General features: G+C 61.1%; 42 protein-coding genes, 1 tRNA gene and 12 pseudogenes. 28 read left to right on the forward strand and 27 right to left on the reverse strand.

Annotation, left to right across the window (positions count from 1 at the left end; genetic code table 11):
* Positions 1–99: 99 nt before the first annotated feature.
* A complete protein-coding gene (locus ACW4E8_RS37065; RefSeq protein WP_456809035.1) occupies positions 100–651 on the reverse strand; it encodes a Tn3 family transposase in 552 nt (183 codons plus the stop codon).
* 1424 nt (positions 652–2075) lie between these two features.
* On the opposite strand from ACW4E8_RS37065, the gene ACW4E8_RS37070 reads away from it, so the two are divergent.
* The 6 genes from ACW4E8_RS37070 to ACW4E8_RS37095 all read left to right on the forward strand — a co-directional run bounded on the left by ACW4E8_RS37070 (position 2076) and on the right by ACW4E8_RS37095 (position 7302).
* A complete protein-coding gene (locus ACW4E8_RS37070) occupies positions 2076–2324 on the forward strand; it encodes a hypothetical protein (protein ID WP_456809036.1) in 249 nt (82 codons plus the stop codon).
* Between the two features lie 1478 nt (positions 2325–3802).
* Positions 3803–4564 (forward strand): SLOG cluster 4 domain-containing protein, encoded by a 762-nt coding sequence (locus tag ACW4E8_RS37075; RefSeq protein WP_456809037.1) that lies wholly within the window; start codon positions 3803–3805, stop codon positions 4562–4564.
* 10 nt (positions 4565–4574) lie between these two features.
* On the forward strand, positions 4575–5312 hold the full coding sequence (locus ACW4E8_RS37080; RefSeq protein WP_456809038.1) for a hypothetical protein: 738 nt from the start codon (positions 4575–4577) through the stop codon (positions 5310–5312).
* Positions 5313–5903: 591 nt separating this feature from the next.
* Entirely contained in the window at positions 5904–6371 is a 468-nt protein-coding gene (locus ACW4E8_RS37085; RefSeq protein WP_456809039.1) for a fumarate hydratase, read from the forward strand.
* 116 nt (positions 6372–6487) lie between these two features.
* A tRNA-OTHER gene (locus tag ACW4E8_RS37090) sits at positions 6488–6565 on the forward strand.
* Positions 6566–6987: 422 nt separating this feature from the next.
* Positions 6988–7302, forward strand: coding sequence for an H-NS histone family protein (locus ACW4E8_RS37095; protein ID WP_456809040.1), 315 nt, complete (start codon positions 6988–6990; stop codon positions 7300–7302).
* Between the two features lie 1174 nt (positions 7303–8476).
* Here ACW4E8_RS37095 and ACW4E8_RS37100 read toward each other — a convergent pair.
* The 9 genes and pseudogenes from ACW4E8_RS37100 to ACW4E8_RS37140 form a co-directional block, all read right to left on the reverse strand.
* Positions 8477–9054 (reverse strand): annotated as a pseudogene (locus ACW4E8_RS37100) (AAA family ATPase); the annotation flags it as partial.
* Between the two features lie 33 nt (positions 9055–9087).
* Positions 9088–10062 (reverse strand): Bug family tripartite tricarboxylate transporter substrate binding protein, encoded by a 975-nt coding sequence (locus ACW4E8_RS37105; protein WP_456809041.1) that lies wholly within the window; start codon positions 10060–10062, stop codon positions 9088–9090.
* 66 nt (positions 10063–10128) lie between these two features.
* On the reverse strand, positions 10129–11529 hold the full coding sequence (locus tag ACW4E8_RS37110) for an amidase (RefSeq protein ID WP_456809042.1): 1401 nt from the start codon (positions 11527–11529) through the stop codon (positions 10129–10131).
* 129 nt (positions 11530–11658) lie between these two features.
* Positions 11659–13050: an amidase gene (locus tag ACW4E8_RS37115; RefSeq protein ID WP_456809066.1), complete on the reverse strand. Its 1392-nt coding sequence runs from the start codon at positions 13048–13050 to the stop codon at positions 11659–11661.
* A 23-nt stretch (positions 13051–13073) separates the two neighbouring features.
* On the reverse strand, positions 13074–13286 hold the full coding sequence (locus ACW4E8_RS37120) for a hypothetical protein (protein WP_456809043.1): 213 nt from the start codon (positions 13284–13286) through the stop codon (positions 13074–13076).
* 10 nt (positions 13287–13296) lie between these two features.
* Positions 13297–14643: an MmgE/PrpD family protein gene (locus tag ACW4E8_RS37125; RefSeq protein ID WP_456809044.1), complete on the reverse strand. Its 1347-nt coding sequence runs from the start codon at positions 14641–14643 to the stop codon at positions 13297–13299.
* A gap of 4 nt (positions 14644–14647) precedes the next feature.
* Positions 14648–15622 carry a tripartite tricarboxylate transporter substrate binding protein gene (locus ACW4E8_RS37130; protein WP_456809045.1) on the reverse strand — a complete coding sequence of 325 codons (975 nt, stop codon included), beginning with the start codon at positions 15620–15622 and terminating at the stop codon, positions 14648–14650.
* Positions 15623–15986: 364 nt separating this feature from the next.
* Positions 15987–16607 (reverse strand): SH3-like domain-containing protein, encoded by a 621-nt coding sequence (locus tag ACW4E8_RS37135; RefSeq protein ID WP_456809046.1) that lies wholly within the window; start codon positions 16605–16607, stop codon positions 15987–15989.
* A 38-nt stretch (positions 16608–16645) separates the two neighbouring features.
* Positions 16646–17284 carry a nitrile hydratase subunit alpha gene (locus tag ACW4E8_RS37140; protein ID WP_456809047.1) on the reverse strand — a complete coding sequence of 213 codons (639 nt, stop codon included), beginning with the start codon at positions 17282–17284 and terminating at the stop codon, positions 16646–16648.
* Between the two features lie 127 nt (positions 17285–17411).
* On the opposite strand from ACW4E8_RS37140, the gene ACW4E8_RS37145 reads away from it, so the two are divergent.
* From ACW4E8_RS37145 to ACW4E8_RS37175, 7 genes and pseudogenes are all read left to right on the forward strand, one after another.
* A complete protein-coding gene (locus ACW4E8_RS37145) occupies positions 17412–17555 on the forward strand; it encodes a hypothetical protein (RefSeq protein ID WP_456809048.1) in 144 nt (47 codons plus the stop codon).
* A gap of 9 nt (positions 17556–17564) precedes the next feature.
* Positions 17565–18458, forward strand: a complete 894-nt coding sequence (locus tag ACW4E8_RS37150) for a LysR substrate-binding domain-containing protein (protein ID WP_456809049.1) — start codon at positions 17565–17567, stop codon at positions 18456–18458.
* A gap of 66 nt (positions 18459–18524) precedes the next feature.
* Positions 18525–18869: pseudogene (locus tag ACW4E8_RS37155) on the forward strand (IS256 family transposase); the annotation flags it as partial.
* A gap of 316 nt (positions 18870–19185) precedes the next feature.
* Positions 19186–19338: pseudogene (locus ACW4E8_RS37160) on the forward strand (IS1096 element passenger TnpR family protein); the annotation flags it as partial.
* 82 nt (positions 19339–19420) lie between these two features.
* Positions 19421–19849 (forward strand): annotated as a pseudogene (locus ACW4E8_RS37165) (ISKra4-like element ISBte1 family transposase); the annotation flags it as partial.
* A 122-nt stretch (positions 19850–19971) separates the two neighbouring features.
* Positions 19972–20442 (forward strand): hypothetical protein, encoded by a 471-nt coding sequence (locus ACW4E8_RS37170; protein WP_456809071.1) that lies wholly within the window; start codon positions 19972–19974, stop codon positions 20440–20442.
* A gap of 387 nt (positions 20443–20829) precedes the next feature.
* Positions 20830–20955: pseudogene (locus ACW4E8_RS37175) on the forward strand (cupin domain-containing protein); the annotation flags it as partial.
* 187 nt (positions 20956–21142) lie between these two features.
* Here the strand turns inward: ACW4E8_RS37175 and acs are convergent.
* The 10 genes from acs to ACW4E8_RS37225 form a co-directional block, all read right to left on the reverse strand.
* Positions 21143–23116, reverse strand: a complete 1974-nt coding sequence (gene acs, locus ACW4E8_RS37180; RefSeq protein WP_456809050.1) for an acetate--CoA ligase — start codon at positions 23114–23116, stop codon at positions 21143–21145.
* 140 nt (positions 23117–23256) lie between these two features.
* Positions 23257–24375 (reverse strand): DUF294 nucleotidyltransferase-like domain-containing protein, encoded by a 1119-nt coding sequence (locus ACW4E8_RS37185; protein ID WP_456809051.1) that lies wholly within the window; start codon positions 24373–24375, stop codon positions 23257–23259.
* 14 nt (positions 24376–24389) lie between these two features.
* Positions 24390–26516: an exonuclease domain-containing protein gene (locus ACW4E8_RS37190; protein WP_456809067.1), complete on the reverse strand. Its 2127-nt coding sequence runs from the start codon at positions 26514–26516 to the stop codon at positions 24390–24392.
* A 50-nt stretch (positions 26517–26566) separates the two neighbouring features.
* Positions 26567–26935 (reverse strand): response regulator, encoded by a 369-nt coding sequence (locus ACW4E8_RS37195; RefSeq protein ID WP_436225687.1) that lies wholly within the window; start codon positions 26933–26935, stop codon positions 26567–26569.
* The gene (locus tag ACW4E8_RS37200; protein ID WP_456809052.1) at positions 26932–29544 is read right to left on the reverse strand and encodes an ATP-binding protein; all 2613 of its coding nucleotides are present in this window, start codon (positions 29542–29544) and stop codon (positions 26932–26934) included. Before ACW4E8_RS37200 ends, ACW4E8_RS37195 begins: the two co-directional genes overlap by 4 nt.
* A 142-nt stretch (positions 29545–29686) precedes the next feature.
* The gene (locus ACW4E8_RS37205; protein ID WP_114132015.1) at positions 29687–29935 is read right to left on the reverse strand and encodes a hypothetical protein; all 249 of its coding nucleotides are present in this window, start codon (positions 29933–29935) and stop codon (positions 29687–29689) included.
* A gap of 10 nt (positions 29936–29945) precedes the next feature.
* Positions 29946–31613, reverse strand: a complete 1668-nt coding sequence (locus ACW4E8_RS37210) for a cation acetate symporter (protein WP_114132016.1) — start codon at positions 31611–31613, stop codon at positions 29946–29948.
* Entirely contained in the window at positions 31613–31918 is a 306-nt protein-coding gene (locus tag ACW4E8_RS37215) for a DUF485 domain-containing protein (protein ID WP_114132017.1), read from the reverse strand. Before ACW4E8_RS37215 ends, ACW4E8_RS37210 begins: the two co-directional genes overlap by 1 nt.
* 589 nt (positions 31919–32507) lie before the next feature.
* On the reverse strand, positions 32508–32867 hold the full coding sequence (locus ACW4E8_RS37220) for a Bug family tripartite tricarboxylate transporter substrate binding protein (RefSeq protein ID WP_456809068.1): 360 nt from the start codon (positions 32865–32867) through the stop codon (positions 32508–32510).
* Between the two features lie 11 nt (positions 32868–32878).
* Positions 32879–33319, reverse strand: a complete 441-nt coding sequence (locus tag ACW4E8_RS37225; protein ID WP_456809053.1) for a Bug family tripartite tricarboxylate transporter substrate binding protein — start codon at positions 33317–33319, stop codon at positions 32879–32881.
* A gap of 122 nt (positions 33320–33441) precedes the next feature.
* Between ACW4E8_RS37225 and ACW4E8_RS37230 the strand changes: the two genes are divergently transcribed.
* A complete protein-coding gene (locus ACW4E8_RS37230; protein WP_435385376.1) occupies positions 33442–33717 on the forward strand; it encodes a hypothetical protein in 276 nt (91 codons plus the stop codon).
* Between the two features lie 91 nt (positions 33718–33808).
* Here the strand turns inward: ACW4E8_RS37230 and ACW4E8_RS37235 are convergent.
* The 3 genes and pseudogenes from ACW4E8_RS37235 to ACW4E8_RS37245 form a co-directional block, all read right to left on the reverse strand.
* Positions 33809–34901: pseudogene (locus tag ACW4E8_RS37235) on the reverse strand (mechanosensitive ion channel family protein).
* Positions 34902–34967: 66 nt separating this feature from the next.
* Entirely contained in the window at positions 34968–35429 is a 462-nt protein-coding gene (locus tag ACW4E8_RS37240; RefSeq protein ID WP_456809054.1) for a methyltransferase family protein, read from the reverse strand.
* Between the two features lie 2 nt (positions 35430–35431).
* On the reverse strand, positions 35432–35881 hold the full coding sequence (locus tag ACW4E8_RS37245; protein ID WP_456809055.1) for a DUF1772 domain-containing protein: 450 nt from the start codon (positions 35879–35881) through the stop codon (positions 35432–35434).
* Between the two features lie 478 nt (positions 35882–36359).
* Between ACW4E8_RS37245 and ACW4E8_RS37250 the strand changes: the two are divergent.
* Both ACW4E8_RS37250 and ACW4E8_RS37255 read left to right on the forward strand, forming a co-directional pair.
* A pseudogene (locus ACW4E8_RS37250) lies at positions 36360–36467 on the forward strand (nucleotide pyrophosphohydrolase); the annotation flags it as partial.
* A 69-nt stretch (positions 36468–36536) separates the two neighbouring features.
* On the forward strand, positions 36537–37016 hold the full coding sequence (locus ACW4E8_RS37255; RefSeq protein WP_456809056.1) for a hypothetical protein: 480 nt from the start codon (positions 36537–36539) through the stop codon (positions 37014–37016).
* A 140-nt stretch (positions 37017–37156) separates the two neighbouring features.
* Here the strand turns inward: ACW4E8_RS37255 and ACW4E8_RS37260 are convergent, their stop codons facing one another.
* Entirely contained in the window at positions 37157–37324 is a 168-nt protein-coding gene (locus tag ACW4E8_RS37260) for a hypothetical protein (RefSeq protein WP_456809057.1), read from the reverse strand.
* Positions 37325–37862: 538 nt separating this feature from the next.
* On the opposite strand from ACW4E8_RS37260, the gene ACW4E8_RS37265 reads away from it, so the two are divergent.
* A complete protein-coding gene (locus ACW4E8_RS37265) occupies positions 37863–39674 on the forward strand; it encodes an ABC transporter transmembrane domain-containing protein (RefSeq protein ID WP_456809058.1) in 1812 nt (603 codons plus the stop codon).
* A gap of 303 nt (positions 39675–39977) precedes the next feature.
* On the opposite strand, the pseudogene ACW4E8_RS37270 reads toward ACW4E8_RS37265, so the two are convergent.
* A pseudogene (locus tag ACW4E8_RS37270) lies at positions 39978–40100 on the reverse strand (IS630 family transposase); the annotation flags it as partial.
* 166 nt (positions 40101–40266) lie between these two features.
* Between ACW4E8_RS37270 and ACW4E8_RS37275 the strand changes: the two are divergent.
* Together ACW4E8_RS37275 and ACW4E8_RS37280 are read left to right on the forward strand one after the other, a co-directional pair.
* Positions 40267–43178, forward strand: a pseudogene (locus ACW4E8_RS37275) (Tn3 family transposase).
* 441 nt (positions 43179–43619) lie between these two features.
* Positions 43620–44480, forward strand: a complete 861-nt coding sequence (locus tag ACW4E8_RS37280; protein WP_456809069.1) for a transglutaminase-like domain-containing protein — start codon at positions 43620–43622, stop codon at positions 44478–44480.
* A 426-nt stretch (positions 44481–44906) separates the two neighbouring features.
* Here ACW4E8_RS37280 and ACW4E8_RS37285 read toward each other — a convergent pair whose 3' ends face one another.
* A complete protein-coding gene (locus ACW4E8_RS37285) occupies positions 44907–46499 on the reverse strand; it encodes a SagB/ThcOx family dehydrogenase (RefSeq protein ID WP_456809059.1) in 1593 nt (530 codons plus the stop codon).
* 687 nt (positions 46500–47186) lie between these two features.
* On the opposite strand from ACW4E8_RS37285, the gene ACW4E8_RS37290 reads away from it, so the two are divergent.
* The 9 genes and pseudogenes from ACW4E8_RS37290 to ACW4E8_RS37330 all read left to right on the forward strand — a co-directional run bounded on the left by ACW4E8_RS37290 (position 47187) and on the right by ACW4E8_RS37330 (position 54343).
* Positions 47187–47705 (forward strand): hypothetical protein, encoded by a 519-nt coding sequence (locus tag ACW4E8_RS37290; RefSeq protein ID WP_456809060.1) that lies wholly within the window; start codon positions 47187–47189, stop codon positions 47703–47705.
* Positions 47706–47823: 118 nt separating this feature from the next.
* On the forward strand, positions 47824–48084 hold the full coding sequence (locus ACW4E8_RS37295) for a hypothetical protein (protein ID WP_456809061.1): 261 nt from the start codon (positions 47824–47826) through the stop codon (positions 48082–48084).
* Between the two features lie 472 nt (positions 48085–48556).
* Positions 48557–48746 (forward strand): annotated as a pseudogene (locus tag ACW4E8_RS37300) (IS5/IS1182 family transposase); the annotation flags it as partial.
* Positions 48747–48905: 159 nt separating this feature from the next.
* On the forward strand, positions 48906–49256 hold the full coding sequence (locus ACW4E8_RS37305; protein WP_456809062.1) for a cation-transporting P-type ATPase: 351 nt from the start codon (positions 48906–48908) through the stop codon (positions 49254–49256).
* A 125-nt stretch (positions 49257–49381) separates the two neighbouring features.
* Positions 49382–52305, forward strand: a pseudogene (locus ACW4E8_RS37310) (Tn3 family transposase).
* Positions 52302–53204 (forward strand): hypothetical protein, encoded by a 903-nt coding sequence (locus ACW4E8_RS37315; RefSeq protein ID WP_456809063.1) that lies wholly within the window; start codon positions 52302–52304, stop codon positions 53202–53204. The pseudogene ACW4E8_RS37310 and the gene ACW4E8_RS37315 overlap by 4 nt, the downstream one beginning before the upstream one ends.
* Positions 53201–53389, forward strand: a complete 189-nt coding sequence (locus ACW4E8_RS37320) for a hypothetical protein (protein WP_456809064.1) — start codon at positions 53201–53203, stop codon at positions 53387–53389. The genes ACW4E8_RS37315 and ACW4E8_RS37320 overlap by 4 nt, the downstream gene beginning before the upstream one ends.
* Before the next feature lie 281 nt (positions 53390–53670).
* Positions 53671–53886: a DUF3303 domain-containing protein gene (locus ACW4E8_RS37325; protein ID WP_456809070.1), complete on the forward strand. Its 216-nt coding sequence runs from the start codon at positions 53671–53673 to the stop codon at positions 53884–53886.
* Between the two features lie 34 nt (positions 53887–53920).
* On the forward strand, positions 53921–54343 hold the full coding sequence (locus tag ACW4E8_RS37330) for a hypothetical protein (RefSeq protein WP_456809065.1): 423 nt from the start codon (positions 53921–53923) through the stop codon (positions 54341–54343).
* 17 nt (positions 54344–54360) lie between these two features.
* On the opposite strand, the pseudogene ACW4E8_RS37335 reads toward ACW4E8_RS37330, so the two are convergent.
* Positions 54361–54546: pseudogene (locus ACW4E8_RS37335) on the reverse strand (transposase DNA-binding-containing protein); the annotation flags it as partial.
* Positions 54547–54646 lie beyond the last annotated feature (100 nt).

Genomic DNA, 54646 nt, shown 5'->3' on the forward strand with positions numbered 1-54646 from the left:
CCGTAGGGGGCCACCGTGATGGCCACCTTGTCCATGTTCTCGGGGTGCAGGGAATCGTCTAGAAATTGCATGTCTTCCTCCTGATAGTGAACTCGTCGGCTAGCGGTGCATGTCGCTTGCGCCGCCAACAAAGAATCGTGCTCCGGAGCAAAAGGTATCGGCTAATGGTGCAGGGCTCGCTGACAATCCGGGGCACCTATTTGACCTTTCGGGGCAGCTGGGGAAAACCCGATACGCTGGCCCCGCTGGGCTGCCGGGAAGGCTATCGGCTGCGCAAGACCTGGAAAGTGGACTGGGCGCTCGACGTCGCTTGGCAAATGCCTTGCCGTCGAACGTGTGGTCTGGGTCGGCGAAAAAAAGGGGGAACTGTGCATCGAAAGGATTCTGCAGCCGGTATCGCGATGGTCGAGGCGACGTGCGCGTTTCGTCCGACGGTGCTAGACGCGCTTCGCGAACTCGAGCCGCCGTGGCGTACCGTATGATCCAGGCCTCCGGAACCCGCTCAAGGCTCAGCTTGTAGTCGCCAAAGCGCTTGATGCTGCTGATGAGATATGGGCTGAGGAAGCCGATGTCGTCCTTGTCGACCTTGATGCCTTCCTTCTCCATTGCGCGAAGTGCCTGCGTCATGTCGGCGGTGTTTTGCAGCCCCACGGATCGCTCGCATTGCGGACCGCGATCGACGCACGGAACCGCGCGTGTCGTCGCGCGGCCTCCCCTCGAGAGCGCACTCCGCCGCCGTGCCGTGCGCGGCGAGAGGTCAGACCAGGCAGCAAGGGGAAGTCAGGAACGCCGTCATTTTCGGGCAATACGATGGGCGCGTCTCGGCTGGATAACGTTGGTTATCGGGAAATTCGCGCGGCCCGGACGAGCACCGTCGCGTTGTCGCGCCTGATGCCGGCCGCATGCCGGCTTTCCAAGTTAGCGGTGGAGGAGGACCGAGCAGGGCTGGCGGGCCGAGCGAGGGAAGTCAGAATGTCTGCGGCATGATGAGACCGAGAGGGGATTTGCCCCTGTCTGTGCCGCCTTGGGCAAATATCCCTTTAGCCGGCTCGGCTGTTACCTGGCATTGTTCGGATGAGCGGCTGCGCAGGGAGTTGACCGAGCACTGGCCGAGGCCGGGTTTCCTGACTCCAAGGCGCTGACCTGCCGACCGATGTCGTCCGCCGGGCATTCCGGGTGACGCTCGCCAGGAATGCGGGGGTACGGCGGGTGTTGGCGGTGGTTTCCATTGGCATGTCGCCGCGGGCGCTGCAGCTCAGCGCGCTCTCCGTGCCGGTGGTCCATATCGCCACGCGCTTGACCTGAAAGCGTCATCATCGGTGTCGCCATCGGTGATGCGGTTTGTCGTGGCGATCTTGATGGTGCTGACAGGGGCAACCATGATCTCGATGTGATGGCCCGAGTTCGCGTCGTGCCGGCTGGCGCACTGGAGGGGGAATGAGCATATATCTCTGATTGCCGGCGGCGTTGGGCACAGCACCGGGCAGATTGGCCACCTCTTCTGGCTCAAGCTGGGGATTGATGCCGCAGTGGGTCCGGAAGAGATCACGGGTTGGCCCCATGTTTTGAGAGTGTTCTGCGGGCATTTGACACAACGCCCGATCAGGGAAAAAAATTGCTCGGATGTATGTTGGAGGCGGGAGGGATCTTAGCGGCCTGCCGGATCCGTCCGCACCTCAGCCGGCAGTCGAGCAGGCGCTGGCAACCGGAGCAAAGTCGAAATGGGCGGCGGCATACACGGCATTGCACGCCCATACTTCTTCACCGTTCTTATAAAAGGTCACCCATTTGCCGTCACTGGCGCAGTGGGCGCCAGAGAAGACTCATCATGGCCATTCGGACCGTCTAGCGGAAAGGGCGCATGGGGCGTGGCCCAGTAGTGGCCGCTCGGGAGGGGCGCGACCGCTTTTGGGGACATTTTCGTTAGCACCGCAATGTGGTGTCACACAACGCGCTCTCCGCCCCGCCGCGGCGAAACGGAGGCCGTGTCAATCCTGCAACGGCGTAGCACCGTCTTGTGACATCCTCGTGTAGTCTCGCTACCAAATCACCTCCTGCTATCCGGTGCGATTTCCATGGCACGATACCTTCAATTTGCGGCCCGTGCCTTCAGCGTCGGCGCCGTCATTGTGATCGTCGCCATCGTCTCCCGGCAATATCTGCGCAGCGCCGCGGAAGCCGGCATAGCCGGCGCTGATGAGGAGCCCGCGGCCATGATGTTGATCCGCTGCGAGACGATGCACAAGCGCCCTCACAACCGACACAGTTCCGCGGACACTGCGGATGCTGACGAGCAGCCACGTGCTCGTTATAGGGAGTCTTGAGTTCGGACAATGCCTGATCAGTCCGGCAGTTCACGCGGCTCGCGTGACGCTGGCGGGCTGTCCACTTTTGGAAGCAAGCGCTGATGATTTTTGGCTTGCTTCGTCGCCGCTTGGATGACCCAAATTCGCAGTCGCATACGCGAGGGTGACCTACCGCTTTGCTGCCGCGTTGGCAAGAAGCCTCCCTGCAGGAATGCGAGCGCGATGCACCCTGCGCGGCCCGGCCAGGCAGCGCCTGGCGCTTGAGCAGGACGAGCGACTTGGACAGCAGGCAAAAGAAAGCCCGCTTCAAGGGCGGGCACGAATCCCTTACGAGAAAGGGAGGAGACGAAGTTAAGTATAAACCCTTATGAAAACTCTTGCAGATTGCCCCGCAGATGGCAGGGGCCCTGGCATGCGGCAACTCGGCAGATGGTAATTTCACGATCACGAAATTATGGACTATGGCGGCGACTATGGAAGGTGCAATGAATTGGGCCGCAAAGTCAGTCCGTATCCGAGTTGCAAGCCGTTGGGTCGTTCGATGCCAAGAACCTAGCTGCTTCGCTGAAGTGGCGAGTTCCGTGGTGGTCGGAACACCGTATTGTGGCCCAAGCTATTGCACCTTGAAGCCCTTCCTGATCAACGTTTCGTCAAGCCACAAGACATCACAGCGCACAGCCAGGTGCGACTCGAGGGGCAGGATGGCGAAACGAGGGAGCGCATGCCGAATAGGAATTAGGAGCCGACGTAAAGTCTAGACATAGTGCACCATCTGTGCAGCAAGCCGGAGCCGCCTCCTACGGCATGCCCCCGGTGACACGCGTCACGCATCGGATGTCGGGTTAGGGGCGACCCCGCAGATGGAAAGGGTTCTCGGCCGCCGTCCGAGCGGCTTTTCCCAACCCTGAGCGGTCAGTCAAGACACTCGGAAGCGGACGCTCGTAACTTGGTCCCACATCGGGTCGCGCCAGCACGCACGGCTTCTCTGGCCTGCGCTTGAGGCGAACCATGCCAGGCCTCCGGGACACCTCCAGCCGCCGGCTCCCCAAACCGAATGATGTGCAAGATCACCGTCGGCGCCTATAAACACGACGTGACATTAACATACAAACGTTTGCCTGCTCAGCGATAAGGCCGGGAGGGGAGCTTGCATGACGACACCAATCGCGACCACCCGCCGCCGACTTGCCAATGCCTTGCTCGCCCTCGCTGCTGGGGCGGAGCCACAACACGGCGCGGCATTCGGCGAACAGGGCCGTTGCATCACTAGCTTGGTTGCTGAGCGGCTCCTATCCTATGGTAAGCATTGCGGACAGGAGCAACTGCGTGCGCGAGAATGAGGCGCGGAAATCGATCGGTGGCAGAAGGTTGCGACACTAGATGTCGCCTTGCCGCCGAGAAGCTTGCGCGTGTGCTGCGCCACGCTCCAAGCGGAATCTTCCTCGAAGACCGGAAGACTCGATCGCTCACTGTGCCGGCCTCTTGAGGAGCTCGAAGTGGTTCAGCGTCGCATTGTTCTAGGTGCGATCGGCGGCGATGGGCAGAAGTGCTGTGCACTCGCATTCGGCGCCGCAGCGGCGCGCGCCGGCTGTATCGTGCTGACTGGCGGCGGTGACGACACCGACGGCGAGGTAAAAAACGCCGTCATTGAGGGTGCCCGCGCCGTCTCAACTCCCAATACGACTGCGCGCTTTGTTGGCATCCTCCCGCGTTCGAAGTCGCGACAAGGTTCCCGCGTCGAATGGAATCGACCCACCCCGAACGGCCTGCTGCTGCAAACCGGTCTCGCTCACTACCTGCGCAACCTCATCAACGGGGTGACGCCAGACGTTCTTGTCGTGTTCGGCGGCAGCCGAGGAACACTGGCCGAGGCAGCATTTGCTGCAGCCGCCGGCAAGATGCTGTTTTTCTATGGGTTCGGCGAAAAGGGGCCCGCCGTCGAAAGGCTCAGGTGCAACTTTGAGGATTGCTTCACCAAGGACATCGAAGGTAACGTTGATAAGTTCTTGGCCCAGCCGTTGAAAGTGTGGCCGGAGATCGCCGGAAGGCAAATCAGCCCGGACCAGTTGCTCGCTTTGCTCAAGGATCGGCTTGATCGCGCGGTCGATTGGCATTCCAGTGCCGACGAACTAGTGCAGAGATGCTGCGACGAGGTCATGGCCAACGGGCAGCTCCCCGAGACCGGCTTCCCGGGACTTCCCGGAGACCTTTCGTCCAAACGACGGTTCGAGTCGGAGATCGAAACCATATCGAGGTGAGATTATGGTTATGTCCGTCGTCAAGGAAGATGCCTACAACACTGTGTCCACAACGGTGGCGGGGGTCGCGACCGCCCTGTGGTTCTGGGCGTTACGCGAAGGGCATCTGCTTGAGCTTCCGCGGGGGACAACATTCGGATGGCTCGAGTTCTTCTGGACCATTGCCGGTTTTGCGCTGACTGTGTTTTTTGCTTTCCGCTGGTTGTTCGAGAGCTGGCTGTGGCGATGGAGGATCTCCGCCAGCCTGCTGGAGGTGCCCGATCTGTCGGGAGCGTGGAGCGCCACACTTGAATCGGTCACGTTCGGTCGGATTCATCACAACGTCGTCATCATCGAGCGCCAGTTCGCCCGACTGTTCTACCAGAGCACGCGGCAGGAAGACAACGGGGCCATCATCAGCAACGAGAAGACTGTCGCTTGCACCGTTAGAAGAAACGCGGCATCGAATCACGTTGAGCTCGTGATTGTCTACGGCAACGTGGCGGGAGCAGCGAGAGACGAGTTCGGTTATGACCATGAGGGATGCGCGCTGCTTGAGCTGCTGGGCGAAGATGGCCCTCGTCAGAATTGGGTGCTCCAGGGCAAGTACTGGGCGAACAAGCGCTATCCGGCGCCCGATGGGTGTGCTGCCACACGCGGCAATATCACCCTGCGGTGGGCCGCCAGCGCCAAGGCTTGGCAACAAGAGGCCTCGTTGCAGAAGCAGCTCTATGCGCTGACGACCACAGCCAACGTCACAACGCTCTGAAAACAAGATCAAGTGCCATGGCGAACTGATGGCTCGTTGGGGCGGCGACCCTAGCCGCCAACGCATATGACCGGTTATAGGCAAAGATCCGAGGGTCGGCTCCTGGCAGGCTACTGCCGTTGCGCTTCCGCTATCCCTAGTCAGCAGTTGCGCCCAGCGCGCGGGGCCTGGAAGAACGTGAGGCCGGCGTTGCCGGGACCCGGCGATAGGGCACGATAACGGTGCCTTATCGTGCGCCGCCCGTTTCGCTTCCTTCCGGACATCTGTTCTGCCTGACGGAATATTTGGGACATTTCCGCACGTTGCCATGGCTTCAGTCCTCCACGGCTAGCATCTGTTTCGGTATTGCAGATCGCCGACGCTGCGATATTGCTGCTTCAAGGTATCGAGCCATTGTGGGCTGTCCGGTTGTCGCATGGCGGATTCGAGTGATCGAGCCTAGCTCGCCAGCGATGAACATAGGCCTGCGTCGCTTGCCTGCATCTGTGCTTCTGCGACGCGTCGCAAAGATAAACAAAAGACTGTCTTCTATTAGATGAGCCACTCGTGCGGTTATACTCCGCGCTTCACTCACAACGATGAATAGCCAACATGGTCGCAGCAACTAGAACGACACGGGTAAGTGCGCCTGCCAAGAACAAACCGGCCGCAAAGAAGGTGGCCGTGCCAACGAAGAAGGCCAGCGTGCTTGCCCGTGAGGCACAGGCAGCGAAGAAGCGCTTGCTGAAGCTGCGCGCCGAAACGAAGAAGGCAATTGAAGCGGCTAAGCGCGAGGTCGCCCAGTCCATGGAAGCCGCAAAGACCGCGGCTCGCTTTGAAAAGCAAGCCGCAAAGGACAAGCTCGCGGTGAAGAAGGCTGAGGCGGCAGGCGCCAAGAAGGCGACGCGAAATAAAGCTGCTGCACCGAAAGCGGCCGCGAAAAAGGCCGCTCCCGATACTAAGGCCAAGGTCGCCGCGAAAGCCGCCCCGAAGACGGCAGCAGTGAAATCCGTGACGAAGAAAAGGACTTCGGCGAAGAAGGTAGTTCCGGCTGTAGCGTCGCCTGAAGCGTCGGCGTGATTCTCGCGTCGGCTGGTAACGCGATATCCCCAGCCAGCCGATTGATGCAAGAAGGGAGCACTGCTGAGGAAAGCTGAGGCCGACGAGTTTGTGCTGATGGCTTCCCCCTTCCAATTGGGCCTCTAGCTCATGCCTGGTTAGAGCAGCGGACTCATTTCCGTTGGTGCCGTGTTCGACTCACGGGAGGCCCACCAATCAACTATCGGCTTAACGGAGCCCTGCGCGCGTCGAGCTTTTTCGTCTTGTGCCAAACAGGGGGTCCATTTCAGCTTTTAGGGGGCTTTCGCTGTGCGCCGTCTTGCCTCGGGAAAGGGCGACGCGCATGCCCATCGCCCGATGGAACCTCCTGGTGTGCTTCCAAGCCGTCGCGCGTACCCATTTCTGCGTGGGGGGAGGGAGCTTGGTGCAGGACAAGTCGTATATTGAAATTAAGGTTGCTTCATTGCGCCGGAGTTTTTGAGCCAAAATCCAGGCGATACGCTATGACTAGCTATTCTTCAAATTTAATCGCCCCACGCGTTTATCGGCAAACTCTAACTGCTAGAGGACAAAGACCTTGCAGGCCGACTTTGGAATGCGTATAAGTCAATCGTTACCTAAGACTGGAGACGGAGAAATGGCAACGTATCAAGAACTGTTGGCGCAGAAGCAGGCATTGGAGGCCCAAATCGAAGAGGCCCGCACCACCGAAGTCGCAAGCGTCATCAACCGTATTCGCGAATTGATGGCTCAGTATGGGCTGTCGCCGGAAGATATTGCGCCGCAGCGCCGCCGGGGGCGGCCCGCCCGTACCGTTTCCGCTTCGGCAGAAAAAGCGCCGCTGCCGCCGAAGTACATGGACCCCAAGACCGGCAAAACCTGGTCGGGCCGTGGCCGGGCACCGACGTGGCTGGGCAAGCGACCCGAGCGTTTCCTCATTCCGCAGGAATGATCGGCCGCACGCGCCTTATTGTGCCTGGGCGGCGGCCCCGACCTATTACCCAGGACAGTGGGCGGCGGGGAATTTCCCAGCGCCTAGGTGGGCGCAGCACAGAGCGGTAGACCGTCAACGGAAAACACTCGACGATGGGCGCAGTGTGGACGGTCAACGCTTCTTGGTGCCGGGCGCATAAAAGGCGGCTCTCGACCGGTAGCAGAGAGCCGTGAACGTCCAAGAAGAAATCGGGCAACCATTGTGAGCTGCCCACGGGCAGTATCCGAAAGGCTGCGGGGACCTGCAATGGGCCCACGGCCCTGCGACACGGCCGGAGGCGCCGGCCCGCCACGCCAGCCGTCGGCAGGGCGGCGAGATCGAGCTGTTGGCTGAAGGCGCCAAGGCATTGGGCTCCCGGCGCCCGGCGTCAGGTGCATTCGATTGGCTGTGGCTACACGGCGCTCTGCTGCACGACCGCACGCGCACCCTGGCGAGCGCATGGCTAACGTGGTTGTATCGCACCAATGCGCGCTGGGGGCAGCCAGCCGTTCGGCGCTGTTTCGCATCGGTCTCGCGCAGTCGTTCGACGCATTCGCGAGGAACGCCTTGAACTGGTTCGGCAGCACGCCGGGGCGAAATGTCGGCCGCCGCATTGGCCGCGCGCCGCACGGGCTCAGGGACCACCCTTGGCCAAGTCTAGCGCCTGGCCACGCAGGGCTTCCCCGCGCAGCAATTCCCCGGCTTCCAGATCTCCGCAGGCTGCGCACGTACGCGAGGCGTTGCTTCAGCATCAGTGCTGTAGGAAACCGGTATTAGTTGGACTACGTGCGCTTTTGCTGGACTGGAATTTCGGAATTAGCTGGACTGGCGTGGCAGCCTAACTGTAGGAACCCGGAATTAGCCGGACTACGTGCACTTTTGCTGGCTGTATGATGGCGAAGCCCGGGCCCGGTGCAGGGGACAGCGCACGACCGCTGTCGGCACTTGGCTTCACCCTGCCGCGCTGTCGTTTCGCGCCGGGTTCCGCGGCTGGCGCTCTTTTGCACGCTCTCATCTCGCGAATGGTTTACTAATGCTCAAATGTCTTTGAGCGCGCTCCGGGTCGTTGGCACGCTCGGCCAGGCTGACCAGGCCCTGAGTGAGGGATGGTCGCAAAGCAGGGCGGTCAGCAGCTCCTTGGCCTCAGCCTTGCGGTTTCGCCGTCCAGCCATTGCAGGTCCTCGAACACGAGACAAGCGGCTGATTGGCGCTTTCGCGCACAAACAGCCGCGTGATCGCGTCAAAGGTACGCTGGCGCCTGATTTGTTCGGCAACGCCGAACCGGCTTCGCGGATCCCAAGCAAATAGAGTAGGTAGGGCAGAAGGTCTTCGAGCGTGCGGTCCAGCATCAGCATCCTGCCAGCGACCTTGTCACGGCGCTTCCGTTCATCATCCTGGTCATGGATCTGGAATAGTTCTTCACCTCGCGATCAGCGGCAGATTGGCAAAGGACTTGCCGTGCAAGACCGAGAACGTCTCCAGTGCCGTGCAGCCTCGCTGCGAGACTGCCTTGAACTCGTAGAACAGACGTGACTTGCCCACCCCAGCCTCGCCGACCACGGCAACGATCTGGCCCAGTCCACCGCCTTCGCCTGTTCCAACGCCCGGTGCAACTGGTCCAGCTCCGCCTGCCGCCCTACAAACCGTGCAAGTCCGCGACGTTGCGCCACTTGCAGGCGCGTGGCGCAACACCCCGAGGCGCAGCGCCTCATACACTCGTCGCCGTCGAGGGGCGAGAGGTGGACGACGAAGGCGAACGGTTCCTCAGTCGAGCTGGATTTTTGCCGCCTTGGCGATTTGCGCCCACTTTGCGCTCTCCGTAGCGAGGTATTGCTGAAATGCAGCAGGCGGCAAGACGAAGGCAGTCATTCCACTGTCGTCCAAGGCCTTCTGTATTGCAGGTGACGATAGCGCCGGCATGAAGCCCTGAGCTAACGCGTCCACGACAGGTGAGGGGGTGCCCGGAGGGGCGAGCAGGCCGACCCAAATTTCAGAAACAAGATCGACCTTCTGCTCGCGAAGTGTTGGGATATCCGGCATATGCCTGCTGCGTTCGGCAGAAAGCACCCCTAAGCGAATCAGTTTGTCTTGCGCTTTCGCTAGCGGCATCGGAAGCACTGCGAGATCCACTTGGCCGCTGATGACAGCCTGCGCCGCGGGAGCGGCACCCTGATAGGGAACATGTAAGAACTCGGGGACCTTTGCGGCTTGCGCGAATGCCGCCATGGCCAGATGTGCGCTACTGCCTGGGCCCCAGCTCGAGTAGCTTAGCTGTCGACTTCTTGCCAGTGCAATCAGCTCCGCTACCGATTTAGCCGCCAGGCCTGGTCTGCCAACCAGAACGAAGGCCTGCTTCGCAACTGGTGTCACACCTTTAAATTCCGACGCACGGAACTTGTGACCGGGGTGAACGTTCGGGTATATGGAGTGGGTATCGGAGCTGGCCAACAGCAATGTATACCCATCCGGGGCCGAGCGTGCCGCGAATTCTGATCCAATAGCTCCGCCGGCTCCGGTCTTGTTGTCCACAATGACCGGCTGTCCGAAGCGATCTGCGACCGCTTGTGCCGCGATCCGGCCGGCAATATCACCTCCACCTCCTGGGGGAAATGGCACCACCAGTCTGATCGGCCGCGTCGCCTTGAATACTGGTGCGGTCGGCTGGGCCATGGATATGGAGATTGGAACCGCCAGCGCGAGGATAACGCATAAACGGCGGATAACTTGAGGCTTAGACATTTATTGAAACTCCCATCGTTTACATAACTTGGACGCACACCGTCCGAGATACCCGGTAATGCGCCATCAGGACAACGGCGGTCGATGCAAGTGGAAATCGGTAGCCTGCTGGAAGGTAACGCCCGCCTGAAATAGCAGCGGTTCATGCCACCAGGGCCCTTCCAACTGCAGCCCGATCGGCAATCCGGCCGACGTGAAGCCACAAGGGATCGACAAGCCCGGAATCCCCGCCAGACTTCCGGGATAGGTGTTAAGGGTGGTAGCGTTCGTCGCGTTCAGCAAACTGGCGCCGTCTTCGATCAACGCTGGCGATGTACGCACGGTGGGCGAAAGGAGAAGATCCACGTGCGAAAATAACGCTCTTAAGGCAGCACGGAATCTCGATGCGAAAGTCATGGCTTCCGCGTATTCCACACCAGTTACATTTAAGCCATGCCTCATACGCTCGAGCAGGGCCGCTGTAATTGTCTGTGGCTCCGCCATCATCCGTTCGAAGTGCACGCTGGCAATCCCGGCAAGCGATGCGCGGCTCTGATGCACGTGTGCTTCCGAGACCATCGGGACCTCAATGTCCACCAATACAGCGCCGGCTTCCTCGAGACGCCGCGCCGCGGCCATCACCGCTTCGGCGATCTCGTATTCGACATTCTCAAAGTAATGATTGCGCGGAATGCCGATGCGTCGGCCAGCAATGCCGTCCTGGATTGAGGGTAGGAAATTGCTCAGGGGCATGTCGATCGATCCCGGGTCGTCGGCATCGAAGCCGGCGATGACCGCGAAGATGCGAGCGACATCGGTCACGCTGCGAGCGAGAGGGCCGACTGTATCGCTGTGCCGGTCGACCGGGATGACTCCGCGAGTGGGTACGCGCCCCACGGTGGGACGGAGCCCGGATACGCCGGTAGCCGCAGCCGGGTGGCGCACCGAACCGCCAGTATCGGTTCCCAGTGACCCGATGCACATGTCCGTCGCCACGCTTACAGCGGATCCACCGCTGGATCCCCCCGGAATGTATTCAGGATTCCAGGGGTTCCTGCACTGGCCTCCCACAGGGCTGTAGGAGCGCGATCCGAAGGCCAACTCCGCCATATTTGCCTTTCCAATAATCACGGCCCCTGCACGTCGGAGCCGTGCAACCACGGGCGCATCGGCAACGGCAATATTTCCGGCGAGAAAGCTGGCACCCGCGCTCGTCGGCTCTCCTGCAATGTCGATGTTGTCCTTGATCGTGAACGTAATCCCGTGCAGTAGGCCGAGACTGGATCCGCGCGCCAGCGCCAGATCGGCACGACGCGCATCGGCAATGGCATGTTCCCGCCGGATGGATATCAATGCGTTCAGTTGGGTGTTCAGTCTGCCTGCCTGCGCCAATTGGCGCTCAGTCAAAGCAACGGACGGGTATTCCATTTGAGTATCCTCACTCAAAGTATTTTCGAAGACATATCGTGGAGTCAGGCTGGCGCTCATAGGCGCGGAAACTGCTGAGTCGCGAGTGCATCGCCGGGCAGGCCAGCAGCGCTGATCCGTCTGCCGCGGACATTGCATCCATGCCAAGAACAAGAACCAGTCTTCGCAGGCGCATTGGACTTGATGATGTCAGACCGCCGGGGCGCTCAGATGCCAGCCTGTCACGCGCTGGTAGGCATCGGCTGCACGCAGAAGCAGTGCTTCGGATAACGGGCGTCCCACCAGTTGAAAGCCAATCGGCAAGCCGTCGGATGAGAAGCCTCCCGGCACGGAAACGGCGGGCATGCCGATCGTACTGAAAGGCCGAGTGTTTCGAGCCGTGCGCGCAAGCAACGGAAGCACGTCGCCGGAGCTTTTCGGCGTCGCGGCCTTGATGTCCGGAGCTGTCATGTTCACGACAGGTGTGTGCAGGACATCGGCACGGCTCAGCACGGTCTCCACAAACTCGGCGGCCAGGCGGGAGCGTGACGACAGTGCTGACAGGTAGTCGACCGCAGAAACGTAGAAGCCGGACTCCATGCGTGTCTTCAACACGAGAGGGTACTCGTCGGGAAACTGGCGCAGCAGTTTGGAGTGAATGGCGGCCGCCTCGACCTGACTGATGAGGTTTCCCAGATGATAGAGCTTGCCGGGATCCGGGACATCCACCTCGACGATTTCCGCACCGAGGGCCGCCAGTACCCGCAGGCTCTCTTCCATGCACTGCCGAACGTCCGGGCCGGCGTCGTCATAGAAGTAGTTAACAGGAACAGCAACGCGCAATCCGGCAATATCCCCCGTGAGTTCGCGCTCGTAATCGGGGACGCTGGCGCTGCTGCAAGTGGCGTCTCGGGCGTCTGCTCCGGCGATCACTGCCAGCAGACGCGCACAGTCTGCAGCCGTCCTCGCAATAGGGCCGACAGTATCCATGCTCCAGGTGCGAGGTAGGATCCCGTGCCGGCTGACGCGTCCATAGGTGGGGCGCAGCCCCACGACACCATTGAGCGCAGCAGGCAAGCGGACCGAGCCGCCCGTGTCTGATCCCAACGAGCCGAAGCAGGCTCGCGACGCGACCGCCACCCCGGAACCGCTGGACGAGCCGCCACTGATCCGCGCGCGATCCCACGCGTTGTGGCAGTCACCGAACGACTCGTTTTGGCCGGTTGGATTGGCTGCGAATTCCGACATGTGCAAAGTGCCAAGCCAGATCGCGCCGGCGCTTCCCAGCCGCTCCACCACCGTTGCAGTGGCCTCAGGTCGGAATTCTGACAAGAGGCGGCTCCCGCCGGTGGTCACCTGGCCAGCACGATAGAACATGTCCTTGTGTGCCAGAGGTACGCCATGAAGCAGGCCCAGGGATTCCCCCCGAGCGAGCGCGGCGTCGGCTTTTCGAGCTGCTTCGATTGCAGGTTCTTCCTCAATCGAAAGGAAGCAGTTTGTAACGGACTGGACGTGCCGCGCGCGGGTCAGGGCAGCGCGCGTCAGTTCCTCGGATGAAATCTCGCGAGCGAGGATCATCTTCGCAGCCTCGCAAAGGCCCATGTTCAACAATTCATCTCCGTGGCTCATTGCCGCCCCTCACGTTGGCCTGCCAGGTCCGCCAGCACGGTTGCAAACTGGTAGGGCTCCGCATTGAAATCGTTACCCTCGGCTGCCTCCCGCGCGTGACCGACGATCCGACGGAGGTCCGCAGCCAGTTCCGCCGCGCGTCGTTCGTCGATGCAGTCCCCGCGCCACCGCGCAGCCGCCATCAGGCTCATAAGTAGGTTATCTTCCATGCCCGGCCTCTTACGCAATGCTATGCGGGGTGAGCGCAACGGCAATTTCAGCAGCCGGCGCCGGGCTATCCACGCCCCAGCAACGCTGCAGCGCCGCGTCGACCCGGTCGGCCGCGAGCACACCTTCGGCCAATTGGCGAAACTTGCTGGAGAGCTCGTTCTCCGTCATGGGACGCTCGAGGCTTCCTAGTGCATGCTCGACATGGATCTCTCTGCGGCTGCCATCATTCAGAGTCAGCACCACGCGAGCCTCGTCCTTGCGGAAATCAGAGCGGACCTCAGCAACCACACGATCGCGCAATGCGGCCACCTCTGGATTCCTTACATAGGCATCAGAGAAATGGGAGAGGAGGCTGTTTCCATCAAGCAATGTTGCCGCGGCACAATGGAAGACACTGAACTTCGCCTCCAGGCCGCTGGCTGGCCGTGGCTTGCCAGTGAGCTCCAGCACAAGCGGATGTACTTGAAGGGAAACTTCGGCAATTGTGTCGCTGTCGGGATGATCCGCCGCGACGAGGGCGCGGCAGGCATCAATGACGGGATGGATCACCAAGCCGCAGGCGTATGGCTTGAACGTGTTTGCAGTCGTTTCCCAACTGGAGCCAATCCCTTCTAGAATGCGTTCTGCGTCTGACTTCACGGACATAACGCTTAACATGCCACGCGGCGCTTCAAGAATGCGTTCTGAGCTGGTAAAGCCGGCCTGCGCCATCAGCGCGGCGCCGAGCCCGTTTTGAGCGGCCTTTCCGGCATGGAGGCTCTTGCACATGGATCCGAACATTTCTCGCAAGCCAGCGGCCTGCGTTGCTGCAATGCCAAGCGCCCAGGCCATGTGCCGTTGATCTAGCCCGAGTAGCCTCCCGGCCGCTGCCGCGGCACCACACACACCGGCGGTGCTCGTTACGTGCCAGCCCGTGTCATAGTGTGAGCGCCCAAGTCCAAGCGCAATCCTGCATTCTGTCTCGATGCCTAGCACGAGGGCATCGACGAAATCGGTGCCGCGCGTGGGCCGATACTGTGACAGTGCGAGCAGCGCTGACAATACGGGTCCGCTGGGATGAACCAATGTTGCCAGGTGCGTGTCGTCGAAATCGAGAACGTGCGAACTGATGCCGTTTATGAGAGCGGCGTGCAGAACATCGAGTCGCTCGGGGCGACCTAGTATGCTGGCCTGCGCGGGACCGGCGAACGAACGAATGGCATTCAACGCTGTGTCCACGGCGGGATCGCGGGCCCCCGCTAGTGCACATGCGCACCAGTTGACAAGGGTCCGAACCGCATGGTGACGCACGCTACTCGGGATCTGCTCAGTTGGCGTGCTGGCGACGAAATCGGCAAGTTGGCTGGTGATGTTCATACTTTCATTCCGGTTGTACGTTGGCTGTCTTGACGACTTGCGCCCATTTCTCGACTTCACTGGCAATCAGCTTGGCAAACGCCGAGGAGGGTTGCCCATTGGGTTCTGCGCCGATGGCCGTCAAGCGCTCTTGCACTTCTGGGCTATGCAGCGTCTTGGCAACACCTGCCTGGATCTTCGCGATAACCGGAGCAGGTGTACCGGCTGGTGCGGCCAAGCCCCACCACTGGAGCACTTCGTATCCCGGTAGCTCCTCGGAGACAGCGGGAACCCCGGGCAGCGCACCAAAGCGTTTGCTGGTCGTCACCGCTAGCGCCTTCAGTGCTCCACTCTTCAGATATGGCATCGCCGTGGGTAAGGGCGCGAACATCGCCTCTACTTGACCTGCAAGGACATCCGTCAGCGCCGGAGAGGTGCCCTTGTACGCGACATGGAGCATCTTCGTCTTGGCGAGGTTGTTGAAGAGTTCGCCTGCCAGGTGAGGCGAACTGCCAATCCCGGCAGAAGCGAAAGTGATGCTGCCCGGCTTGGCGCGTGCCTTTTGAACGAAGTCCTTGAGGCTGCCGATCGGCCCACGCGCGGAAACCACCAATACCAGCGGACCAGATGCGACTTCGACGACGGGGGAAAAGCTCTTCAACGCATCGAACGGGAGCCTCTTGTAGAGCGAGCCATTGATTGCATGGCTTGGAGATGCCATGAGCAGCGTGTAGCCATCGGCTGGCGCCTTGGCAACAAAGGCGGTGCCAATCGAGCCGCCTGCACCGGCCCGGTTGTCGACTACAACGGGCTGGCCCCACATGGAGCCAAGGCTTTGTCCCAGGGTGCGCGCCAGGATGTCAGCTCCGCCACCTGGCGGATATGGCACAACGATCGTGACCGGCTTGACTGGATAGTCTTGAGCATGAAGCAGGGGCGCGGCCAGCATGGCCGACACGGAAACGAGGGAGAACAGAAAGCGAATAACAATGCGTCGCATGGCCGGATGTGGAACGGGGCTGGGGAAGTTGCTGAACACAAACTTAAGATTGGCTTATTTCAATCCGACTGCCTATTCGCATTTTTTTGCCGGCCAGTTCACCGAGGATTAAGTGGTCAGGAAGGCCATTGACTATGACCTCACTGGTTTGCGCATAGGCGTCGGCTCCGCTGACACCGCATGTCTTGCGCACGGCGCCACGTCGCTCCCGATGGCGAACCTTCGGTTTTGTGGTCAATTCACAGCATCCAGGCTTGCGGCACGCCGAGAAGCGAATTGGGCAGGGCGATCTAGGTGGCCGGATCGGCCATCGTCGATCCGGCACTTGTGTTACTTACGCTCTTGGTCTGTCCAAGGAACCGGGTCAGCTCCAGTCCCGCTGTTCGAGGTAGTCGTGGCACAGACTCATGATGATTCGGTTGCCGGGTTCGGCATCGGGCCACAGTTCACTTGCTACGAACTCGACGTGATACGTCGGAACGCAATCCGCGGGCGCTCCGTGGCCTGCGGCATCGGGAAAATGAACATCGATGTCGCGTTCTATCACCACACCGGCCTTGCCGCGCACATAAGCAGGCATGCGGACATGGCCCGATACATAGAGCTCGCGAACTTTCACGCAATCTCCCGCTTGAAAGATGTGAACAGGAGGCGGCGGATTGGCCCGCCCGGGGCCGATCGGCCTGGCAAGCGGCAAGTGTCCGCCCGCCCATTTCTCCAGCTCCTCGTGGCTCACCAGTCCGGCTTCGACATAGAGTGTCGCGATGCCAGTCAAGGCGCGCTCGAAGTAGTTACTGGTCAGATAGAGCTGAGGCGGAATCCGCTCGACCGCATGCCGATACTGATCGACATTGAATTTCCGGAGCTTGGCGGCGCCGAGATAGAGGAGTGCCTTGGGAATGTCTTCCCAGGCCCCATGCGGGGCGGTGTCCCGGGAAACCGGGCCGAATCCGTGCATGCCGCCGAGATCGTGAATTCCGTCCATATATCACCTTGCAATGATCATTAATAGAAAGTGCTTGTTCACCGTTGCTTCAGCGCCGCGCGGCCGCCCTGTGGCACAACCGGATTGGCCACGCCTATCATGCAGTCCTGCGTGACGATTGCCGCCAACTCTTCTTCGGTCCATCCGTCAGTGCCGTCCGGACGGACCGGTACCACGAAGTAGCGGGTGTCGGCGGTGGTGTCCCACATCTTGATCTGAACACTTTCGGGCAAGTCCAGGCCCAATTCCGAAAGAACCTTCCGCGATTCGCGGACAGCGCGTGCCCTATACTCCACGTCTTTGTACCAGTCAGGGGGGAACCCCAGCACAGCCCAGGATGTGCATGAGCACTGGGTGCACACGACTGCGTTCTGCAACGTGGGGGTATTGAATAGCGCGACGATTCGCTTCTGCTGGGGTGGACCGACATAACCGAGCTCCGCAACTGCAGCGGTTGCGTCGGTCGCAAGCCTCTCTCTGAAGGCGTCATCCCGCCAGGCTCTGGCAACCACTCTGGCCCCATTCTCGTGCTTCCAGGCTTCGTCCGCGTTCCGGAGGTAGTCGTCGATAAATCCTTCGGGAAGCAGCCCCTGATCTGCCAGTGCCGAGGCCAGTGCGTTGGCGCTCTGTTCTGCAGCAGCGATAGGCGGTCTGGTCAAGGCGTGGGAGTCATTCATGGTGTTCTCCTGGTCGTTGGTAAGTGACTTCATCTCTACGCGGCCATGACAAGCACGATTCGCCTTTTGCACCCGTCGGGATCTTCAATTGCTTCTGAAGGATGCAACAATGTGACTTGAGTCGACGATGGCCCGCGCCGAAATTGGCGGTTTGGTTGGTGCGGCGCGCTGCGCATCCAGCCAATCAGCACCGAACTTGGACGTAAAATTGACTTATTTCGGGCCTGCCGGCTATTCGCTTTTTGTTGGCGGCTCGTTCATCAGGCATTAAGAGGGCAGAATGGCCTTTGACTACGACCTCACAGATCTGCGGTTGATCGTGAATATCTTTGATACGGCAAGTCTGACGCGGGGATCGGAGCGCTCGTGTATGTCGCCCCCGGCTGCGAGTGCGCGGTTAAAAAAGGTGCAGGAATCGCTACGGACGCAGTTGTTCTACCGGACAACGCAAGGTCTTGTACCGACCTCGGCCGGTCACAATTTCGTGCGGCATGCCCGAGCAGTGCTACAGCAGTTGGATCATCTCGACAGCGAGTTTCGGGAGCGCGAGGGGGAATTCGCCGGGTGCATCCGCCTGTTTGCCAACACGCTGTCCTTGGGCGAGTCCATTCCGGCGGTCATCGAGACATTCCTGCTTACGCATCCGGGCATGAACATTGACCTGCACGAGCGCCCGTCGGCCGAGATCACCCGCGCGTTAAAGCAGGGCCTGGCGGACGTGGGCATTCTGACGTCCGAGGTTCCGGATGAAGGCCTCATCTACCGGGCGTACCGGACGGAACGGTTGGTACTGGTCGCCCCGCGCGACCACCCCATGGCTACCCTCAGCGCTGTGGAATTTGCCGAAACCCTTCAATTTGACTATGTCGGGATGAGCGAACATGCTGCCTTGCAGGCGTTTCTCAAGCGGATGGCGTCGAGCGAAGGCATCCCGATGAAGCTGCGCATCCAGACGACCAACTACGAGTCGCTTTGCAGGCTTGTTGAATCGGGCATCGGGGTCGGAATCATTCCCCATACGGTCGCCGTGCTGCACGAGAAGAACATGAAGTTTGTCACGGTGCGCCTAAGCAATGCCTGGGCAGAGCGGGAACTAAAGATCGCGGTACGCAGCACGGCATCGCTGACGCCGCCGGCTATTGCGCTGATCGAGGCCTTGTCCGGCGGAGCTTGATTCCGGCACACGAAGAGGCACGCCAGAATCCGCGTTGCGATCGGGGGCAGATGGCGACGCGGATCAGATCGCTTTGTGGTGTTCTATGGCGCCAAGTACCCCAAGGCCACCGGCGTGCTCACCAAGGATCGAGACAGCCTGCTGACGTTCTACGACTTCCTTGCCGAGCGCACCACCAATGCGATTAAATCAACCTTCGCGACCATGCGTCACCGCACGACGCGCACGCGCAATTGCGTGTCCCGAGCGACCTTCCTTGGGCTGGCCTTCAAGCTGATCGAGGAAGCCGAAAAAACCTGGCGCCGCATCAACGGTGTCGAACACATCGAACTGCTCTTGAAGGGCATCCCCTTCAAGGACGGTGCCCCGGCGCAAGACAATCCGCCGGATCAGCAGAAACTCGCCGCCTGAAAACCGGCCACGATCACCCCCGTACACCAGATTTGACTTTATCTCTGGCCAGACAACACAGCGATGCTTGCCGCGTTTGCGATCCGATAAGGAAAGCGAAGTAATGTGCGCGAAAGGGCGCCTGCGGTGCAGTCCAGCTAATTCGCGCTTCTCGTCAGCGCAGTCTCGCTAATCCCGGTTCTTTGGAAGGGCGAACGTCGACGGAATTAGCTGATAAGTCATTGATTTTCCGGGAAACGCAGTCTGACGAATTCCGGTTCCTTACAGAACGACCGGACCACCGCAGAGAGGAGAATAAGGCACTTACAATGCGCGCATGGCTTCCGATCCTGGGGCGGCGACCTCCATCCTTCAACTTCGAATTGCTCTGCGAGGCCTGAGCCCGCCGGTTTGGCGACGCGTCCTCGTTCCCGAGTATTTGACGCTCGCACAATTGCACGATGTCATCCAGGTAATCATGGGCTGGGCGGGCGAACATCTGCACCAGTTCAGCATTCGTGGCAGGCAGTACGGCGCAGCTCATGAGGACGTCTTGCAGTTCTCCACCGTGGGCGTTGATGTCCTATGGCTTGACCGTCAACGTGCTGCAGGAGATTTTGCCGCTCGATCACGTCCTGGCAGCCAGTTCGATCCGACGTCAGGTCACTTCGCTCGGTCGCCGGCTGGAAGCGGAACAGGCCACCGACGCCCGGCAGCAGGCGGAGGTGGCCGCGAGCGTCGGTTCGTCCGAGATCCCGGAGCCCAGTCCGATCCGCGCGGTCGGCATTGACGGCGGCTACCTTCGGCGGGCCGGCCACCGGCGCCGCCAGGATGGCTGGTTTGAAGTGATCGTCGGGAAGTCCCTGCGGGATCAGGATGGCGGGCATAGTTTTGCCTACGTGCACAAGCTGGAGCGCCGACCGGCCGATCGTATGTGGAACTTCCTGCTACGAGAAGGTGTGCAATCCAGTCAGTCGGTCACCTTCCTGTCGGACAGCGGGGCTGGCCGGGACTCGCAAATTGCGACGGTTAGCAAGCCGGGCCTAGGCTCTGGTACATCGGCAAGTGTCGGCGGCGCGCATGGACGGGTTGGACTCACAGCGGTTATCGGACGGAGCACAATATGGCGTCGAAATTTGATGTGACCATCGGAACACTATCCACGGTGATCGGGTTGATATTTTCTGCTGTTCCATATTTTCGCCCGGCTTACCACCTGATATTTCCAACGGCAGAAGAAGGTCTTGCAGGGGAATGGATCTGTGTCGGAGAATGCGCTCCCACTTATTCAGCGAAAATTAAAGTCCTTGATGGCGGCGAGCTCGAATTATCGGATGAGCACCGCCCAGCAAATATCAGTTCCGGTCGTTACTATCCAAGCGATAATAAAGTAATAAATGGAACGCTAACAGGGAATCTCATAAACGATGGTAATATTATCGATTGGGGAAACCACCCGGCCTGGGTGAGGAATAAATTTAGATCATCTCAGGCTGTACTTTTCGGCGTTGTTGCCGGTCTTCTCTTCGGCTTTGCGTTGTCTCGCTTTTGGAAGTCTGTAGGCGGAGCGCGGCCACCGCAAGAGGGCCACTGATCTTGGGTGGGCTAAGTACGGCAACGGCCAAGCGATACAAGGGGCTGCGCCGAGCATCAATCAGTGCGCTTTCCTTGGGGGAGTAGGTGAAGAACGTGGCAAGCTCGAACTCGCTGAGTTCCCGTGGGATCTGTCGCATCCCGAGGTAGGCCAACCGCCAGTGATCCATCGCGCTTCTCCCACGCGTGAGACGGACTGCGGAGGGTAGCGGCAATGAGAGGTGGTCGGGGTGATCGTACCTTTCGTGTTAAATCTGGCGGTCTGTTCCCAAAAACTGTTGCGAATCAGGGAGTTGCAACATCGCTAGTCGTACGAAAAGGCGAGAAGGGCAGAGCCTTGCTGCAGGCGGCTCCCCGGTTGATCACCGCCACATTTCGCACGAAAGGTACGATCACCCCCAGTTGCGTGATTGTCCGCAGCGGTCAAGATCCCATTGTCATTAACCTGGATATCGAGCCCGCCGAGCCGCCGGAAGAAGTCTATTGGGTCGATCCGATTCATCCGCATCCGTGATTCGGACATGGAGGGGGCCGGCCCGCTTGCGCGGCTGGCGGCTCGCGCGGGGTGCTGCGGAGTCGTTCGTCTGGGCGTCAGTGGTCAAGGAGCCTGCGTCAGGGCATGGCACTCGCCTCGCGCACGCCCTCGCCCGGCTCGGTATGCAACGTCGCCACTCACACACGGCGCAGGGCGCCGTCCCGGTTCAGCGGAGCTGATCGAGAATCGCGGGATTCTCGAGCGTCGAGACGTCTTGCGTAATCTCCTCGCCCTTCGCCAGCGAGCGCAGCAGGCGGCGCATGATCTTGCCTGAACGCGTCTTCGGCAGGTTGTCGCCGAACCGAATGTCCTTTGGCTTCGCGATCGGACCGATCTCCTTGCCCACCCATGCGCGCAGCTCGCTTGCGATCTTCTCCGCTGCCTCGCCCTCCGGCCGCACCCCCTTCAACACCACGAATGCGATCACGGATTCTCCAGTGAGATCGTCCGGCCGGCCGACCACGGCAGCCTCGGCAACCAGCATATTCGCGACCAGCGCCGATTCGATCTCCATGGTGCCGAGCCGGTGGCCAGACACATTGAGCACGTCGTCGATACGGCCCGTGATCGTGAAATAGCCTATTGCAGGGTCACACATGGCGCCATCGCCGGCAAGATACAGATTGCCGCCAAGCTCTTCCGGGAAGTAGCTTGCCTTATAGCGCTCCGGATCGCCCCAGATGGTGCGCAGCATCGCGGGCCATGGACGCTTGATGACCAGGATTCCGCCCTGGCCGGGGGGCACGTCCTGCCCGGTTTCGTCGACGACCGCCGCCATGATGCCCGGCAGCGGCAGCGTGCACGAGCCCGGCACGAGCGGGGTCGCGCCCGGCAGCGGCGAGATCATGTGGCCGCCCGTCTCGGTCTGCCACCAAGTATCGACAATCGGGCAGCGAGAGCCTCCGATGTTCGCGTAGTACCACATCCACCCTTCCGGATTGATCGGCTCGCCGACGGTGCCCAGGATGCGCAGCGACGACAGGTCGTAGTTGGCCGGATGCACCTTCGTGTCGACAGCCGCAGCCTTGATGAGTGAACGGATCGCCGTTGGCGCGGTGTAGAAGACCGTGACCTTATGCTTCGCGATCATGTCCCAGAAGCGACCTGCGTTCGGGTAGGTCGGCACCCCCTCGAACATCACCTGGGTGGCACCGACTGCAAGCGGGCCATAGGTGATGTAGCTGTGACCGGTGATCCAGCCGATGTCGGCGGTACACCAAAACACATCCGCCGGCTTCCAGTCGAAGGTCCACTTCATGGTCTGCGCAGCCCAAAGCAAAAAGCCGCCGGTGCTGTGCTGAACCCCTTTGGGCCTGCCGGTCGAACCGGAGGTGTACAGGACAAAGAGCGGATGTTCTGCCCCGACCCATTCCGGCTCGCAGGTGTCTGCTTCGGCTTGCGTAAGTTCGTGCATCCACAGGTCGCGACCCGCGTTCCACTGAATCTTGCCGCCCGTGCGCTGGTACACGATCACGCTCGTCACGGCTTCGCAGCCGCCCTGCGCGAGTGCTTCGTCGGCGATGTTCTTCAGCGGCAGTGCCTTGCCGCCGCGCATCTGTTCATCCGCGGTGACAAGCGCGACGGCACCCACATCCACAAGCCGCTCGTTCAGCGATTTCGCCGAGAAGCCGCCGAACACGATCGAATGCGTCGCGCCGATCCGCGCGCACGCCTGCATGGCGACCACGCCCTCCACCGACATCGGCAGGTAGATCACGACGCGGTCGCCCTTCTTCACTCCGCGCTTGCTGAGCGCGTTCGCGAAGCGGCACACGCGTTGCAGCAGTTCCTGGTAGGTGACAGTGGCCACGGTGCCATCGTCGGCCTCGAAGATGATCGCGATGCGGTTGCCGTTGCCGCCTTCAACATGGCGATCGAGACAGTTGTACGAGGCGTTCAGCTCGCCATCCTCGAACCACGTGTAAAAGGGCGGGTTCGACTCGTCGAGTACTTTGGAGAATGGCGCCTTCCATGTCAGCGTCTCGCGCGCAAGACGCCCCCAAAAGCCGTTGTAGTCGCGTTCGGCCTCGGCGACGAGCGCCCTGTACGCGTCCATGCCGGCAATTGCCGCATGCGCCGCCAGATCGGCTGGCGGCGGGAAGAGGCGGTGTTCGTGGTGAACCGATTCAATGGATTGCATACCGCACCTCCTGCGCGCATATTGAGCATAGGCCTATCACATGCCACTCGCTCGTGTGTCCCTTCGGCTGAATGAAAGCAACCCGTTGACAACCTGCCCCTGCCGTTTGATCCAAGTCCTCTATTTATAGCAGCCCGTGTTTAAATGCCCTGGCGGAACCCCAGGTAGTCCAGCGCCAGGTGCTTCTGCAAGGCGCGGGCCTGGCGCAAGGCGTCGAGCAAGGCGCGCCGCTCGCCCGCTTCCAGTTCGTTCGGATCCACGTGGTTGTGCATGGCCGCTCCGCGCTCGGAGCAGCGCTGCTGTGTCCTCAGGCGCAACATCTGGATGCAATCAAAGGCGCCTATCCACGCTTGTACCTCATGCGGCTCCAGGCGCCGCGCCTCACCGGCCCGCCTGAGGCGATCGGCCGTATTGCTGGTGCGGGCGCCGCAAGCCAGGCCATAGATGCGGGCCGCGTCGACGAACAGCGTCGCGGCGTCCAGTTTCAGATCGATCGTGCCGGTGAACTTTCCGCTCTTCGCCACAGCGAAGGTGCGCAGCACGCCGAGCGGTGCTTTGCGCCGCAATGCATTCTCGGTCATCTGGAACAGAAAGCGCGGGTTGTCCGGCGCCATCTCCGCGAGCCAGTCCGTTAGCGCCTGTGCAAGGTCGTGGGCGCCGTAAAGCGGCCTCAGGTCGAAGAAGATGGTCGCATTAAGCAGCGCCTGCGGATCGCCTTCGATGATCCAGCTCGCGAAGCGCTCTCGCCATTCATGCAGGTCGAGACACCACTGCGGATTGCTCGCCATGATCTGCCCGGTGCATAGCGGAAACCCGCAAGCATCGAGCGCTTCGTTGATGTGTAGCGCCAGCGGCAGCATCCGCTCGCGCAGTGCTTCGGCGCCGTCGCTGCCAGCCAGGATAATCCCATTGTCCTGGTCGCTCGACAGCGTCTGTTCCTGGCGGCCTTCGCTGCCGAGGGCGATCCAGCACCAGCGTACGTCCTGCATCCGCAGTCCGGCACTGGCCAGATCGATCACGCGCCGCGTCAACGCATCGTTCAGCGTCGAGATGAACCGCGTGAGCGGTTCCGCAGGCGCGAGCCCGGCCACGCGATGCCAGAGCGCCCGGATCTCCGCGGCTGCCCGCTGCAAGCCACCCAAGTCCGCCGCGACGACGATGCTGCGACGGGCACGCTCGATGTCTCGCATGAATGCGCCCCCTTCGACGGCGGCCGGGTCGGAAGCGACATCGGGAGGGATCGAGGGCGGGTCATGCATCGACTGTCCGCGCCTCAGTAGCGGATCCGCGCGTAGAGGGTCTGTTGCGCGGCGTCGCGTGCATCCTTGAGGGTGAAGATGCCTTTCTCCGCGAGCAGGGGGGTCATTTTGAGAAAGATCTCGCCGGTGACGATTGCGTCGCCCAGCGCGGTATGGCGGCCAATGATCGCCACACCGAGGCGGCTGGCGATCGCCTCCAGCGTGTGCTCAGCCTGGTTGGGGTGGATCACCTGCGATAGCAGCAGCGTATCGAGGACCGGTTGCGTGAAGGCCGTGCCAGTTCGTTCCTCCACCATTTGCAGGAACTTCATATCGAACGCGGCGTTGTGCGCAACGAGCACGGTGTCCGCGGCGAAACGGTGAAACTGCGGCAGCACGGTTTCGATCGATGGCTGGCCGTTGAGCATGGCGTGCGTGATGCCGTGAATCGCAATCGACTCGGCGCTCAGCGCGCCTCGCGGCCGGATAAGCTGGTCGAAGCTTTCCCGCTGCAGCAGCCGGCCATTGACGATCCGCAAGGCCCCGATCGAGATGATTTCATCGCCTGCGGCAGGCTCCAGTCCAGTGGTCTCGGTATCGAACACCGTGTAGTTGAGTTGCGAGAGCCGGCATTGGTCGATTTCGGTGTTCTGTCCCGGCTGGTGGAACAGGTCGAAATCGTAGAACTCCGGGCGGCCTTCCTGTGCCGGCGGGATGTCCAGCGCCGATCGAGGCTCGGAGAGCAGCAGCATCAGGCGGTAGCGCGCCACATCAGGAGATGGCCCGTGAGAACACACCGCCTCGCCGCCTTGACGCGCGATCAGGGCGCTCAGTGAGAGCGCTGTGCCGGTCGCGCTGATTTGCAATGGTGCATTCTCCCACACGCGCAGCGTGTCAGCGGTGAGTGGCGCGCCGCGCCAGGTGAGATCGAGATGGGCCAGCCGGCCGGCACGATATAGCCCGAAGCACAACTCGGTGACGCCGGCCTCGGTGGCGAGCCGCTGCGCAAGATAAGCCAGCGCCTGGGTCAGCGCGTAGCTGTCCACCTTGAGCCACAGCGTGGCGTCGACCGTATCGCTGGTGGCGACGCTAAGCGTCGGGCTGCCGATGCGCCGCAGCAGCAGCGCGAGCAGATCGGCGCCGCGCATTTCCTCAAGTTCCTGATGGCCGTCCATATCGGCGCCGCGCTGGTCCACGGCGCGGCCGATCTGGCACACCAGGCGCTTCGATTCGTCATCGATGATGCCGGTAAGCTGGGTCCGCTTCGCACCGCTCATCTCGGGGAACGTCTGGATGGTTTCCACCGCCGTACGGATATTCGCCAGCGTGGCGCGCGCATCTTGCGTGAGCGACTGCAGTAACGCATCGCGGCGGCTGTCGGCCTCGACGTTGCGGGTGATGTCTTCCAACGTCAGCACGAAGCCGTTGAGGGCATGCGCGCTGTCGAACACGGGTACCATGTGTGCGCGCACGATCTGGCCCTGCGAGAGCGTGGCGACGAATCCGGAGACCGGCCGCGCCACGCCGTCCCCGGGCTCGCGAAGCTGGTGCTGGATCTGTTCCAGCGCATGCAGGATGAGACCCCGCTCGATCACGCCGAACACGGAGCGGCCAAGGCCAATTGCCGCGCTACCCGCCGCGGGCGCGTTGCCCAGGCCAGCTTCGAGCAACTGCCTGGCGCTGTCGTTGTAGAGCAATATTCGTCCCTCGATATTGCAGACCAGCACGCTCAGCGCGAGCTCCGCCATGAGCGCGGCGAGGCGGTTCTTCTCTTCGGCCAGCGCGCGGTTGGCCAATTCGATCTTCTCCTGCACGTCGCCGTGCAGCGCCTGATGGGAGGCTGCCAGCAGGTTGACCTTGTCGATGAGGATGCGCACCTCGCGCGCGCCCTGTGGCGCGATGCGATGGCCAGGGTTGGCCGCGAGCAGCACGGCGTCTTCGGCCAGGCGCGCGAGCGGCGTCGGATAAGCGTCGAACAACGCTTTCAGGCCGAAGCCCAACGCGAATAGCAGCAGCGAGGCGAGGGCAATCCAGAGGGCGCCGCGCTGCAGCAGCAGTGCGCCTAGCCACGCGCGCTGGGCTTCCGGCAGGTCGACCGCGAGCGATAGCAGGATCGCGCCGACGAGAAACAGCTGCACCAGGAAGAGCAGCGCCAATGTCACGCCAAAGCGGTGTCCGGAAAGCCACTTTCGGATCATTCGAGGCCTCTCTGTCAGCTCGCGAGCAATGCGCGCACCTGCTCAACCAGTTCCTTGGTGGAAAACGGCTTGGTGATATAGGCATCGGCGCCCAGCGCGAGGCCCTTGCTCACCTCGAGGTCCCGCCCCTTCGCAGTTAGCATGACCACCTTGACCCGATCCCAGACGCTGTTTTCGCGGATCTTCTGGCAGACCTCGAAGCCGTTGCGCAGCGGCAGCATGATGTCGAGCAGGACGAGATCGGGCTGGAACGCGGTCATCTGCGCCAAGGCTTCTTCCCCATCGCGGGCAATGCCGACTTCATAACCGCTTTGCTGCATCAGGAATTCCAGGGAGATGACGATGTTCGGTTCGTCGTCGACGATGAGGACTTTGTGGGTCATGACGTGATCTCCGATGCGTTCGGCAGCGGCAGCGTGAATACGAACACCGCGCCGTTGCCTGGCGTCGACTCCAGCCACAGCGTACCGCCGAAATGGCGGATGATCTCCCGGCTGATCGGCAATCCGAGCCCGGTGCCCTGGGGCTTTCCCGCCAGCCTGTCGCCGCCCTGGCGGAACTTGTCGAAGATCAGCTCCCGATCCTGCGGACGCACGCCGCGGCCGTTGTCTCGCACGGCGACACGCAGATCGCCGCCCACCGCCTCCAGGCTCACCGCAACGCGGCCGTCCGCCCGATCGCAGAACTTCGCCGCATTCGACAGCAGGTTGAGCATCACCTGCATCAGACGGTCGGGGTCCGCCAATATGCGCGGGACCTGCGGCGGCAGCTGCAACTCAAGCTCAATGCGTTGATCCAGGAACATCTGCCGGGTGGCGCTCACCGCATCCTGGATCACTTGCTTCAAGTCTAGCGGTACGGCGTGCCATTCGGTGCTCCCGGATTCGATCTTGGCGAGGTCGAGCACGTTGTTGATGAGGCGCGTGAGGCGCTCGCTTTCCTTGATCACGATGTCGAGGTATTCGCTGCGCCTGGCGGCAGCTAGGTCGGGGTGATCGCGAAGGATTTCCGTGAACGCGCGGATCGACGTGAGTGGCGTGCGCAGCTCATGGGTCACGGTCGAAATGAAGTCGTCCTTCATGTGATCGAGTTCCGTAAGCCGCACGTTGGCTGCCTTGAGTTCGGCCGATGCCGTCTCCAGTTCGCGCGATTTCTGCTCCAGCTGCCGGCTGTAGGCGACCGCTTGCGAGGTCTCATCCAGTATTGCCATCACTTCATCCCGGCCGAGCGGCTCTTCATTGACCGCCGAGGCGATCATCGCGCGCGCCGATGCGGCGCCGATTGCACCGGCCAGCTGGATCTCCGCGAAATGCACCAGGTTGGCGTCGGCGGACGAGGCGCCCGCGCTGCCCTGCTCACGGTACCGCGCGTACGCTTCGTCGGCGCGAGCGGAGCCAAGGAAACGCCGCAACAACGCGAGCACGACCTCGACCGAAGCGCTGCCGCGCCACACGTGGGAACCCAGTGCGCCGCCGCTGTGCGCGTAGGCATCGACGAACAGGATGGCCTGCACCCGTTCCGCCGCGCTTTGCGGACTCGTGAGCGACACGCCGACGTAGCCGCCGACGTTCGCCAGCATGCTCCAGAACAGCGCATGCGAGACCGGGTCCAGCCCGTCCAGGCCGAACAGTTGCCGCGGCTTTAGCCACCCAATGCCGAACGGCCCGTATTCGACAAAGCTGGCCGGTAGCCAGCCGGACTGCGCAAACGATGGCAGCAGGAGCGTGTACGCCCAGAGCAGGAACCCTGCGCCCAGGCCGACCAGCGCGCCGCGCCGCGTGCCGTTTTTCCAATAGATGGCGCCCAGCATGGCCGGCGCGAACTGCGCAACGGCCGCAAATGAGATCAAGCCGATGGAGACCAGCGCGTACGCTTCGCCGGCAAGGCGGAAGTAGGCGTACCCGAGCATCATCAACAGCACGATTGCCGCGCGCCTGATCGCGAGCAGCAGCGCGCTGATATCGGCGCGATGGCCGATCCGCAGGGGCTTCAGGCGCAGCAGCAACGGCATCACAAGGTCATTGCAGACCATGGTGCTCAGCGCGATGGTTTCGACGATGACCATCCCGGTCGCGGCCGACAGCCCGCCGATGAACACGAGCAGCGTCAGCGCCGGGGAGCTTTCCTGCATCGGCAGCGCCAGCACGAACATATCCGGATCGACCTCGCCGCCAGGAAAGCGCATGACCCCTGCGAAGGCGATCGGCAGTACAAAGAGATTGATCGCCAGGAGGTACAAGGGCAGCAACCAGATGGCTTTCTTGAGATGGTTCTCGTCCACGTTCTCGACCACGGCGATCTGGAACTGTCGTGGCAGGAGCAGTATCGACAGCATGGACAAGAAGATCAGCGCGGCCCAGGCGCCGAACGTCACGGTGCCACTACCTGCCGCGTCGCCATCCAATGTCAGGAGCGCCATCAAGGCGGGAACCGCGCCGGCGCGCCCGAAAAGATCCCCGAAGCCGTCGTACATGCCGAAGGTGACGAAGACCCCTACCGAGACAAAGGCGGCCAGCTTTACCAGCGATTCAAATGCAATCGCGGCGACCATGCCCTCGTGGCGCTCTGCCGCATCGATGTGGCGGGTGCCGAACAGGATGGTGAACATCGCCAGCATCAGCGCGAGGTATAGCGTCGTGTCCGACCACAGCGGCCCTGCCATGCCGCGCCGGATGCCGATGTTGGCGGAATGGACCAGTACCGCCACGCTTGCCGAGACGGCCTTTAGTTGCAGCGCAATATAGGGCACGATGCCCACCACTGACACCAAAGTGACAAGGCCGCCGAGCAGCGCGCTCTTGCCGTAACGCGAAGCGAGGAAATCGGCAATCGACGTGATGCGGTTGTTCTTGCTGATACGGATGATCTTGCGCAGCACGGTCCACCAAAGCGCCGCCATCAGCGTGGGGCCAAGGTAGATGGGCAGAAAGCCGATGCCGCTGACGGCGGCGCGGCCGACGCTGCCGTAGTATGTCCACGAGGTGGCGTACACGGCCAGCGACAACGCATAGAGGTAGGGATTGTTGATGATGCTGGTGCCCGCATCCGAGCGCCTGTCGCCGTAATACGCAATGGCAAACAGCATGCCAAGGTACGCGAACGACGCCAGCGCAACGACCCAGCCCTGCAGCATGTCAGTCCCTCGGCACAGAAGTGGGTGGAGCGGACTGGTGGTTTCCTTTCCGTGGCGCTCCCTGTTCTACGGTGAATGCCAGCAGACCGATCAGTATCGCCCATGCGGCGAACAGGTAGCCGTACAACAGCGGGATGCCGAACCAGGTAAGCGTATCGTTGAACAGGGCTAGCAGCGGGTAGTTGAACAGCAGCCAGCCCAGGGCAAACAGCGCGATCAGACGGTGTCCGACAAGGGTGCGACGCAGCATGAAGCTCCCTTCAGTGGCCGGAAGCGCCAGCCGCGCCGATGCCGGTTTCCGACCGGACTCTCTGCGCCTCGTACCCTGCCCGGTCGATGCGGGCACGATCGCTCTTGTCGAGCATTGAGAACAGCCAGATGCCGACGAAGCCGGCGGTCATCGAAAACAGGGCGGGGGATGTGTACGGAAAGATCGCATCCTTGTAGCCGAATACATCCACCCAGACCGACTTGGAAACGATGGTCAGGCCGACCGCGGTAACCAGGCCGAGAAAGCCGCCGATGGTTGCGCCGCGTGTGGTGCAATCTTTCCACAGCACAGCCATGAACAGCACGGGGAAGGTGGCCGATGCCGCAACGGCAAAGGCCAGCGACACCATGAAGGCGATGTTCTGCTTCTCGAACGCGATCCCGAGAATTACCGCCACGATGCCGAGCGCGATTGTCGTCAGCCGTGAAACCCGCAGTTCCTTGTCGCTGGTTGCTTGGCCCTTCTTGAACACGGTCGCGTAGAGATCGTGCGACACAGCGGTGGCGCCAGACAGCGTCAACCCGGCGACCACGGCAAGAATCGTGGCGAAGGCCACGGCGGAGATGAAGCCGAGGAACACGTTGCCGCCGACGGCGTTCGCAAGGTGGATGGCCGCCATGTTGTTGCCGCCCAGCAAGCCGCCTAGCCCATCCTTGTACACCGGGTTGGTGCTGACCAGCACGATGGCGCCAAAGCCAATAATGAATGTCAGGAGGTAGAAGTAGGCGATCCAGGTGGTCGCCCAGAACACGGATTTGCGTGCTTCCTTGGCGCTTGGCACGGTGAAGAATCGCATCAGGATGTGCGGCAGGCCAGCTGTGCCGAACATCAGCGCCATGCCGAATGAAATCGCGGAGATCGGATCCTTGATGAAGGTACCGGGCCCCATGATGGCGTCCTTCTTGGCATGAATGTCGACCGCCTTGGCAAACAGCGCCTCGGGATTGAGATGAAACTGCGCCAGCACCATGAATGCCATGAAGCTTGCGCCGGCTAGCAGCAGGCCGGCCTTGATGATCTGGACCCATGTGGTCGCCGTCATGCCCCCAAACAGGACATAGACCATCATCAGGGTGCCGACGATCACCACGGCGAGCCAGTATTCCAGGCCGAACAGCAACTTGATCAGCTGTCCGGCGCCGACCATCTGGGCGATCAGGTAGAAGGCCACCACCACCAGCGTGCCCGATGCCGCGAAGACACGGATAGGCGTCTGCTTGAAGCGATAGGCAGCCACGTCGGCGAAGGTGAAGCGACCGAGGTTACGCAGTCGCTCGGCCATCAGGAAGGTAATAACGGGCCAGCCAACCAGGAAGCCGATCGAATAGATCAGGCCGTCATAGCCGTTCGAGTAGACCGCGGCCGATATTCCGAGAAAAGAGGCCGCGGACATGTAGTCGCCCGCGATGGCCAGCCCGTTCTGGAAGCCGGTGATGCCGCCGCCGGCCGTATAGAAATCCGCGGCGGACTTTGTCTTGCTGGCGGCCCATTTCGTGATGAACAGGGTGAGCACCACAAAGACAGCGAACATGGAAATCGCCGTCCAGTTGGTCGGCTGCTTTTGCATTTGACCAAGGTCGCCACCGGCTCCCCAGGCCGCGCCGGCCACGGCAAACAGCGCCACCACTGTGGATAGGATGCGGTCCCGGGGCGACATTACAGCACCTCCTTGCGGATTTGAGCCGTCAGGTCGTCGAATTCGCGATTGGCGCGCCCGACGTATATGCCGGTAACTGCCACGGTAAAAACGATGACAAAGAGTCCGATCGGGATACCCCAGGTCATCACGCCGTCGCCGATCCTGGCGGAAAGCAAGGTCTTGCCGAATGCAACCAGGAGGATGTAGCCGTAGTACACGACCATCATCATGCCAGCGAGCACCCATCCATAGGTGGAACGGGTCGAAACCAGCCGCTGATAGTTTGGATTGGACCGTATCCGTTGAACGAGATCTTCTTCCATGTTTTATCTCCGGTTCTCGGGGCGGGAGGCGCGCTTCCGATGCCTTGGATTGATCCAAGCTGGATTTCCCCACCGATGTCACGGTCGGCTTCGGCCGTTACCGGCACGATGCGATCCAGCACCAGGCGGGATTGCGTTGCAGCACCGCTATCCGTCTCCAGTCTTTATGTCTTATGCCGAACAGCGGCAACAATCAATGGCGATGTGGACGCGGCCCTTGGTCAAGTGACTTAAGGCCTATCTCCCCGGCGCTCGCGCTCACGGCATCTAGGGGCGGCTCGCGACAAGCGCGCGATGGCTCGGCGGCCGGCTTCCCGCCGGTCGTGTGAAAGGGGGGTGTGCTCGCCGGCTTCGGCGCTGGCGGGGGAAGTGCTCGTGCTCGGCGGCGAGATGGCGGAAATGGCTGGATAGATACGGCTACAGTCGCCGCGCGCGCATGGAGCGCCCCCCGGCATCCGCTAGATGATGGACGAATCGTCGTTCAGGAACTCATTGTCACGCAAGCTGGCCGGAGCGGACGTCGGGCCGGGGGCGGGTCGATGCCATAGCCGAATCCGCCGGTGCCGCCCTCTCCCATCCCCTGACGCCCCTATTCCGGCTGGATGCCCGCCGTCTTGATGATCTTGCCCCAGCGCTCCAGCTCCGCGGCCTGGAACTTGGCGAGCTCGTCCGGCGATGACACCTTCACCTCCATTCCGTTTTCGGCCACATAGTGGCGGACCGTCTCTCTCGCCATGGCTTTGCGCATCAGTTCGTTGAGCCGGTTGATGATGGGCGCCGGCGTACCGGCGCGCGCGTAGAGCGCGTTCCAGTAGCCAAATTCGTAGCCGGACACGCCTTGTTCGGCGATCGGTACGTTGGGCAGCAGGGAAGAGCGCTGCGGGCTGCTGACCCCCAGCGCGCGCAGCGCTTGCCAGCCTTGACCTGGGGCAGGCTGGTGGTCAGGTATCGACGATCATGTCATCGGGTCTGGCCTGCCACGAGGTCGATCACGGCGGGCGGGTTGGCGGCCTTGTACGGGACGTAGGTGAGCTTGGTCCCCGTCATGTGCTGGACCTGCTCGGTGGCGACGCGCGCCGACGACGAGCCCAAGCCGAAGGTCAGCTTGCCTGGTTCCTTCTTCGAGAGCGCGATGAACTGAGGTACGGTCTTGGCCTTTACGTTGGGGTTCGCGACCATCAGCATATAGCCCTGCACGAGCTGGCCGATCGGCGCGAAATCCTCGATGGGGTTGTAAGGGAGGTTCTTGACGAGGTGCGGGTTGGCGGCCTGCGTCGTGTTGGTGGTCATGAACAGCGTGTAGTCGTCGGGTGCCGAGCGCGCGACCAGCTGCGCGGCGATGCCGCCGAACGCGCCGGGGCGGCTGTCGACGACCACGGGCTGGCCTGTCTCCTTGGTCATCTACGCCGGAAGTGAAGGCCGGTAAAGCGCTCCCGGTGAGCCGGTGCACTGTCGCGCCTTGCCCCGCAGAACCGACTCGCCCCAGCTAAGCCTATCGGGCGTCGACGCGGCCTAAACTCCTCATGGCGTATTTCACCACGGGCGCAGCCGACGTGTTGCCGTCCGGCCTATTCGAAGTTGCTGGCCACCGCATTCTGCGCGGTACCATCTTCGGACTTGCCGTCGAAGAGAAGGCTTGCCCGACGCCACTGAATGCGGCGTTTCACTACCTCGAGGTCAAGCAGTTTGACGATATCGCGTGGAGTTGGCGATCGGAGAAAACTGTACCCGAATCGATCCCTCGCCAACTCCTCATAACCCCTCCGCAGAATGGAGTTGTTTCTGATCTCGTCTTCTAGCTAGAGCGTTCGGCGAAAGCAGCATCCAATTGCCAAAGCGAATCCATCTGAAAGAGTGGTGGTGAACCTGAGGCCGTGTCATGCCGGGACTTCAGGCCGAAGCTTCGCCACTGGTCTTCCCGGCAGCCGATGTCGCGGAACTGGCCGCCTCGCCTTCAACAGGCAGCCGCGGCAGAAATTGCGGGTACTCGCGTTGCATGAAGGCGATCAGTCCTTCACGGATCGCGCAGCGCAAGTCCCACGCGAGGCCAGAGGACGCCGCCGTGCATAGCACGCGCAGTTGCATGGTTCTTTCCGTGGTATCACTGACCACGAGGTTGAAAAACCTGCGGTCCCATTCGGGACACGCCTGCACAATGCGCTCGAGTTCGGCGCGCAGCGGCGCCAGCGGCATGCCGTAGTCCACATGGAAGAAGACCGATCCCATGATCTGCGCACTATTTCGGGTCCAGTTCTGGAACGGCTTCTCGATGAAGTACTTCAGGGGGACGATAAGCCGCCGTTCATCCCGTATCTGTAGCACGACGTAGGTGCTGGTGATCTCTTCCACGCGTCCCCGTTCACCCTCGATGATCAGCACATCGTCAAGCCGGATTGGCTGGGTCAGCGCCAACTGCAACCCCCCGATCATACTGCTGAACACGGGCTTGGCGGCAAAGCCGGCGACGATGCCGACACCCCGGCCGACGCCAGCAGACTCGCGCCAACCTGTCGTGCGTCCGGGAAGGTCATCAACCGCATCGCGCGCCCATGACGATGACGATCGTCATCGCGATACGCGAGCTGACGTGTGTCTGGGTATGGATGCGCCGCGGGCCCATATTGTCCGAGACATCGACGGGGTGCTGGTCCAGAATGCCCTCGGCGAAGCCTGCAATGATCCGCACCACCAGCCAGGTGATCGACGCGATCATCAATAGATCGTTGAGGTGTCGCAGGCTGTCGATCCAGGGCAGGTCGTCAGGCGCCGCCTGCCAGGTCGACTGCAGCAGCAAAAGGGGCAGTACAGCCCTGGCCGGCGCGCGCGCCTTGACGACGATCGCACGCAGCAGTGGCGCATGCCGTGTCATGCGCAACAGCAGCAGTCCTCCCAGACGATGCGCGAGCAAGCCGACCAGGATCGCGGCCAAGGCACCCATCGCCGTGCCGAACCAGGAATGACGAACGATGATTCCAATATCCATCAGTCGAATCCTTTATCCTGTTCACAGGGAATATGGACATTGCAAGCTCGATGAAGGGGGTATGCGTCACAGCCACCGACGAACTCTCCCCTTGTATGCAACGTACTGTGCACCGAAAAGCGACGAAAGCACGCGCTCCTCGGGCGCGATCTGGAACCGGTTGATGTAGAGCACGAACATAGGCAGAAATGGCAGAGCCAGCCAGTTTGACAAGTACACCGCCCACGCGGACAGGTACAGCAGCAGGCTCAGGTACATGGGATTGCGCGTGAAGCGAAACACCCCGTCAGCGACCAGCGACGACGCAGCATCGGCCTTGATCGGGTTCATTGTGGTCTTCGCCCGCAGGAATGAAACCATGGCCGAGACCCCGAGAACCGCGCCAGCGCAAGCAATGGCCACTCCGACACCTACGCGAAGTCCGAACGGAACATCAACTGGGGCATTCAACCGGGATGCCAGCCACATGAGCAAGCCAGTCAGCAACGCAACGACTGGTGGCGGGATTTTCAGTTCAAGCGAGTCCATGGCTACGAAGGTGAGGCTCCACCCAATTGCCACACATCGATGCCGGAGGCGACAAGACTAAATGCCGTGCGTATTCCAGGCAGTCTGGCCCCTTTCTGCAAGAGTTCGCGGGTCTCCACCGAAGATAGATCGCGATCCGGCTCAAGAATCTTATGGTTGGTGGGCATTACGACGAGGAACGTATACGGCACGACAGCTCCGATCAGTAACGCGGCGACTAGCCACCAGATACTGGCACCCAAAAGCCATGCCGTCACTCCACTCAGCAAGCTGACCAGCGCCAACGGAGCCTGCATGAGCGTGGCGCGCTTATAGCTGGGCGCCCACTGCTGTGCCGCAGACTTCGTCTCAAGCACCATTCGCGCGGGATGCTCAACCACGTTGACATACAAGGCCGCCCCGGCGAACAGCATCGCAGCGAATGCGGTAATCATCTGCAGTGCGTGGCTCATCACATCCTCCGTGAAGCCTACCTCCAACTATGATGAAAATTCGGGGAGGGGGGCCCACAGGGAGCTTGTACGCCCGTGCGCGAGCAGAGGGGTACGGATGCGGCAGGCCGATCCGCAGGGTGCCGGTATGGTCGCGCGGCAGTTCTGCTGTTGGCCGCCGAATACTCATTAATGTGCGGCCGGAACTGCATTCATAGAACTTTATGAAAACGCTAAGAATTTTTAATTATCATTAATGGGGCGGCGATTCTGCCCGAAGCGTAGGGCGATTAGCGACCGACGCCGACTACCGCGAGAACCAAGCACAGGCCCAACGCAATTGGGCTGGGGCGCACCCGTAGTATTGGCGTGAGTACCGCAAGCTCGACCGCGTGTATGCGGCCCGCAACCGAGCGACGGAACAACACGAATCGCGTTGCAAAGATGGATGCGTGGAAGCGGCTACGCTACGGTGATGGGCCAATGAAGAAGGGCATTCTATTTGGCGCAGCTGGTAACAGTGCTGGGTGCCGACCTGGATGCGGCTGTGCGGGCGAAGATGGCTCTGAATGAAGAAAAGTACCCGGTGGTCGAGGCTGCCCCATAAACAGTAGCGATCGAGCTCTGGAATCGCTAGCACAGCCGTTCGTGTAACGCATACACTTTTGATCGCATCATGCTTGTCTTTCTTGATACCGAGTTCACAGATTTCATCGACTGCGAGCTGATCAGCATCGGCATGGTGACAGCGGATGGTCGAGACTTCTACGCTGAAGTACAGGGCTTTGACATCGCTAAATGCAGCGAATTCGTACGGGGCGCCGTATGTGAAGTCCTCGGGCAATCCGTCAATGCCAGTATTTTGCGCGCCGCCCTTCCTGAGCGGATTCGCGCTTGGCTTGCGAGTCTATCGACTAGCGCGGTGGTGGCCTGCGACAGCTTCATAGACTGGGAACTTTTATTGGACGCATTGAGCAATGAATTTCCCCCTAATATCGTAGGACGTTACGATCTGGGGCCTTTGGCCACACTGCCGCAATTCCAGCGAGCGGTCGCTGAATATCATGCGGAGGCGGGACATCCATGGCATCACGCATTGCACGACGCCCATGCGCATCGAGCTGGGTGGCTTGCCATCGGTGCTTCGAGAAATTAAAACTAGGCCAATCTTGGTCGAGCATGCCTTTGAGGAGACCGCGCCAAAGCGGGGGCAAACGACCGTACCGCTTCTGATAGGCCAGTGAGCCACCTAGAATGCGCCCATGGCATCTGATATCCAGCCGCGATCGCCGTCCTTCAGCTCCGAATTGCGCTGTGCAGCCTGAGTCCGCCGGTTTTGGGGATCGGAACGAAGCGATCGGTCAGGTAAAGCGTGCTGTATTCGACTGCAAAGCCCCAATGGAGGGTGGTGACGTTACTCGTTCTGACACTGTTGAACTGGCGAGCCGCGGGGTCGTAGTTCAAGTTGTCAGACTCTTTGCTCGTTGGGACGGCAACGCTGACGCCCGCTGTCACGCCGAACGGGCGCAGTCACGCCAGGGATTCTGGTAACGCTCCAAAACCCTGTCCTACATAAAGGCTCGGTGCAATGGTGGCAGGTGCATTTGCGCCGATCCGCTGGGCACCACTGTGTGGCAAGCCGAAGATCAGCGAGCCCGCGACGAGGGTTTCATTGAGATCGTTCTCGTAGAGTGCGCCGGCGCGCGACCGGCTGCTGACAGTCACGGCGTAACGACAGCGGGCGCCGCACCCACAACCGGCAACGCGGCAGCGACAGAGCACTACCGACCGAACACGAGCCGTTTCGGCAGTCGATCACGCCCAACCGTAAAACCGCAAGCGCGATCACATGCGCCGGATCGTGACAAGTTCTTTTCCGACGGCCCGCAGGGCTATATCGACTACCCTGTCCTGGGGCAAACAGCGGTAAACCATGCACTTCGCATCCATGCTTACGGCGGCCCCGAGGCCGTCTCGATCGATCAGGTGAACAGGAATCCACATGCCAGATGTCGCCCCGTCTACTCCGCGTATCAGTCCACTGTTCGCCCTGTTGCCCTTCCTGCGCCCTTATGCCGGTCGCTGGGCGCTCGCATTCCTTGCGCTTGTGACGTCGGCGGCTGCCACCCTGGTGTTGCCGGTGGCGTTCAAATACCTGATCGATCGTGGCTTCGCCGGGGGCGACCGGACGCACATCGATCGCTACTTCTTCGCGCTATTCGTCGTTTCGCTGGTTCTGGCCGGCACCACGGCGCTGCGCTTCTATCTCGTGTCATGGCTGGGCGAGCGGGTCACGGCCGACTTGCGGCGTGCGGTCTACGATCACGTGCTGGGGATGAGTCCGCAGTTCTTCGAGACCACGCAGACCGGCGAGGTGCTGTCACGGCTGACCGCCGACACCACATTGATCCAGACGGTGGTGGGCACCAGCCTGTCGCTGGGATTGCGCAACTTCTTCCTGTTGACCGGTGGTGTGACGATGCTGGCGGTAACGAGCCCGGTGCTGTCCGGCTACATCATCGTGACGCTGATCGTGGTGGTCGCGCCCATTGTGATCTTCGGCCGACGCGTGCGGCGGCTCTCGCGTGCGAGCCAGGACAAGATCGCGAACACGAGCGCGCTGGCGGACGAGGTGCTCAATGCCATGCCGACCGTACAGTCGTATACGCAGGAGCCATTCGAGGCGCGGCGGTTTGCCGGCGCGGTGGAGGCGGCCTTCGAGACCGCGCTCACGCGCATTCGCGCGCGTGCCTGGTTGACCGCCGTAGTTATCGTGCTGGTGTTCGCCGCGATCGTGTTCGTGCTGTGGATCGGGGCGCAGGCGGTGCTGGCCGGGCGGATGACGGCGGGCCAGTTGTCCCAGTTCATCCTCTACGCCGTGTTCACGGCGGGCGCCGTGGGCGCAGTCGCCGAAGTGTGGGGCGATCTGCAGCGCGCTGCCGGCGCCACCGAACGTTTGCTGCAATTGCTAGCTGCGCGCTCACCGGTGGTGGAGGCTGAGACCACGGTCGCGCTGACTGCGCGAGGCGAGGGCATCCGCTTCGACAACGTCGGCTTCTCGTATCCATCGCGCCCTGGCATTGCCGCGCTCTCCGCACTCTCGCTCGATGTCCGTCCGGGCGAACATGTCGCATTGGTCGGCCCGTCCGGCGCGGGTAAGACCACGCTGTTCCAGTTGCTGCTGCGTTTTTACGACCCGCAGTCTGGCCGCATTCTGATCAACGGCGTCCCGACGCGCGATGTGCCGCTCGTCGAATTGCGCAAGGAAATCGGCGTGGTACTGCAGGAATCGGTCATCTTTTCAGGCAGCGTGCTCGACAACATCCGCTACGGCGCGCCCGAAGCTACACTCGCTCAAGTACAGCAGGCCGCCGAAATGGCCGCTGCGGCAGGATTTATCGAAGAACTGCCGCAACGCTACGATACGTTTCTCGGCGAGCGCGGGGTGCGGCTCTCTGGTGGACAGCGTCAGCGCATCGCGATTGCCCGCGCGATTCTGAAGAATCCGCCCATCCTGCTGCTCGACGAGGCCACCAGCGCGCTCGATGCCGCCAGTGAACGACTGGTCCAACTGGCACTGGACAATGCCGCGCAGAATCGCACCACGCTGGTCATCGCGCACCGCCTCGCTACCGTACAACAAGCCGACCGCATTGTCGTGCTGGAGCAGGGCCGCATCGTCGCGCAAGGCCGTCACGCCGATCTCATTCAGACCTCGCCGCTCTATGCGCAGCTTGCCGCCCTGCAGTTCGGCGAGCCGCCGCGGCAGACGGCACAACGCGGCGCTGTGCGCGATCACGTCGACTCCGGGTGAATTACCGCACGTCCTATCGTGTTTTTGGATGAGACTCAATATCGGCTACCCGCGCGCTGCGTTCGCATAACGTCCGAGGCGACGAAGTTTCCCCGCCCAAAACTAACTAACCAATCAATTATTTAGTCGGGTCGCCTGCGCCCAGCGAGTTTGCGCGTCAGCACAAGCTTCGCTTCGTGTCGCCCAGGAATTGACTGACTGTTTAATAAGGTTCGCACGTGAAAATCCGAACGAAAACGAGGCCCAATACCGCAGCGGGGCGACATGTCCGCGATGACGCCGCGTCCGGGCGCGAATGCCACGGTCCTTGGGCGTACTTCGATCAATCTCCCGCAAGAAGCGCAGCCACTCTTGGTGTCGATGCTTTGTCATGCACTGACCAATGACACTTCCATCGAGGGTGTTCATCGCCGCGAACAAGGTCGTCCGTGGCGCGCCGCCTGGGGTAGCTTTGATTTCGGTGCAATTTACGACGGTTCACAAACCTAACCCAGGTCTGGGCCATCGAGCCTAAGTTCTTGATTTTCTGAGATTTGCTGTTCGCCTTTGCTTGACGTATCGTGTTTGGCCCACCGCACGGGAGGCGCACGAGATGCAAGGCTGGCAGAGCACGTACTTAGGCGCGCGGGAGGTGCCGCGTGAACTCAGCAGTTTCGAATTGCAGGCGTTTTTCACATACAGCCGCGCCGAGCACGAACTAATCGGGCGACGACGCGGCTCGATGATGAAGCTGGGGCTGGCGCTGCACGTCGGCTTCCTGCGCATGACCGGTTGCCCATTGAATGCGTTCGGGATCCTACCGCCGGTCCTGCTTCGCCATCTAGCTATTGAGCTAGATATCGACACACCCGATTTAGCTTCGTTACGGGCGCTTTATGCTCGCGGCGAACGTTATCCGACCATCAGCTCTTAGCTTGCCAGACGCTCGGATTTCGCTGGATGGTGGCACACCAGCGCCCGGCCCTTGTGCGGGCGTTGCGCGACGAAGTATTGCGTTGCGGAGATCGGGAACGACTGCTGTCGTATGCCCGCCAGTGGCTGTATCAGCACCGATTGATCATCTTCCACGAGCGCGCCCTTCGAAGTCTTGTCGCGTCGGCATTGACCGAGCTTGAGGCGAGCGCCGCTGCCTCGATACACTCGACTGTCCCGCCCGCTACCTGGCCACGATGGGTAGCCGCAATGGAACAAGTACGACCAGATGGTCAGCACATCCAGAACTGGCTGTGGGCTGTCCCGGCGAAGCACTCGACGCGACAGTTCTCCCAAGTGCTCGAACGTATCGAATGGCTAGTCGGAATTGGCGTCGCCCGCCATCCAATCGGCCTCAACGATGTTCTGGTGCGCCGCTTTGCGCATCGCTTGGCGGCTCGGTCGCCATCGCTCAGCGCAAGAATCAAGGAGCCGGCACGCACCCTCGAGGTGGGCTGCTTCCTACGATATTGCCTGCTCACTGCCACTGATCAATTGATCCTCATGTTTCAGCGCCGCGTGGCAGATCTATGGCGGCGGAGTGCCGACGGTGTAACGGCTCCCGTCGACTGGGCCGCGCAGTACCGGCAACTGCTCGACGAGCTAGCCAGCTTGAATAGCGATGCGAGTATTTCAGATGCGGAGTTGCGCTCGCATCTGGCTCAGCTGGTAGCCGGCAAGCTTACTCAGCGCATACCGAGCCGGTCGTCTGCGATCAGGCAGTGGCTGATCGACGCCGTTAGGCCGGTGCGCGCGTTACTAGTGGCCATCGCGAAGCTACCCTGGCAAGCCATCGGAGAACACCCAGTAATCGACGCTTTGGGCAAGCTGCGCGACCTGTATGCGAAGGGCGATCGACGCTTACCCGATGATGTGACCGCTCCTCGCCTAGGGCAGGCCTGGCTCGAGGCCGTCAGCGGTGCGGATCGCGAGCGCGCCTTCCGAGCATTTGAAGTCGCCACCCTGTTTGCCTTACGTCGGGCCGTTCGCAACGGCTCAGTTTGGATCGAGCATTCATTGAGCTTCCGAGGTCGAGAGCGCTTATTTCTGCCTGCCGAGCGTTGGCAGGCTGAGGCTCGGCGACACCTTACGCGGCTGTCGCTGCCAGCCCAAGCTGACGACTTCCTCAGGCCGTTACTTGAGCGCGTGCGCACAGGCATTGCCGCAGTGGCGGCAGCGACGCGCACTGGCACGCTACGCGTTGATGACGAGTTGCACCTGGCACCACTAGCGGCACAGGAAGAGGATCCTGAGGTCTCAAGGATGCGGGCCCGCCTTGACCACCACATCGGCGATGTCCAGCTACCTGAGGTCATCCTGGCAGTGGACGCCCAGGCGCGCTTCAGCTGGCACATGCTCGGCCGCGAACCCCGGTCTGAGCAGGAGCTGTTGATGGTCTACGCCGGCATCCTGTCGCATGGTACGAGTCTGACGGCAGCCGAGTGTGCCAGGATGATTCCGCAATTGTCGGCCGCAAGCATTCGCCAAGCCATGCGCTGGGCGGGCGATGAGCGGCGACTGGCCCAGGCTTGTAAGGCAGTTCTGGAGTTCATGCACCGCCATCCGATCGCGGCAAGTTGGGGCCGGTCGGATCTCGCCTCCTCGGACATGATGAGCTTGGAAACGAGTCAGCGTGTCTGGCAGGCTCGGCAAGACCCACGGCGGCACACCGCCTCGGTCGGCATCTATACTCACGTTCGAGATCGGTGGGGGATCTTCCACGCCCAGCCGATTGTGCTCAACGAAAGGCAGGCCGGCGCGGCAATCGAGGGCGTTATTCGGCAGGAGCGAATCGAGACCACGCAATTGGCAGTCGACACCCACGGCTATACGGACTTTGCCATGGCCTTGGCCAGGCTTCTGGGATTCGATCTCTGCCCGCGGTTGCGCGAGCTTAAGCAGCGTCGGCTATTCGTACCCCGCGGAACCGCTATCCCCGATGAGATCGCAACCGTTTGCCTCGCCAACGTGGATACTGCGGCCATCGAGGCACATTGGGACTCCTTGGTGCATCTGGCGGCCTCGGTGATGTCGGGACACGCCAGTGCGGTGGCAGTGCTGGGCCGCTTTGGCTCGGCCGCCCGTGGTGAGCCGCTCTACGAAGCTGGCGTGCAGTTGGGTAAGCTGCTGCGCACCGCCTTCCTGGCCGACTACTTCGTCAATGCCTGCTTTCGGCGTGAGTTGTTGCGAGTGCTCAATCGCGGTGAGGCGGTCAACTCACTGAAGCGGGCAATTTATACAGGTCGAATCTCGGCGGCCCAAGCCAAACGCACAGACGAGGTGCAAGCCGTTGCCGACGCGTTGAGCCTGTTGACAAATATTCTGATGGCGTGGAATACCGCCCAGATGCAGTCGATGCTCGAACAGCAGATGAGCCGGCGGCAGCCCGTGCCATCCGAGTTGTTTGGACATATCGCGCCAACGAGGTTGGAGGGCATCAACTTGCGAGGCGTCTATCGCTTCCCGATTGAGCATTACACCGGACAGCTGCTGCCGTCCCAGACAGCACCCAAAACAAGGGCTGCAAGCTGAAATGAGACTTGCTTTGCCCCCAACTTTGCACGATCGCAGGGAGGGAGTAAATACATTTATAATCAACGATTCACACCGATGACCCCGCGCAAAACCTGGGTTCGCAAACCGTCGTAAATCGCAGTAGGCCGGAAGCGCCCTTGCATGGCGAGGAGATGAGCACGCAGTGCGGGTGCTCATGGGTTGGCCACGATAGAGCGATTTGCTCTTCTTCATCGCTCCATCTTATCTGACCGACCGGCCAATGTGACATCACCATTGCACCCCAGCCTAACGCCCCTACAAAATGGCCTGGCAGGCATTGCGCCGCGCACCCGCGGCGCCCGCAAACGCAAACCGGTCCTCCACCGCTGGCACTACACTGAAATCGCAATCCACAGCAGTCTTCGCTGTCCGGATCTCTTTGCCTTTCTTCGGATCGTCGTCAACGCAAGGCTTGAGATGAACCGTCTCCGATACTCGGTGAGTCTGTCCTACGAGGTCATGGATCCCATGGCGGACTTCCGTCTGAACATTGAAGCCGCCAGGACTTCCCGGCAGGTCGTCGTTGCCGAGCAATTGACGTTCCCCCCGTCAATTCAGACCACCCACTACACGGATGCGGTGCTGTGCAACCGCCTGCTTAGAATGCGCGCACCCAAGGGTCACCTTGCCATCCGCTATGAGGCAGTCGTCGATATCGATCATCGCCTGGACGACTGCGATCAGTTGTCAGAAGTGCCTGTCGCCGAACTACCGTTCGATGTCTGGCACTACCTGGCGCCTAGCCGATATTGTGAATCTGACCGCCTAATGGAATTTGCGATGCGTGAGTTCGGGGGCATGCAGCGCGGCTATGCCCGCGTCTACGCAATTCGGGAGTGGGTGCGCAATCACGTGCGCTTTCTCTCGCGCTCCACCAACGAGCGCACGTCGGCGGTCGATACCATCGTGGAACGCACCGGTGTCTGCCGCGACTTTGCTCACCTGATGATTGGGATCTGCCGCGCCCTGAGCATTCCGGCGCGCATGTCCAGCAGCCTGGACTATGGGGCAGATCCGACAATGGGGGCGCCGGATTTTCATGCGGTGGTAGAAGTGTACTTGTCCCACCGGTGGTACCTGCTCGATCCCTCTGGCGTATCGATCCCGACGGGGCTGCTTCGTATTGGCACCGGCCGGGATGCCGCTGACATACCGTTCGCGGCGATATTTGGCAAGGTGGAATCGAAGCGACCCTCTGTCGAAATCCAGGCTGTGACAGACACAGCGGCCAGGATCGAAATGCCGATGTTCACTGCAAAGGCCATCTCCACCTGGTAGCCGGCGCTAGTTGGCCGCTGCCCCAACTGAGCCTTCTTCTTCCATGTAGTGCTGGACTTCCGAGTCTAGGCCGGCGGTCAATGGCAGGACGACTGTGATCAGCAGGCCCGCGCTCATCATCTCTTGCCGGATCGCTGGGCTCCCTCCGTCTGTACCACGTAGCCCTGTCAAGATGGGTTTTCCCGTTGCTTAGAATCTTCCGGGGCTAGCGTGCCCATGGACCTGGACTACTACCTCCAACAATCCAGGTCTCTGAAGCCTAGCTGTCAACGCTTCACACACACTCGTGATCTACATCATGGAGCGTTGGCATGCCGTAACTGCGTCTAGCCCGTCGTTCCCGTAGGCAGCGTACATGGCCGCTGAGCACAAATACTGAACGACTGCTTTCGGCGAGATTGACTGACCTGCTTCGTGTTGGGTGCGTTACTCCTGATGCGGTGCAGATACCGACAGGCGCTGATCGACCATGGCGCCGCCGACGGTAAAGTGATACAGGCTTTGCCAAGCGTGGTCCTTGATTCCGAGCATGGCGTGCATTTCATCATCGAAAAAGCAGCCAATCCCCGTGGCACGCTTTCCGGCCGCTTCAGCTTCAAGATAGAGCGCTTGGCCGAGCATGCCACATTCCCAGAAAAGATGGCGATAACGCCATGGTTGTTTCAGGGCGATTTCGAAGTTCGCGAGCATCCCCAGCGCAAAGCAGGAATCGGCGGCAATATCTTGGTGACAGCAGATCAACTTTGCCACCGCACGCAAATCGTAAGGCAGCAGAAAATAGAGTGGCAGATGGTCCGGCCCAGTCTTTTGCCACAGCCACTCCGGGCGCATAGCCTGTTTGAGGCTCGGCAGCGCCCCAGGGTTCCTCACTAGCACATACAGGCCCGGCTCCAGACCGTCCACGCGGTGCACCAATAGCGCCGGATGCACCGCGACAGGAGACACCAGCGCATTCCACGGTGGCGTGTCGCGACGTACCAACAGGCACGCCAGCATGGTGAAGAAAGCCGCAGTGGTGCTGCGCGTCGTACCATCGAAACTCGTGGCGCTGCGGCGCTGCCGAGCGATCTGGGCAAAGCTCAGATCGAGGGCGGGCGTCGCAGACCACAGGTGCGGCTCCGGACTTAGCGAGGTCGGTTCGCAAGTACGAGGCTTTTGCGTGGCGCGATGGATCGAATCGATATCCGGCCACCTCTGATGTCCCGTGCTTAGCTGATTCGCGTATCCGTGCCAGTGTGCCTTATCCAAAGCAGCCCACAGGCGCACTAGTTCAGGTTGTGCTTCAGGATTGCCGATCCAAAGCAGGACATCCGGCACCTCTGGTTCGGCTGCTCCGAAATCCTCGCTGCGGTCCAATCCAAGCAATGTGGCTAACGCATCGTCCGCAGCCGCCTCCGCCAGCCGCGTCTGCCAGCCGAGAGCCGCCGCCGCGTAACTTACGGCGGCGATAGCATGCCCGCAGTCATGCTGGCAGTAGCGCCAGGCGCGCATTCCGTATTTCCACGCCTCGCGCCAGTGGATCGAGCTGAGGCCGACCAGGATACCGCCGTCCGAAAACGCCTCGGTCCATCGCGGATCATCCACTGCAGCGCGATGTTCAAGCACGTGGTCGCGGCTCAGGTAATGGTAGACCCCGCCAGACAAGCCCGGCAGAGCTGGACACAGAAGGTAGCCCTCGGTCGGATGCAGATTGCCACTCGAAGGGTTGCAGCGCAGTGCCCACCGCTGAGCGCCATAGGATTTCCACGCTGACAGGCCGAGTGAGAGTTCGAACAGGATCGCCAGGGTACGAAGACTGAATCTCTGCGGGGGCGGAAGAGTGCCGGAGCGCAGCTCGTTGTAGCGTGCGGCCAGGGTGCCCGCAGCGAGCGGCAGAGCAATCCGCGGCGTGCCGTGAAACACCCGGAACGGGTCTGGCTGGGTTGCCCAGTCGAGTCCTCGGGGGCCGGGGGCATAGCTGTTGATACGGTGCTTGCTGCGTTCGTGATATTCAAGCAACGCCTGGGATAATCGGCCCATCTTCCTTCAGCCCAAGAATGCGCGCCGCACCCCGCTACCACGCCAGATGGCTCGACGTTGCCGCGCGGTCGTCATCAAGTTGGACAGGGCGCGTTGAGGCCGGCTGCTCTAACCGTCGCCGCTCCTGTCTGGGGCCCAGTTCTGGCCCAGTCTCCACAAAGCCCGAAAGAACTCCCCAGGGGGCAAATCGCACTTGAGGTGGTTTTGACGGTGTTCTAGGCTGCTGACGTAAGATTGCGCAGCCTTCCAGCCTGTGCCGCAAATTGCCCGACCCGGTCATCTTTGCTGAAGGGGCGAGCGGTGATGATGGTCTTCCCACGGCCGGCAGATTGGGTCAATATCGCATCAGTGTCTACACGCTTCCTGATTCAAAAGGGGGCGTCGCGCTATGCTTCTCGTGGGGTGTTGGGAGATAGCATATATCGCGTTACCGAGTAACGTGGGTTCGAGCTCGAGGTCGCCTTAGTAAGCACTTCCGAGGACATGTTCGATACTTGGTGCACGCTTGACACCCACTCGACGCGACCCCCATCAGTTATGCCAGTTGTCGACTGGGATCGCGCCGTCAATGATGGGTGGACCGACCTGCACCCGCCGCAATTCCAGGGCGTCGGGCCCCGTGCCGAGATCCGTGCATGGTTTCGACGAATCGAGGGAGTAACGGCCAGGCCGGAGTGAGGTAACTCTATGCGTACTTTTCTATATTTCACGTTGAATGATGTGGCCACCGCAAAATTGGCACAGGTGCGGCTCGGCGAGCTGTTCAACAGGTCTGAACTCGTCGGAGGACCGTGGTTCGTCCAGGGCGACAATCAGCCCGTTGAAGGGCTGCCGAGGACGGAACTTAGCCAGACCACGTATCGTGAAGAAACAGCGATCGGTGGCTTTGTTGTGGGGGTTATCGCGGCAGTGCCAGTGATACTCGCGTACGGGGCTTCCGCCGGCCCGGCTGCGAGCGTTGTCGCCTTCGTGGGTGGCCTCATGTTTGGCGGCATGATCGGCTGGTGGATTGGCGGGCTGATTGGCGCCAGGATCCGGCGCTTCGGCCTGGCGAGTAAAAAGCTACGACTCCCATCTGGAAAAATGCTGATGGTCGTCAGCTGCGATTCGAAGTCCAAGGACCTCATGAAGCGTACCATTCAGGAACTGGGTGGGGTCAGCGTCGACGAGCACAACGACTTGCTTCCGAACTTCAGATGGCAATGAGCGCCGGTGAGGTGAGTCTTACGCCGCTCCGAGTCGATGTCCACGGTAGCGAGTTCACTGGTGTCGTGTGTATTTGCTATGCCGAAAGCCGGGGAACATAGTTCTGGGGATGAAACGAATGGTGAATGATCTCGGCTCGACAATGGATTGGCTTACTGAATACCGAGGATTCGAAATCCGTGTTGCCCTTGTGAACACGTCCGAAGATATGTTCGACGCCTGGTTTCAGATTGAAGGTCCGATGAGGCCGCCTGGGGTCGCTGCGATTGGCAAGCGAGTGAAAGTCCACGGAGGACCGTTTAGCCGACGCTGGGCGCATCTCGTCGCGGAGCTTGCAGGCAGGGCAGCGGTGGATGTGATTCTGGGTGTGGATGAGTGATTTGTCACACCAACCCGCTTTTGCCGGTGCGGTACCGGAATCGCAATATCGGAATGGTTGTACTCCATGGAGACGTAGATACGTCGGGATGTCATCGTTGGAGACCATCGCGTTTCGATTGGCAGAGCCCAAACACGATCCACAGAGACCGGCGAATGTCGCCGGGTATTCAGTTCGATACAAGATAACTCGCACGGACGGGCGGCCAGTTAGAGAAGGCTTCGTGACAATGCAATCGTACGAACTTAACGTAGGCACCGATTTCTTCTCCACGGCCGAAGCTGCACTCGATTATGGTGAGGCGAAGGCTCGAGAGGACGTCTCGACGTTCTAGGCCGTTAGACAGCCGCTCAGAAAAAAGATGGGGATTGATGGCTCCGCAGCAGCGGCCGGCTCGGCAGCCGTACCTGTTTGCCATGCGCGATGGCGAACTGCCCGTTGACAGACTGTCGTCACGCCTTCCGACAGTCGCGCGGCCACGGGCAGCCACGCTTTCTACGCCTACTCGACAAATTGCCTGATAGACCTCCAGGCAGGAATCATCGTCGATGTCGAGGACGCCGGCCAATCGAACGAACGAGGTGAACTCGACCAAGACGATGATTGATCGGGTGGAGCAGCGCTTTGCATTCAAGCCTTCTCACCTGGTAGGCGACACTGCTGCTGCTTTCTGAGCGAATGGCCTGTCCTGGCCCGCGCATGTCCTTGACGCTTCGCCGGGACAGGGCACGACCAGGTATTGGGTGCTGAGCAACTTCATTGACATGGACACGCCCGTTAGGCTGGTACCGCTATATGTAAGTTCGCCGGAGGAATCCATCATGCCTACACCCGCCGTCAAAGCGGATTCCGCATTCTGGCAGCTCCCTGTCGCGGCGCTCTTGGAACAGGTGGCCACAAGCCCTGACGGACTGAGCAGCGCTGTGGCGGCTTCGCGCCTGGCACAGTTCGGCCCAAACCTGATCCATGGGGAGCGAAAAAGAGCGCTGATCCTCCAATTTCTGACCAAGTTTCGCAATCCCTTGGTCATCATTCTCCTCACTGCCAGCGCCCTTTCCGCTTTCACCGGCGACACCGTCAGCTTCTTCATTATCGGTACCATCGTCATCATCAGCGTGTCCCTCGATTTCGTTCAGGAATATCCGGGTGATCGTCCTTTTCCTGCAGATTGATACGGTTATGAGTCAGCCCCGAGCCATTTGTTGGTGTGGGTTGCAGCCCATTCGCCTGACCTTATTGCGGCCATCCGAGCACTTGTCGTACAGTTTTGTCCCGAACGACACCCCGAAAAGTGTAGATGTCGGCATTTGCGTATCGCTACGTTGGCAGGGAAGAGTTGCCTGCCCGTTTGACAGAATTTGACCTGCGGCAATTTTTTCAGCTCACCAGTGCTGACATCGCGGCAATACGGGAGCGGTTTCGGCCAGAAAGGTGCGCCGCGGTCGGCCTACAGCTCGTTTGCCTCCGGGCCTTCGGTCGGCCGTTGGACCGGCTTGCTGCCGTTCCGCGCAATCTCCTTCAGTACGTGTGCGAAGCTTTCTCCGCGCCGTTGCTGTCGATTGCCAGCCTGAAGACGCTGTACCAACGACGCCCGACGAGCATCAGCAATGGGTCAAGGAGCACCTTGGCATCAAGGCGTTCGATGTCAACAGCCAGGCCGCTTTGCTGGAAATGCTCCGCGTGCAAGCTGCCGCAGCGGCACACGTGGATGAACTTGTCACCACCGCCCAGCGATGGCTCTACGATCGCTGCCGCCTCATTCCCGGCCAGCGCCAGATCACCGACATGGCACGGCATGCATTTTCCGCCTACGAGGCGCAAATGCTCGCAGCGGTCAACCGCGCAGTGCCGGCGGCCACGCTGCAGCACTGCATAGAATCCGTCCGCAGTCCACGGGCTGACGGCTCTGCAACGCACCTCGAGTGGATCAAGGCGCCTTCCAGGCGCAACGGCCCCAAGAACCTCGCTGAAACGCTGGACAAGATCCGCTACCTGAAGTCCCTCGCTGTGCACGAGTGGAACCTGGATGACATCGCGTTGCCCAAACTGCGCGCCTATGCGCAGAAGGTGCAAGCAAGGCGCCCGGCCAAGACCAAAACACTGAAGGGGAGCACCCAGGCGCTTGAACTGGTGTGCTTTCTACGGAGAGTTTGCTGGAACTCACCGATATCGCGATGCACCAGACCAGCCGACGCAGCCAGGATTTGTTCCGACGCGCGGCCAGCACGGCGCAGTCGACGCACACCCGCTCTGCCGTGGAAGACAGGCAGCAGGCGCTCAAGGCCAAGGCCGTTCTGCAAGACAAGAGCAAGTCCACCACGCAGCGAGTGGATGAAGCCCTGAAGCACCTGGCCGTCGTCACCGACGCGGCGCAATCGAGCTTTGCGTCACACGTGCGCGCGGCGCTGACCGGTGACCATCAGCGGATTCACACTCTGCTGTCGAGCCTGGAAGACCTGGAATTTGGCGGCCGGGAGGACGATCCCGGCTTTGCGAACCTCAAGGCGTGGCGCGACCTGCAGACGAGGAAGCTCAATGCTCTGCCAGAAGACTTTACGGAGACCGGCGTTGGCACGGCGTGGCATGACCTCGTCCATGACCCTGATCCAAAGCGCGGCTATCAGGCCTTCGCTGCCTGCACGATGATGTCGCTACGAAATAGCCTGCGTCGGGGCAGCGTATGGATTGACCACTCGATGCGCTTTCGTGATGGCGACCAAATGCTCATCCCTGCCAAGGAGTGGGAGCGCGACCGTGCCAAGTATCTCGGGCTGTTGGGCCTGCCAGTCGCGGCTGATACCTTCATCGAACAGCTACTGGATACGCTTCGTGCTGGCGTGGCTGCGGTGGCCGAGGCCTCCGCTCAAGGCAAGATCGAAATTGGAGACGATGGCATGCTTCACCTGCCGGCGATTGTGCCTGTGGAGCAGGACGATGAGCCGCGCCGCACGCGCGACTTGATCTTCAAGACAATCGGCGATGTGCAGTTTCCGGACCTATTGCTGGAGGTCGACGTCTCGACCAATTTCAGCGAGGTGCTACTCGGGCACCGGGCGAAGTCCGTGGCCGAACTGCTGTCGACCTACGCGGCCTTGCTCGCCCATGGCACCGAGATCGATGCCAAGGGCATTGCTGCGATGATTCCCGGCATCGACGCCGCTCAGGTGTCACTTGCCATGCGCGGGCTGGAGACCCATGGCCGTTTGCGCAGGGCCAACGAGGTGGTGGCTGAATTTCAAGGAAAGATCCCATTAGCCACGCACTGGGGCACCGGAAAGAAGGCATCGGCCGACATGATGTCACTGGACGTTTCACGACATCTGTGGATCGCTCGTGTTGATCCACGTCGACGCACCTACGCGACCGGCATCTACACCCACGTGCTCGACAAGTGGGGCATCGTCTATGACCAACCGATCGTCTTGAATGAGCGTCAGGCAGGGGTTGCCATCGAGGGCGTAGAGCAGCACAACCGCAGCGAGGACCGTATCCGCCTGTCGTTACTGGCAGTGGACACCCACGGCTACACGAACGCCGCGATGGCCCTGGCCAAGGGCCTGAGTTTCGATCTATGCCCGCGGCTGCGCGATCTGGCAGAGCGCAAGCTGTACCTGCCTGCAGAGTTCAAAGTGCCGGAAGGCATCGAGCGTGTCACCACGAAGCGCTTGTCCTTGAGAGCCATACGTCTGGGTTGGGACGATTTCCTACGGGTGCTGGCATCGATCCGTATCAGCCGCATTAGCGCTGAGCTCGCGATGCAACGGTTAGGCAGCGCCGCCAGGACCAACAAGGCGCACAAAGCTGCCGAGCATCTCGGCCGGCTGTTGCGTAGCATCTTCCTGTGCGACTACGTGACCATTGAAGACTTCCGCCGTGAAATCCATACATTGCTCAGCCGGGGGGAGTCGGTGCACCAGCTGCAGCGCGCGATCCATGCTGGCCGGGTACCACACGAACGCGGCCGGCGAGGCGATGAGATGACGGCGATCTCGGGGGCTTCTGACCAACATCGTACTGGCGTGGAATACGCACCGCATGAACGATGTCGTCGAGCGACTTCGCAAGGGGGGCACGAATATCGAGGACGCTTGGCTGCGCCGCATGGGGCCGGGGCATTTCGGGCACATCAACTTCCGCGGGATCCTCAGCTTCAGTGTCGAGCGCTACATTGACGCGCTGATCCAAGGCCGCCGCGCAACAATCCGACAGGCTATGGCATGACCGCAACATCAAACGCCGCAGAGCAAAATCTGCCACAGATTGGCACACCGCAGTGGCTTGAGGCCGAGATACGGCAGTACCTTTGCAGCGGCAGCTACGACAGCAGCTTCGCAGGCTGGCCAGGCATGAACTTTGTCGACGTTGCACAAAAGGCGAGGCAGCGCCTGCTAACCGCGCTCGCGGAAGAGACCCTTGGGCGGGCAAACGGCTTTGGCTACCAGGTAACCTTGCCAAGCGATCTACATGCGTGGACGCGCAACAAGCTCGCACCAATGGTGCACGGCCTGTTTGGTGCTGATGAGTGCCCCGCTATCCTGGATATGCTCGCCCGCAACGTCGTATTCCTCACGCGGCAGAACATTGTCGCGGTCCTCATGGAGCAGCGATGGCTGTCGACAGCCTGGAACCTGGCGAACCTCTATCTGTATAGCGTGGATGCACCCGCTCTCTCGCAGCAGGCCTGCCACATCGAGGGTCTGAGCCAGGAAACCACCTGCTATGTCTCGATGTCCTACTTCGATGAAACCGACCCGTTCGCAGATTTCGTCGTCCACGAGGCAGCCCATGTCTTCCACAATTGCAAACGAACCACCATTGGGCTGGGCGAGAGCCGTCGCCAGGAGTACCTGCTTAGCATCGACTACTTCAGGCGCGAGACGTTTGCTTACGCGTGCGAAGCCTATAGCCGCATCAGTTCGATGGCTGCAAGCACCAGGCTGCGGCAGCAACTACTCGAGCGGCACGGCGAAGCCTTGCCGCCCCCGGACGACCGGGTCGATCACGGCGAATATCTCGACATCCTTGCCGAGGCCGTACGGGCTCGCAATGGCTGGCAACGCATCCTCAAACGGTGTGCCCCGGTTCAGAGGCGCCAACCTCACGTCACGAATACACCATGAGAAGGGATGGGTGCGAGGAAGAGTGTCATCAGGCACTCAAGGCATTCCTGCACGCACAGAGCCCCCACGTGCTGGCGGATCGGCTACCGCAGTCAGCTGACCGCGGCAGCGCGATCAACACGGCGTTGCAGCAGTGGCGCAAGATCAGCGCGCTGCAGGTAGCCGATCCGTTCGGCGCACCCTAAGCATGGTCCTCCTCCGTGTATCGCAAGGGCGGATACGGTGGGCAAGCGTGCCAATCTGCAAAGAAAGGACCGTGCAGTGCGAAACGGAGGATTACTAAGTCATTGTTCCAGAACGTCTTTTTAAGCCTGACCGTATCAATCTGCTGCAAAAGGACGATTACCCCATATAGAAGTAGGAGGGGGTGAGACACCACCATCAGGAGATGCCGCCATGAAATTCATGATGACCTTCCATTGGGCTCCGGATACGGAGCAGCGCGCTCGAAGCGATCGAGCGCTTTCTGCGAACCGGCGGGCTACCGCCGGAGGGCGTCCAGTTGCTGGGCAGATGGACCAGCGCCGATCTCGGGTCGGGCTTCGATCTGCTCGAAACCAATGATGCGGCCAAGCTCACCGAGTTCGCCTATCAGTGGAGCGATCTGATGGAGCTGGAGATCATGCCGGTCCTGGAAGATGCCGAACTGGCCGCCGTCCTCGGGCGCGTAGCCAAGAAATAGACCAGGCGCTTGTTGCGTAGCAACGCGATTCGACATGCACACAACCCGGCACGCCTCCCTTCGCGGCCTGAGGCGCTATCCGACTGCTGCCCGCCCAGGACGTTCGAGACGGGCGATCCTGGTCGCGCTTTTGTTACTGATCGGCTATGCCGCAGCCGATCTATTCTGGCCATCGCACCGCGATCTGAGCCGCTTCGATCCGATCGCGACCGGCACGCTGGAAACCAGGATGTGGCGCTCGTACTACGATCGCCGACCCGTCTCGCTTTTCCTTGAACTGGCGCAGACCCTGCGCACGCAGTATCGATTTCCGTGGCTGAGGTCGTACGTCGGCGCCTATTTCGGCGCCTCCGCCGCCTTCACCTTCAAGGAGGGAAAGCAGCGCAGCGACTACGAAAAGGCGTTGCCCGCGCTGCAGACCTATTTCACCCTGATCCACAACACGGGGGAGTTGTAACGCGGTGCACCGCGTTACAGTTCGGTCGTATCCGCGATGCACAGCACCACCGGAAACTGACCGGCCCTGGCCGCAGTGCGCTCCCAATGGGGCTGCATCACGTCCCGCCAATCAATCTGCTCATTGCCGAGAAATCGATACGCCGCAATGGTTTCCGACCAGCCATCGCATGCGCCCGGAATGCTCGCCGTAGGCTGGGCCGCACGGCCATTATCGGGCACAATGGGAGTCGTATTACTGTAAGTTGGCCTGGGCTTCCCCGCACTGCGCTCACGCTTCGCACTTGGCCTGACCGCCGCGGGC

This window comes from Cupriavidus sp. CP313, assembly GCF_054072015.1.

Bases quoted from the DNA above. Each gene is read 5' to 3' on its own strand.
- ACW4E8_RS37080 (WP_456809038.1), top strand. From the start codon at position 4,575: ATGTCCGTCGTCAAGGAAGATGCCTACAACACTGTGTCCACAACGGTG.
- ACW4E8_RS37105 (WP_456809041.1), bottom strand. From the start codon at position 10,062: ATGTCTAAGCCTCAAGTTATCCGCCGTTTATGCGTTATCCTCGCGCTG.
- ACW4E8_RS37205 (WP_114132015.1), bottom strand. From the start codon at position 29,935: ATGCTGCGTCGCACCCTTGTCGGACACCGTCTGATCGCGCTGTTTGCC.
- ACW4E8_RS37285 (WP_456809059.1), bottom strand. From the start codon at position 46,499: ATGGGCCGATTATCCCAGGCGTTGCTTGAATATCACGAACGCAGCAAG.
- ACW4E8_RS37305 (WP_456809062.1), top strand. From the start codon at position 48,906: ATGCCTACACCCGCCGTCAAAGCGGATTCCGCATTCTGGCAGCTCCCT.
- ACW4E8_RS37110 (WP_456809042.1), bottom strand. From the start codon at position 11,529: ATGAGCGCCAGCCTGACTCCACGATATGTCTTCGAAAATACTTTGAGT.
- ACW4E8_RS37210 (WP_114132016.1), bottom strand. From the start codon at position 31,613: ATGTCGCCCCGGGACCGCATCCTATCCACAGTGGTGGCGCTGTTTGCC.
- ACW4E8_RS37115 (WP_456809066.1), bottom strand. From the start codon at position 13,050: ATGGGCCTTTGCGAGGCTGCGAAGATGATCCTCGCTCGCGAGATTTCA.
- ACW4E8_RS37265 (WP_456809058.1), top strand. From the start codon at position 37,863: ATGCCAGATGTCGCCCCGTCTACTCCGCGTATCAGTCCACTGTTCGCC.
- ACW4E8_RS37255 (WP_456809056.1), top strand. From the start codon at position 36,537: ATGCTTGTCTTTCTTGATACCGAGTTCACAGATTTCATCGACTGCGAG.
- acs (WP_456809050.1), bottom strand. From the start codon at position 23,116: ATGCAATCCATTGAATCGGTTCACCACGAACACCGCCTCTTCCCGCCG.
- ACW4E8_RS37230 (WP_435385376.1), top strand. From the start codon at position 33,442: ATGGCGTATTTCACCACGGGCGCAGCCGACGTGTTGCCGTCCGGCCTA.
- ACW4E8_RS37130 (WP_456809045.1), bottom strand. From the start codon at position 15,622: ATGCGACGCATTGTTATTCGCTTTCTGTTCTCCCTCGTTTCCGTGTCG.
- ACW4E8_RS37120 (WP_456809043.1), bottom strand. From the start codon at position 13,286: ATGGAAGATAACCTACTTATGAGCCTGATGGCGGCTGCGCGGTGGCGC.
- ACW4E8_RS37135 (WP_456809046.1), bottom strand. From the start codon at position 16,607: ATGGACGGAATTCACGATCTCGGCGGCATGCACGGATTCGGCCCGGTT.
- ACW4E8_RS37240 (WP_456809054.1), bottom strand. From the start codon at position 35,429: ATGGACTCGCTTGAACTGAAAATCCCGCCACCAGTCGTTGCGTTGCTG.
- ACW4E8_RS37225 (WP_456809053.1), bottom strand. From the start codon at position 33,319: ATGACCAAGGAGACAGGCCAGCCCGTGGTCGTCGACAGCCGCCCCGGC.
- ACW4E8_RS37280 (WP_456809069.1), top strand. From the start codon at position 43,620: ATGAACCGTCTCCGATACTCGGTGAGTCTGTCCTACGAGGTCATGGAT.
- ACW4E8_RS37140 (WP_456809047.1), bottom strand. From the start codon at position 17,284: ATGAATGACTCCCACGCCTTGACCAGACCGCCTATCGCTGCTGCAGAA.
- ACW4E8_RS37070 (WP_456809036.1), top strand. From the start codon at position 2,076: ATGGCACGATACCTTCAATTTGCGGCCCGTGCCTTCAGCGTCGGCGCC.
- ACW4E8_RS37290 (WP_456809060.1), top strand. From the start codon at position 47,187: ATGCGTACTTTTCTATATTTCACGTTGAATGATGTGGCCACCGCAAAA.
- ACW4E8_RS37195 (WP_436225687.1), bottom strand. From the start codon at position 26,935: ATGACCCACAAAGTCCTCATCGTCGACGACGAACCGAACATCGTCATC.
- ACW4E8_RS37150 (WP_456809049.1), top strand. From the start codon at position 17,565: ATGGCCTTTGACTACGACCTCACAGATCTGCGGTTGATCGTGAATATC.
- ACW4E8_RS37085 (WP_456809039.1), top strand. From the start codon at position 5,904: ATGGTCGCAGCAACTAGAACGACACGGGTAAGTGCGCCTGCCAAGAAC.
- ACW4E8_RS37170 (WP_456809071.1), top strand. From the start codon at position 19,972: ATGGCGTCGAAATTTGATGTGACCATCGGAACACTATCCACGGTGATC.
- ACW4E8_RS37095 (WP_456809040.1), top strand. From the start codon at position 6,988: ATGGCAACGTATCAAGAACTGTTGGCGCAGAAGCAGGCATTGGAGGCC.
- ACW4E8_RS37315 (WP_456809063.1), top strand. From the start codon at position 52,302: ATGACCGCAACATCAAACGCCGCAGAGCAAAATCTGCCACAGATTGGC.
- ACW4E8_RS37330 (WP_456809065.1), top strand. From the start codon at position 53,921: ATGCACACAACCCGGCACGCCTCCCTTCGCGGCCTGAGGCGCTATCCG.
- ACW4E8_RS37320 (WP_456809064.1), top strand. From the start codon at position 53,201: ATGAGAAGGGATGGGTGCGAGGAAGAGTGTCATCAGGCACTCAAGGCA.
- ACW4E8_RS37245 (WP_456809055.1), bottom strand. From the start codon at position 35,881: ATGAGCCACGCACTGCAGATGATTACCGCATTCGCTGCGATGCTGTTC.
- ACW4E8_RS37295 (WP_456809061.1), top strand. From the start codon at position 47,824: ATGGTGAATGATCTCGGCTCGACAATGGATTGGCTTACTGAATACCGA.
- ACW4E8_RS37185 (WP_456809051.1), bottom strand. From the start codon at position 24,375: ATGCATGACCCGCCCTCGATCCCTCCCGATGTCGCTTCCGACCCGGCC.
- ACW4E8_RS37145 (WP_456809048.1), top strand. From the start codon at position 17,412: ATGGCCCGCGCCGAAATTGGCGGTTTGGTTGGTGCGGCGCGCTGCGCA.
- ACW4E8_RS37125 (WP_456809044.1), bottom strand. From the start codon at position 14,643: ATGAACATCACCAGCCAACTTGCCGATTTCGTCGCCAGCACGCCAACT.
- ACW4E8_RS37215 (WP_114132017.1), bottom strand. From the start codon at position 31,918: ATGGAAGAAGATCTCGTTCAACGGATACGGTCCAATCCAAACTATCAG.